Source organism: Dietzia alimentaria 72, assembly GCF_000226215.1.
Taxonomy (GTDB): domain Bacteria; phylum Actinomycetota; class Actinomycetes; order Mycobacteriales; family Mycobacteriaceae; genus Dietzia; species Dietzia alimentaria.
The window spans coordinates 227,682-284,940 of record NZ_AGFF01000024.1 but is presented as its reverse complement, the minus strand read 5'-3'; the positions used below and the strand labels follow the sequence as shown (position 1 = coordinate 284,940).

The 57,259-nt window shown below is 68.2% G+C and carries 53 protein-coding genes, 1 tRNA gene and 1 riboswitch (2 of these 55 only partly in view); of the genes, 34 read left to right on the top strand and 20 right to left on the bottom strand.

All coding sequences use genetic code 11. The annotated features are described in order from the left end of the window. Positions 1 to 986 carry the 3' portion of an acetyl-CoA C-acetyltransferase gene (locus ON04_RS13420; RefSeq protein WP_010542146.1) on the top strand. It extends 226 nt beyond the left edge of the window, so the window shows 986 of its 1,212 coding nt (coding positions 227-1,212); its start codon lies beyond the left edge, outside the window; its stop codon occupies positions 984 to 986. Between the two features lie 52 nt (positions 987 to 1,038). After that, positions 1,039 to 3,216: a 3-hydroxyacyl-CoA dehydrogenase NAD-binding domain-containing protein gene (locus ON04_RS13415; protein ID WP_420795351.1), complete on the top strand. Its 2,178-nt coding sequence runs from the start codon at positions 1,039 to 1,041 to the stop codon at positions 3,214 to 3,216. A 224-nt stretch (positions 3,217 to 3,440) separates the two neighbouring features. On the opposite strand, the gene ON04_RS13410 is transcribed toward ON04_RS13415, so the two are convergent. Then, the gene (locus tag ON04_RS13410; RefSeq protein WP_029458430.1) at positions 3,441 to 4,595 is read right to left on the bottom strand and encodes a MalY/PatB family protein; all 1,155 of its coding nucleotides are present in this window, start codon (positions 4,593 to 4,595) and stop codon (positions 3,441 to 3,443) included. A 401-nt stretch (positions 4,596 to 4,996) separates the two neighbouring features. Here ON04_RS13410 and ON04_RS16770 point away from each other — a divergent pair, with 401 nt between their 5' ends. Continuing rightward, complete coding sequence (locus tag ON04_RS16770) at positions 4,997 to 5,578, top strand: uroporphyrinogen-III synthase (RefSeq protein ID WP_158217843.1); 582 nt, start codon at positions 4,997 to 4,999, stop codon at positions 5,576 to 5,578. Here ON04_RS16770 and ON04_RS13400 read toward each other — a convergent pair. From ON04_RS13400 to ON04_RS13390, 3 genes are all read right to left on the bottom strand, one after another. Then, complete coding sequence (locus ON04_RS13400) at positions 5,561 to 6,247, bottom strand: DUF3239 domain-containing protein (protein ID WP_010542142.1); 687 nt, start codon at positions 6,245 to 6,247, stop codon at positions 5,561 to 5,563. The genes ON04_RS16770 and ON04_RS13400 overlap by 18 nt on opposite strands. Positions 6,248 to 6,265: 18 nt before the next feature. Next, the gene (locus ON04_RS13395) at positions 6,266 to 7,933 is read right to left on the bottom strand and encodes a DNA repair helicase XPB (RefSeq protein WP_010542141.1); all 1,668 of its coding nucleotides are present in this window, start codon (positions 7,931 to 7,933) and stop codon (positions 6,266 to 6,268) included. A 93-nt stretch (positions 7,934 to 8,026) separates the two neighbouring features. After that, positions 8,027 to 10,357, bottom strand: coding sequence for a helicase-associated domain-containing protein (locus ON04_RS13390; protein ID WP_010542140.1), 2,331 nt, complete (start codon positions 10,355 to 10,357; stop codon positions 8,027 to 8,029). A 103-nt stretch (positions 10,358 to 10,460) separates the two neighbouring features. Between ON04_RS13390 and ON04_RS13385 the strand changes: the two genes are divergently transcribed. Further along, positions 10,461 to 10,661 carry a hypothetical protein gene (locus tag ON04_RS13385; protein ID WP_010542139.1) on the top strand — a complete coding sequence of 67 codons (201 nt, stop codon included), beginning with the start codon at positions 10,461 to 10,463 and terminating at the stop codon, positions 10,659 to 10,661. 94 nt (positions 10,662 to 10,755) lie between these two features. Here ON04_RS13385 and ON04_RS13380 read toward each other — a convergent pair whose 3' ends face one another. Both ON04_RS13380 and ON04_RS13375 read right to left on the bottom strand, forming a co-directional pair. Beyond that, on the bottom strand, positions 10,756 to 11,382 hold the full coding sequence (locus ON04_RS13380) for a transglycosylase family protein (RefSeq protein ID WP_010542138.1): 627 nt from the start codon (positions 11,380 to 11,382) through the stop codon (positions 10,756 to 10,758). Between the two features lie 11 nt (positions 11,383 to 11,393). After that, a riboswitch (cyclic di-AMP (ydaO/yuaA leader) is annotated at positions 11,394 to 11,551 on the bottom strand. Between the two features lie 179 nt (positions 11,552 to 11,730). Continuing rightward, on the bottom strand, positions 11,731 to 12,012 hold the full coding sequence (locus tag ON04_RS13375; protein ID WP_033444326.1) for a hypothetical protein: 282 nt from the start codon (positions 12,010 to 12,012) through the stop codon (positions 11,731 to 11,733). Positions 12,013 to 12,128: 116 nt separating this feature from the next. On the opposite strand from ON04_RS13375, the gene ON04_RS17230 reads away from it, so the two are divergent. Next, a complete protein-coding gene (locus ON04_RS17230) occupies positions 12,129 to 12,530 on the top strand; it encodes a cold-shock protein (RefSeq protein ID WP_010542136.1) in 402 nt (133 codons plus the stop codon). A 36-nt stretch (positions 12,531 to 12,566) separates the two neighbouring features. Here ON04_RS17230 and ON04_RS13365 read toward each other — a convergent pair whose 3' ends face one another. The 3 genes from ON04_RS13365 to ON04_RS13355 all read right to left on the bottom strand — a co-directional run bounded on the left by ON04_RS13365 (position 12,567) and on the right by ON04_RS13355 (position 15,359). Further along, positions 12,567 to 13,076, bottom strand: a complete 510-nt coding sequence (locus ON04_RS13365) for a DUF2771 family protein (protein WP_010542135.1) — start codon at positions 13,074 to 13,076, stop codon at positions 12,567 to 12,569. Then, a complete protein-coding gene (locus ON04_RS13360) occupies positions 13,073 to 14,347 on the bottom strand; it encodes an MFS transporter (RefSeq protein WP_010542134.1) in 1,275 nt (424 codons plus the stop codon). The genes ON04_RS13365 and ON04_RS13360 overlap by 4 nt, the downstream gene beginning before the upstream one ends. 109 nt (positions 14,348 to 14,456) lie before the next feature. Continuing rightward, the gene (locus ON04_RS13355) at positions 14,457 to 15,359 is read right to left on the bottom strand and encodes a glutaminyl-peptide cyclotransferase (protein WP_010542133.1); all 903 of its coding nucleotides are present in this window, start codon (positions 15,357 to 15,359) and stop codon (positions 14,457 to 14,459) included. Positions 15,360 to 15,416: 57 nt separating this feature from the next. On the opposite strand from ON04_RS13355, the gene ON04_RS13350 reads away from it, so the two are divergent. Next, positions 15,417 to 16,304, top strand: a complete 888-nt coding sequence (locus ON04_RS13350) for a DUF3027 domain-containing protein (RefSeq protein WP_010542132.1) — start codon at positions 15,417 to 15,419, stop codon at positions 16,302 to 16,304. A gap of 52 nt (positions 16,305 to 16,356) precedes the next feature. Here the strand turns inward: ON04_RS13350 and ON04_RS13345 are convergent, their stop codons facing one another. Further along, entirely contained in the window at positions 16,357 to 16,629 is a 273-nt protein-coding gene (locus ON04_RS13345) for a DUF2530 domain-containing protein (RefSeq protein ID WP_010542131.1), read from the bottom strand. A gap of 75 nt (positions 16,630 to 16,704) precedes the next feature. Here ON04_RS13345 and ON04_RS13340 point away from each other — a divergent pair, with 75 nt between their 5' ends. Next, positions 16,705 to 18,174 (top strand): NCS2 family permease, encoded by a 1,470-nt coding sequence (locus tag ON04_RS13340; protein ID WP_010542130.1) that lies wholly within the window; start codon positions 16,705 to 16,707, stop codon positions 18,172 to 18,174. A gap of 46 nt (positions 18,175 to 18,220) precedes the next feature. Next, a complete protein-coding gene (locus ON04_RS13335) occupies positions 18,221 to 19,057 on the top strand; it encodes a TrmH family RNA methyltransferase (RefSeq protein WP_029458428.1) in 837 nt (278 codons plus the stop codon). A gap of 21 nt (positions 19,058 to 19,078) precedes the next feature. Here ON04_RS13335 and ON04_RS13330 read toward each other — a convergent pair whose 3' ends face one another. From ON04_RS13330 to serC, 4 genes are all read right to left on the bottom strand, one after another. Then, the gene (locus tag ON04_RS13330; RefSeq protein WP_010542128.1) at positions 19,079 to 19,408 is read right to left on the bottom strand and encodes a YnfA family protein; all 330 of its coding nucleotides are present in this window, start codon (positions 19,406 to 19,408) and stop codon (positions 19,079 to 19,081) included. Continuing rightward, a complete protein-coding gene (locus tag ON04_RS13325) occupies positions 19,405 to 20,292 on the bottom strand; it encodes a DUF6928 family protein (RefSeq protein ID WP_010542127.1) in 888 nt (295 codons plus the stop codon). The genes ON04_RS13330 and ON04_RS13325 overlap by 4 nt, the downstream gene beginning before the upstream one ends. 9 nt (positions 20,293 to 20,301) lie before the next feature. Further along, positions 20,302 to 21,195 (bottom strand): septation protein SepH, encoded by an 894-nt coding sequence (gene sepH, locus ON04_RS13320; RefSeq protein ID WP_010542126.1) that lies wholly within the window; start codon positions 21,193 to 21,195, stop codon positions 20,302 to 20,304. Between the two features lie 177 nt (positions 21,196 to 21,372). Then, positions 21,373 to 22,497, bottom strand: a complete 1,125-nt coding sequence (serC, locus tag ON04_RS13315; RefSeq protein ID WP_010542125.1) for a phosphoserine transaminase — start codon at positions 22,495 to 22,497, stop codon at positions 21,373 to 21,375. Positions 22,498 to 22,582: 85 nt separating this feature from the next. On the opposite strand from serC, the gene pdxH reads away from it, so the two are divergent. From pdxH to ON04_RS13300, 3 genes are all read left to right on the top strand, one after another. Next, positions 22,583 to 23,248: a pyridoxamine 5'-phosphate oxidase gene (pdxH, locus tag ON04_RS13310; RefSeq protein ID WP_010542124.1), complete on the top strand. Its 666-nt coding sequence runs from the start codon at positions 22,583 to 22,585 to the stop codon at positions 23,246 to 23,248. Between the two features lie 145 nt (positions 23,249 to 23,393). Continuing rightward, positions 23,394 to 24,683, top strand: a complete 1,290-nt coding sequence (locus ON04_RS13305; protein WP_010542123.1) for a citrate synthase — start codon at positions 23,394 to 23,396, stop codon at positions 24,681 to 24,683. A gap of 31 nt (positions 24,684 to 24,714) precedes the next feature. Continuing rightward, positions 24,715 to 25,071, top strand: a complete 357-nt coding sequence (locus tag ON04_RS13300) for an FKBP-type peptidyl-prolyl cis-trans isomerase (protein ID WP_010542122.1) — start codon at positions 24,715 to 24,717, stop codon at positions 25,069 to 25,071. A gap of 267 nt (positions 25,072 to 25,338) precedes the next feature. Here ON04_RS13300 and ON04_RS13295 read toward each other — a convergent pair whose 3' ends face one another. Both ON04_RS13295 and ON04_RS13290 read right to left on the bottom strand, forming a co-directional pair. Then, the gene (locus tag ON04_RS13295) at positions 25,339 to 27,258 is read right to left on the bottom strand and encodes an acetate--CoA ligase (protein WP_010542121.1); all 1,920 of its coding nucleotides are present in this window, start codon (positions 27,256 to 27,258) and stop codon (positions 25,339 to 25,341) included. Between the two features lie 63 nt (positions 27,259 to 27,321). Then, a complete protein-coding gene (locus ON04_RS13290; protein WP_010542120.1) occupies positions 27,322 to 28,848 on the bottom strand; it encodes a carboxyl transferase domain-containing protein in 1,527 nt (508 codons plus the stop codon). A gap of 96 nt (positions 28,849 to 28,944) precedes the next feature. Between ON04_RS13290 and ON04_RS13285 the strand changes: the two genes are divergently transcribed. The 5 genes from ON04_RS13285 (at position 28,945) to ON04_RS13265 (ending at position 34,313) form a co-directional block, all read left to right on the top strand. Beyond that, the gene (locus tag ON04_RS13285) at positions 28,945 to 29,691 is read left to right on the top strand and encodes an enoyl-CoA hydratase (RefSeq protein ID WP_010542119.1); all 747 of its coding nucleotides are present in this window, start codon (positions 28,945 to 28,947) and stop codon (positions 29,689 to 29,691) included. A gap of 112 nt (positions 29,692 to 29,803) precedes the next feature. Beyond that, entirely contained in the window at positions 29,804 to 31,438 is a 1,635-nt protein-coding gene (locus ON04_RS13280) for a substrate-binding domain-containing protein (RefSeq protein ID WP_010542118.1), read from the top strand. Between the two features lie 273 nt (positions 31,439 to 31,711). After that, entirely contained in the window at positions 31,712 to 32,002 is a 291-nt protein-coding gene (locus ON04_RS13275) for a DUF485 domain-containing protein (RefSeq protein WP_010542117.1), read from the top strand. Next, positions 32,002 to 33,621, top strand: a complete 1,620-nt coding sequence (locus ON04_RS13270; RefSeq protein WP_010542116.1) for a solute symporter family protein — start codon at positions 32,002 to 32,004, stop codon at positions 33,619 to 33,621. Before ON04_RS13275 ends, ON04_RS13270 begins: the two co-directional genes overlap by 1 nt. A gap of 137 nt (positions 33,622 to 33,758) precedes the next feature. Beyond that, entirely contained in the window at positions 33,759 to 34,313 is a 555-nt protein-coding gene (locus ON04_RS13265) for a hypothetical protein (protein WP_010542115.1), read from the top strand. A 26-nt stretch (positions 34,314 to 34,339) separates the two neighbouring features. Here the strand turns inward: ON04_RS13265 and ON04_RS13260 are convergent. Further along, positions 34,340 to 34,415: transfer RNA gene (locus ON04_RS13260), tRNA-Arg, on the bottom strand. A 207-nt stretch (positions 34,416 to 34,622) separates the two neighbouring features. Here ON04_RS13260 and rplM point away from each other — a divergent pair. The 3 genes from rplM to glmM all read left to right on the top strand — a co-directional run bounded on the left by rplM (position 34,623) and on the right by glmM (position 37,142). Next, positions 34,623 to 35,066, top strand: coding sequence for a 50S ribosomal protein L13 (rplM, locus tag ON04_RS13255; RefSeq protein WP_010542114.1), 444 nt, complete (start codon positions 34,623 to 34,625; stop codon positions 35,064 to 35,066). Beyond that, positions 35,063 to 35,620: a 30S ribosomal protein S9 gene (gene rpsI / locus ON04_RS13250; RefSeq protein WP_010542113.1), complete on the top strand. Its 558-nt coding sequence runs from the start codon at positions 35,063 to 35,065 to the stop codon at positions 35,618 to 35,620. Before rplM ends, rpsI begins: the two co-directional genes overlap by 4 nt. A gap of 160 nt (positions 35,621 to 35,780) precedes the next feature. Further along, positions 35,781 to 37,142 (top strand): phosphoglucosamine mutase, encoded by a 1,362-nt coding sequence (gene glmM, locus ON04_RS13245; protein WP_010542112.1) that lies wholly within the window; start codon positions 35,781 to 35,783, stop codon positions 37,140 to 37,142. Positions 37,143 to 37,164: 22 nt separating this feature from the next. Here the strand turns inward: glmM and ON04_RS13240 are convergent, their stop codons facing one another. Next, entirely contained in the window at positions 37,165 to 38,037 is an 873-nt protein-coding gene (locus ON04_RS13240; protein WP_010542111.1) for a dienelactone hydrolase family protein, read from the bottom strand. A 73-nt stretch (positions 38,038 to 38,110) separates the two neighbouring features. On the opposite strand from ON04_RS13240, the gene glmS reads away from it, so the two are divergent. The 12 genes from glmS to ON04_RS13180 all read left to right on the top strand — a co-directional run bounded on the left by glmS (position 38,111) and on the right by ON04_RS13180 (position 50,938). Then, entirely contained in the window at positions 38,111 to 39,967 is a 1,857-nt protein-coding gene (glmS, locus tag ON04_RS13235) for a glutamine--fructose-6-phosphate transaminase (isomerizing) (RefSeq protein WP_010542110.1), read from the top strand. 13 nt (positions 39,968 to 39,980) lie between these two features. Then, positions 39,981 to 41,480, top strand: coding sequence for a bifunctional ADP-dependent NAD(P)H-hydrate dehydratase/NAD(P)H-hydrate epimerase (locus ON04_RS13230; protein ID WP_010542109.1), 1,500 nt, complete (start codon positions 39,981 to 39,983; stop codon positions 41,478 to 41,480). Between the two features lie 29 nt (positions 41,481 to 41,509). Continuing rightward, entirely contained in the window at positions 41,510 to 42,697 is a 1,188-nt protein-coding gene (alr, locus tag ON04_RS13225) for an alanine racemase (protein ID WP_050815355.1), read from the top strand. Beyond that, positions 42,694 to 43,926 (top strand): alpha/beta fold hydrolase, encoded by a 1,233-nt coding sequence (locus ON04_RS13220; RefSeq protein ID WP_010542107.1) that lies wholly within the window; start codon positions 42,694 to 42,696, stop codon positions 43,924 to 43,926. The genes alr and ON04_RS13220 overlap by 4 nt, the downstream gene beginning before the upstream one ends. After that, positions 43,923 to 44,435, top strand: a complete 513-nt coding sequence (gene tsaE, locus ON04_RS13215; protein WP_010542106.1) for a tRNA (adenosine(37)-N6)-threonylcarbamoyltransferase complex ATPase subunit type 1 TsaE — start codon at positions 43,923 to 43,925, stop codon at positions 44,433 to 44,435. Before ON04_RS13220 ends, tsaE begins: the two co-directional genes overlap by 4 nt. A 4-nt stretch (positions 44,436 to 44,439) precedes the next feature. Next, on the top strand, positions 44,440 to 45,180 hold the full coding sequence (tsaB, locus tag ON04_RS13210) for a tRNA (adenosine(37)-N6)-threonylcarbamoyltransferase complex dimerization subunit type 1 TsaB (RefSeq protein ID WP_010542105.1): 741 nt from the start codon (positions 44,440 to 44,442) through the stop codon (positions 45,178 to 45,180). Continuing rightward, a complete protein-coding gene (gene rimI, locus ON04_RS13205) occupies positions 45,177 to 45,779 on the top strand; it encodes a ribosomal protein S18-alanine N-acetyltransferase (RefSeq protein WP_010542104.1) in 603 nt (200 codons plus the stop codon). Before tsaB ends, rimI begins: the two co-directional genes overlap by 4 nt. After that, entirely contained in the window at positions 45,776 to 46,813 is a 1,038-nt protein-coding gene (gene tsaD / locus ON04_RS13200) for a tRNA (adenosine(37)-N6)-threonylcarbamoyltransferase complex transferase subunit TsaD (protein ID WP_010542103.1), read from the top strand. Before rimI ends, tsaD begins: the two co-directional genes overlap by 4 nt. Before the next feature lie 198 nt (positions 46,814 to 47,011). After that, positions 47,012 to 47,299, top strand: coding sequence for a co-chaperone GroES (groES, locus tag ON04_RS13195; protein ID WP_010542102.1), 288 nt, complete (start codon positions 47,012 to 47,014; stop codon positions 47,297 to 47,299). 122 nt (positions 47,300 to 47,421) lie between these two features. Beyond that, complete coding sequence (groL, locus tag ON04_RS13190; protein WP_010542101.1) at positions 47,422 to 49,044, top strand: chaperonin GroEL; 1,623 nt, start codon at positions 47,422 to 47,424, stop codon at positions 49,042 to 49,044. Between the two features lie 278 nt (positions 49,045 to 49,322). Then, positions 49,323 to 49,904, top strand: a complete 582-nt coding sequence (locus ON04_RS13185) for a sigma-70 family RNA polymerase sigma factor (RefSeq protein WP_010542100.1) — start codon at positions 49,323 to 49,325, stop codon at positions 49,902 to 49,904. Further along, the gene (locus tag ON04_RS13180; RefSeq protein ID WP_141564780.1) at positions 49,901 to 50,938 is read left to right on the top strand and encodes a hypothetical protein; all 1,038 of its coding nucleotides are present in this window, start codon (positions 49,901 to 49,903) and stop codon (positions 50,936 to 50,938) included. Before ON04_RS13185 ends, ON04_RS13180 begins: the two co-directional genes overlap by 4 nt. Positions 50,939 to 51,081: 143 nt before the next feature. Here ON04_RS13180 and ON04_RS13175 read toward each other — a convergent pair whose 3' ends face one another. Further along, the gene (locus ON04_RS13175) at positions 51,082 to 51,507 is read right to left on the bottom strand and encodes a DUF5319 domain-containing protein (RefSeq protein WP_033444295.1); all 426 of its coding nucleotides are present in this window, start codon (positions 51,505 to 51,507) and stop codon (positions 51,082 to 51,084) included. A gap of 114 nt (positions 51,508 to 51,621) precedes the next feature. Between ON04_RS13175 and guaB the strand changes: the two genes are divergently transcribed. From guaB to ON04_RS13160, 3 genes are all read left to right on the top strand, one after another. Then, on the top strand, positions 51,622 to 53,157 hold the full coding sequence (gene guaB, locus ON04_RS13170; RefSeq protein ID WP_010542097.1) for an IMP dehydrogenase: 1,536 nt from the start codon (positions 51,622 to 51,624) through the stop codon (positions 53,155 to 53,157). Positions 53,158 to 53,164: 7 nt separating this feature from the next. Further along, entirely contained in the window at positions 53,165 to 54,304 is a 1,140-nt protein-coding gene (locus tag ON04_RS13165) for a GuaB3 family IMP dehydrogenase-related protein (RefSeq protein WP_010542096.1), read from the top strand. Positions 54,305 to 54,481: 177 nt separating this feature from the next. Further along, entirely contained in the window at positions 54,482 to 56,245 is a 1,764-nt protein-coding gene (locus tag ON04_RS13160; RefSeq protein ID WP_010542095.1) for an FAD-dependent oxidoreductase, read from the top strand. A gap of 43 nt (positions 56,246 to 56,288) precedes the next feature. On the opposite strand, the gene ON04_RS13155 is transcribed toward ON04_RS13160, so the two are convergent. Further along, a protein-coding gene (locus tag ON04_RS13155; RefSeq protein WP_010542094.1) for a WS/DGAT/MGAT family O-acyltransferase crosses the window boundary here: on the bottom strand, positions 56,289 to 57,259 show its 3' portion. The gene runs 493 nt beyond the window's last position; 971 of the gene's 1,464 nt are visible here — the last part of the coding sequence; its start codon lies beyond the right edge, outside the window; it ends in the stop codon at positions 56,289 to 56,291.

The following is a 57,259-nucleotide window of genomic DNA, read 5'->3' as shown; positions in this document are numbered from 1 at the left end:
CAGCCAAGATGCCCGACACGGTTGCCGGTGTGCAGATCAACCGCTTCTGCGCGTCCGGTCTGAGCTCAATCAACATGGCAGCGCAGAAGATCCGCTCCGGCTGGGACGAGGTCGTGTTCGCCGGCGGTGTCGAGTCCATGTCGCGCGTGCCGATGGGGAGCGACGGTGGCGCCTGGGCGATGGACCCGGCGACCAACTACGACACCTACTTCTCGCCGCAGGGGATCGGTGCCGACCTCATCGCCACCCTCGAGAACTTCAGCCGCGAGGACGTCGACCGCTACGCCGAGCGCTCACAGCGCCTCGCCGCGCAGGCCTGGGACGAGGGACGGTTCGACAAGTCCGTCGTGCCGGTCAAGGACACCAACGGCCTGACGATCCTCGACCGCGACGAGCACATGCGGCCCGGCACCACCGTCGAGTCGCTGTCCGGGCTCAAGCCGTCGTTCGCCATGGTCGGCGAGATGGGCGGCTTCGACGCGGTCGCACTGCAGAAGTACCACTGGGTCGAAGAGATCAACCACGTTCATCACGGTGGTAACTCGTCGGGCATCGTCGACGGCGCCGCGCTCGTGGTTGTCGGCTCGGAGAAGGCCGGCCAGGAGATGGGGATGACCCCGCGCGCCCGCGTTGTGTCCGCCGCGACCTCCGGCGCCGACACCACGATCATGCTGACCGGGCCCACCCCGGCAGCGAAGAAGGCGCTCGCGACCGCCGGCCTCACCGCGGACGACATCGACCTCTGGGAGCTCAACGAGGCGTTCGCCTCCGTGGTACTCCGCTTCCAGAAGGACATGAACATCCCGGACGAGAAGCTCAACGTCAACGGCGGCGCGATCGCCATGGGCCACCCGCTTGGCGCGACCGGCGCGATGATCACCGGCACCGTGCTCGACGAGCTCGAGCGCACCGGCGGCAAGCGTGCGCTCATCACCCTCTGCGTTGGCGGCGGCATGGGCGTCGCCACCATCATTGAGCGCGTCTGACCCGGCCCACCGACACCAGCCATACAGGAGTAAAAAACCAGTGAGCGAGAATATGTTCCGGTGGGAGCAGGACGGCGACGGCATCGTCACCCTCACCATGGATGACCCCGACCACGGCGCCAACACGATGAACACACGCTTCATCGACGACTTTGACGCGACTGTCTCCAGGATCGAGTCGGAGAAGGACTCGATCAAGGGCGTTGTGCTGACGTCCGCCAAGAAGAGCTTCTTCGGCGGCGGTGACCTCAAGTCCCTGATCAAGGCGAACCTCGACCAGGCCGACGAGCTGTTCGAGCGGTCGATGGCCATCAAGGGCCGCATGCGCGCCCTCGAGACCTGCGGCGTGCCGGTGGTGGCCGCACTCAACGGCGCGGCGCTGGGCGGCGGCCTCGAGCTGGCACTGGCCTGCCACCACCGTGTGATGGCCGATGCCCGGGGCGCCAAGGTCGGCCTGCCCGAGGTCACCCTCGGCCTGCTGCCCGGTGGCGGCGGCATCGTCCGCTCCGTCAGGATGTTCGGTTTGGCCCAGGCCGTGCCCAACATCCTCATGTCGGGTAAGTCCTTCGTCCCGGCCAAGGCGCTCGAGATCGGCCTCGTCGACGAGGTGGTCGAGCCCGAGAAGCTCATCGCCACCGCCAAGGCATGGCTCAAGAGTGATCCCGAGGCGTCGCAGCCGTGGGACCGCAAGGGGTGGAAGCTGCCCGGGGGCACCGTCGACGATCGTTCCGTTGCCGCCGTTCTGCCGTCGTTCCCGGCCAACATGCGCAAGCAGACCAAGGGTGCGCCCTCCCCGGCGCCGCGAGCCATCATGGCCGCTGCGGTGGAGGGGTCGCAGGTCGACTTCGCCACCGCCGAGCAGATCGAGGCCCGCTACTTTGTCTCGCTCGTCACCGGCCCGATCTCGAAGAACATGATCCAGGCGTTCTTCTTCGACATGCAGCACCTCTCGTCCGGCGGTGCCCGGCCCAAGGCCGCTGACGGCTCCGAGATCCCGAAGACAGAGTTCAAGAAGGTCGGCGTGCTCGGCGCCGGCATGATGGGCGCCGGCATCGCCTACGTGTGCGCCAAGGCCGGCATGGAGGTCGTCCTCAAGGACGTCGAGTTGGCCGGCGCCGAGAAGGGTAAGGCCTACTCGGAGAAGATCGAAGCCAAGGCGCTCGAGCGGGGCCGCACCACGCAGGACAAGTCCGACGCTCTGCTGGCCCGCATCACCCCGACCGCCGACCCGCAGGATCTGGCCGGCTGCGACACGGTGATCGAGGCGGTCTTCGAGTCTCCCGACCTGAAGAAGAAGGTGTTCCAGGAGATCGAGGGCATCGTCAACCCGGATGCACTGCTCGGCTCCAACACCTCGACTCTGCCGATCACCGATCTGGCGACGGGCGTCCAGCGTCCCGAGGACTTCATCGGTGTGCACTTCTTCTCGCCGGTCGACAAGATGCAGCTGGTGGAGATCATCAAGGGGGACAAGACGACCCCTGAGACGCTGGCCAAGGCCATCGACCTCACGTTGGCGATCCGCAAGATCCCGATCGTCGTCAACGACTCGCGCGGCTTCTATACCTCGCGTGTCATCGGCACATTCGTCAACGAGGCGATCGGGATGCTCGACGAGGGCATCGATCCGGCCACCATCGAGCAGGCCGGGCGGATCGCCGGTTACCCCGCAGCGCCGCTGCAGCTGTCCGACGAGCTGAACCTCAACCTCATGGTCAAGATCCGTCAGGCCACCCGTGAGGCCGAAGAGGCTGCCGGCAAGGAGTACGTGCCCAGCTCCTCCGACCGCGTGGTACTGAAGATGGTCGAAGAGATCAAGCGGTCCGGCCGTGCAGCCGGTGCCGGCTTCTACGATTACGAAGACGGCAAGCGTACCGGCCTCTGGCCCGGCCTGCGCGAGGCCTTCTCGACCTCGCCGGACAACGCCCCGCCGCTGCAGGACCTGGTGGATCGCATGATCTTCGCCGAGGTTCTCGAGACGCAGAAGTGCGTCGACGAGGGCGTGATCGAGGCCGACGCGGATGCCAACATCGGCTCCATCATCGGTATCGGCTTCCCGGCGTGGACCGGAGGCACGCGCCAGTTCGCCAAGAACTACTCGGAGCCCGAGGCGAAGGAGGCCTCCGGGTACAAGGGCTTTGTCACCCGCGCGGAGGAGCTGGCCGCTAAGTACGGCGAGCGCTTCGCCCCCACCGAGTCGCTGAAGAAGTTGGCGGCGGAGCAGGGCTGACCCCTGTACCCGCGCACACGGCGGTCGTTCCGGATACCCGGGGCGGCCGCCGTCGGCGGTCTGGGGCGGAACGGCATGTGGGGCAGGGCTCGGATGACCAGCTTCAGGCCTATTCGGCGGTCAGGTTTTGTCGTCACCACTGCGGTGCGGCCTGGCGTGTCGTCGCAGTGGTGACGACAAGATCGGTTGTGAGTACGCCCAACCGCCGGGGTGGGTGCCCGGCCTCAGCCGTCGGCGGCCGCGACGCGGCCCATCCGCTTGAAAGCCTCGGTGAGGATCTCCTCCGAGCAAGCGAAGTTCACTCGCGCGAAGCCCTTACCCTGCGGTCCGAAAGCGGGTCCGGGGCTCAGCGCCACCTGGCCAGCGTCAAGGAAGGCCTTGGCAGGGTCGTCGCCAAGTCCGGAGTACCCGCGCAGGTCGATCCAGGCGACGAAACCGGCGTCCGGCCGGCGCCAGCGTGCGCGGGGCAGGTGCTCGGCGAGAAGTGCTTCCATAAGATCGAGGTTGGACGCCAGCGCCGACCGCATGTCTTCCAGCCAGTCGAGGGAGTCCACTAGTGCCGCCTCCCCGGCCAGAGCGCCGAAGTGTCCCACCGCGCCGGACAACGCCGATCGCCGGACCTCGAACTTCGCGGGGTTGCCGTTGATAACGAACGCGCACTTGAGACCAGCGAGATTGAACGCCTTGGACGCCGACGACACGACCAGACCGACCTCGCGGGCGGTGTCGGAGGCGGCGAGAAACGAGTGGAAGTCGACCCCGGGCATGGACAGCGGGGCCCAGATCTCGTCCGAGACCACCACAGCGTCGTCATATCCCGCCACCAAGTCGGCGAGCGCGGCGAGTTCTGCATTTGAGTGCAGCACGCCAGTGGGGTTGTGCGGGTGGCTGAGCAACACACCCCGCGCACCCTCCGCGAGCGCACGCTCGATGCCCGGCAGGTCCAACCGCGGGTCCTCGCCGTCGTGGTCGATCAACGGCACCGCCACCGGGGACATCCCCACACGCCGGATCCACGGCGCGAACGGCATGTAAACAGGCGGGGTGTAGACAACCCCTGCCCCGGCTGGCAGTACCCGTGCAAGGGTCTCGCGCACGCCCACGCCCACATCATTCACCGGGACGACCGACTCCTCGGGCACGTCGAACCCGAACCGGGAGTAATAGCGAGCGCACACCCCGGCGAACCGTTCGATTTCCGTGAAGTACCCCGTGTCGCCGACCTCTACCGCGGCGACCAGTCGCTCCTGTACGGCCGGCGCCAATAGGACATCGGTCTCCGCCACGAACAGCGGCAGCACGGCCTCCGGGTGGGCCTGCCACTTCTCGCTCCGCCGGTTGCGAAGCACGGATTCGGGAACATCGAGGGGAAACGGCACGGCGGATCCTTTCGGCCGGGAAGGAGTGCAGTTCGGCAGGCCACCAGCGTAACGGCCCGAGACCATACACCCGGCCCCGGGCGCGGCGGCTCCGGCGCAGGGCGAGGCGACTTCGGCGCCGAGGTCGGCCATCATGGGGGAGTGACCGACGACGACACCTCCTCCAAATCCGCACGCCCGGCCGAGCAGCCACTTCGCGGCCGCACCGTGGCGGTGACCGCCGCTCGGCGCGCCGAGGAGCAGCGCACCATCCTCGAGCGGCGCGGGGCAACCGTTCTGCACGCCCCCGCGATCAGCACCATCCACCTCGCCGAGGACACGCTCGTGCGGGCCGCCACCGACCGACTGCTCAACGCTCCCGCGGACTTGATGGTCCTCACCACGGCGGCAGGCGTGCGCTGGTGGCTCGAGATTTGCGAGCAGTGGGGTGTGGCGAACCGCGTGGGCCCAAGACGACCGGGGCACTGCGCGGCGCGGGGCTACGTGAATGCGCGTCGGCGGCCAGCGAGGCCAGCCCCGAGTTGCTTGAGATGCTGCTCGCGCGCGGGGTCGACGGGCTCACCGTGGGCGTCCAGGTGCAGGGGACCGGCTCGCACTGGAACCCGATGTCGCCGCTGCTCGACGGCTTGCGAGAGGCCGGAGCCGACGTGGTGGAGTTGCCGATCTACCGCTGGGAACTCCCCGACAACCTGGAGGCCCTCGACGACCTCGTGCGCACCATCGCGCGCGGTGCGGTGGACGGCGTGACCTTCACCTCGGCCCCCGCGGTGGTTGCCGTTCTCGAACGCGCGCGGGCCATCGGAGTGCACGACGAGCTGCTGCAGGCTCTCCGCGGTCCCGTGGTGGCGTTGTGCGTCGGCCCGGTCACCGCTGAACCTCTGGTGGAACTCGATGTGAGGGTGAGCTGCCCCGATCGGATGCGGCTCGGCTCCCTGATGAAGCACGCGACAGCGGTGCTCAGCGACTCAGTCGAGCGGGAGTAGGCCTGTCGGAAGGGCGGTGACCTCGGCGACGCGGTCGAGGTTCTGCCGCAGCCGCTCCCACTCGCCGGCGGGGATCTCTTTCTCCAGGCGGCGCCTGGCGGCTTTGTCCGGCGTCGCCCAGGCGATCGGCAACGGGGAGATGAATTGGTAGAGGTTGTCCTTGCCGCGCGCACTGCGGTTGCCGACCACTGCAACACATGGGATTCGTTCGCCCACCCGCGGCTCGTGACCGGGGATCTGCCCGCAGTTGCGGGCGACGAGCGCCGGCAGTTTGCCGGCGGAACGGTCGACGGTCCTGTCGACCAGTGCCAGCAGGGTCATACCGCGCGGGCGAACCTCCGCGATCATGGCGGGGACCAGCTCTGAGGTGGCGTACGTGTGCTGCATGGAGCCCATCTTGCGGGGGATGTAGGCGACCATCGCCAGGGATCCGAGTGCGAACGCCCCAGCCATCACAGCGACTATCCATCCCCATGCGGCGAACCCGGACCCTACCAGCACGGCGACACCGGCGGCGAGCACGATCACGCCCAGGAGTCCCGCCGACCACTGGAGACGCCGGATCTCGGACAGGCTCTCGTTGTGCTTGCGGACCCAGGCGTCGTCAACGGGGATATCGGCGAGTCGGTATTGCTCGTGCGGGGCACGGGGGGTGCGATCGGCGGCCATGGGCCCAGTATCCCAGGCTCAGCCGACCTCGGGGATCGGCGGCCCCAGCAGGTCGTCGGCGTCGACGATGCGGTACGCGTACCCCTGTTCGGCGAGGAAGCGCTGGCGGTGTGCGGCGTATTCCGCGTCGAGAGTGTCGCGGGAGACCACCGAGTAGAAGTGGGCCTGCCCTCCATCGTGCTTGGGCCGGAGGAGCCGACCGAGCCGCTGTGCCTCCTCCTGCCGTGAGCCGAACGTCCCCGACACCTGCACGGCGACGCTGGCTTCTGGTAGGTCGATGGAGAAGTTGGCGACCTTGGACACCACGAGAGTGGAAATCTCCCCGGCGCGGAAGGCGTTGAACAGTTTCTCCCGCTCCTTATTCGACGTGGAGCCCTGGATGACGGGCGCGTCGAGTTCCGCACCGAGCTCCTCGAGCTGGTCGAGGTAGGCGCCGATCACCAGGGTCGGTGCGCCGGCGTGCCGGGCCAGGATCTTCTTGACCACGGGGATCTTGGTCCGGGCGGTTGAGCACAGCTTGTACTTGTCCTCCGCCTCGGCGGTGGCGTAGAGCATCCGCTCGTTCTCGGTCAGGGTGACCCTCACCTCCACGCAGTCGGCGGGTGCGATCCAGCCCTGCGCCTCGATGTCCTTCCACGGGGCGTCGTAGCGCTTGGGGCCGATGAGGGAGAACACGTCACCCTCGCGTCCGTCTTCGCGCACGAGTGTGGCGGTGAGTCCGAGCCGACGTCGGGACTGCAGGTCCGCGGTCATGCGGAACACGGGCGCGGGCAGCAGATGCACCTCGTCGTAGATCATCAGGCCCCAGTCCTGGGAGTCAAACAGCTCGAGTGCCCGGTGCACGCCCTTGGTCTTGCGGGTGACCACCTGATAGGTGGCGATGGTGACGGGACGGATTTCTTTGCGCTCTCCGGAGTACTCGCCGATCTCGTCTTCGGTCAGCGTGGTGCGGGCGAGGAGCTCGCGCTTCCACTGGCGTCCGGCGACGGTGTTGGTTACCAGGATCAGCGTGGTGGCCTTGGCCCTGGCCATCGCGGCCGCGCCGACCATGGTCTTGCCCGCACCGCACGGGAGTACGACGACGCCCGAGCCGCCGGCCCAGAACGAGTCGGTGGCCATCTGCTGGTAGTCGCGCAGTTCCCACTGCTCGCCTTCGGTGGACAGTGCGATGTCGTGGGCCTCGCCGTCGACATACCCGGCGAGGTCGTCGGCCGGCCAGCCCACCTTGAGTAGTTCCTGCTTGAGCCGGCCGCGCTCAGATGGGTGCACGATCACTGTGTCGGCGTCGATGTCCGCGCCAAGCATCGGGGCGATCTTCTTATGTCGCCGGACCTCGGCCAGCACGGCGGAGTCCAGCGAGACCAGGGTCAGCCCGTGGACGGGACTCTTGACCAGTTGCAGGCGGCCGTAGCGGTCCATGGTATCTGCGATATCGACGAGCAGCGGCTGCGGCACGGGGAAGCGGGAGAACTTGATGAGCACGTCGACGACCTGCTCGGCGTCGTGGCCCGCAGCGCGGGCGTTCCATAGTGCCAGCGGCGTGATCCGGTAGGTGTGGACGTGTTCCGGGGCGCGTTCGAGCTCGGCGAACGGCGCCAGAGCCTGGCGTGCGTCACCGGCCTGCTCGTGGTCGATCTCCAGCAACACGGTCTTGTCGGACTGGACGATCAGTGGTCCACCACTCACTTCGGTCCTCCTCGAGGTTCTCACCGGGTTCGCGTGTGACCCGACCGTCCATTGTCCTGGAATTCGTGTGACGGGGTCGGGGCGTGGGTGGTCTCAGCGGGTGGGGTCGACGTCGGAGACGGAGATGACCCGGTGGAGGGGGAGGACGACGGGCTCGGCCGAGTCCGGTTCGATGCCCTCGATACGGCCGCCGGCGACAGTGGCGGGGACGAGGAGTCGCGAGGTGGAGCGGCCCTGGGCGTCCACCACAGAGACGGTCACAGCGGTGCCCGTGCTCGCTGCCTCATGGAGGCGGGCGATTGCGGCCTCGCCGGTGTAGCCGCCGCCGGATTTGCCACGCGCTGAGCGGACGCGGTCGGCCGCGCGCATGGCGGTAACGGCTGCTCGCAGTTCGGAGCTGCTCGGCGCACGGGTGGGAATCCGGGGCGCACGGGTGGGGGAGACGGCCCTGACCCGCGCGACGGGGCGGGACAGTGCCACCACGGCTCCGGTGGTGTCCTCGACAACGGGCGCGAAGCCGTGTTCACGCAATGCCTCGACCAGGTCCAGCGGTCGTGCCTGGGAGATGAGGACGGTAGGAGCGATCGACCGGAGCGCACTGCTCTCGGCAACCGGTGAGCCCATAACCTGGGCTACGAGCGACGGGTCGTCGCAGCGCACGAAAGACAGGGCAGTACCCACCCGCAGTCGTCCGTGCCGGCGGGCCACGTCCTCGATGAGGTAATCCAGCGACTGCGGGACCGGCGTGGTCGACGTGCGGGCGAGGAGATCCCGGATCCCTGCGGCTGTCCGGCCCGAGTCGAGTGCACGGCGGAGCGAGTTCTCGGAGACGCGGTAGGTGGTGGCGGCGCCCGCCGACTCCACGTCGGCGATCAGAGCGAAGTCGGCGGCCAGTTCCGGCACGAGCGGGCCGGGGGCGAGGATCGTCAGGTCCGCCTGGACGATCACCTCGGAGACCGGCTCGGGCAGCGCGTCGACGAGGAGTGACTCGAGGCCATCGGCATCGGGAGCCGGGGAGCCGGCCTCGCGGGTGGCGGCGGCCAGGTACCTGGCCGCGCTCGTAGCAACGGTGCCGACGACGAGCCCCATCTTCCGAGCCTCGGCCACGGTCTCAGAGATCGGCGCCGCGCCGGTGCGGGAGAACCAGATCGGCGAGAACCAACGCACCACCTCAGCCAACTGGGTGGCGTCCGGCTGCGCGGTGGGATCCAGCTCCGTCAGGGCCTTGAACACCCGCACCCGTTCGCTCGGTCCGGGCGGGCCGGCGACCTCACCTAGTGCCGGAACGGTCCCGCCGCCTTCTATCGGCGTACCGACCCGCCAGGGGGTGCGGGGCATCGTCCACCAGGCAGACACGAGCTCGGCCCAGCGCCGCGCGGGCTCCCGGGTCGACCACACGTCGGCGTTCTCGGTGGGCGCCCAGGCGGAGTCGTAGGCCACGTCGCCTACGTCGGAGTCGCCCAGGGCGACCAATCCGGCTGCGGCGAGGACTTCGAGCAGGAGGGGGAGTTCGGCCTCGTCCAGCGCCGCGGCGCGCGCCACCCTCCGGAGTTCGCGAACCCCCACACCACCGGCCTTGAGGGTGGCTGCCGGGGCCAGGGAGAGAGCGCTCAGTACAGAGTCGCAGCGGTGCAGCAGGTCGAGCGCCGCGACGCCGCCGGACGCGTCCGTTCGTGACCTGGTGGAGCGGGCGGCAGCCCATGCGGGGGCGTGGAGCAGGCTGGACCCCGCGGCACGGGGGCCGTGGCGGGCGCGGTCGAGTGCATGAGCGCGGGGGATGACCACCTCGCCGTCGTGGTCCCCCGTCACCTCGGCCAGACCCGCCTCCGACAGTTCCGAGGCCGCGGCACGTACCGATTCTGATGCACCCGGCCCGAGCGCTCCGACGGGCTTTCGGCCGCGGGCGATCGCACCGAGCACCCCGACGGCAGTTTCCGAGAGGCCGTCCCACGCGACCTCGAGGTCGGCGCCCGACGGCTCGCCGGGGTGGGGAGCCACAACCGGCGCCGCTGCGACGGCCGCCGCCGTGACGGGCACGATACGAGCATGGGTGCTCTCGCCCCAGAACAGCGCGAGATCGCGAAGACGTGCCACGGCGACCGCGAAGACCGGCTCGCCGTGGCTGACTCCCAGACGGTCGGACACCGCGACCAGCGGAACGGCTCCGGAGTCTGCACCCAACACCGAAGCGGTGGCCAGGACCAGCAGTTCCGGCCATGTGAGGGACCCCGTCGCCCGAGCCGTGGACGCCGGCAGTCGCAGTCGCGAGGCGAGGACGTCCAACGTGGCAGGGGGAGGGGTGGCCACATCCGGGCGCTGCTCGCACAGTCGGACGAGCGATTCGTCGGACAACCCGGCCAGCCAGGCGGGGAAATCCGGCTCGCCGCCGGTGGCAGGGCGGGAGGGGGCACGGGAGGTCGGCATGATCTGCCCCAGCCTAGTGAGAATCGCGCCGGCGCGAGCACCGGTATGGGTGGTATCCGACCCAGTTGCTGACGGATCGGGCCGAAGGTGAGAGACTACGCACGTGGCTGCCAAGAAGAAACTGACCTATGACAACCCGGGATGGCCCGACGCCTCGTTCGGCGAGCACCCGGTGACCGAACTCGCTGCGCTCGTCGCGGGAGGCCTGTCTCCCTTCGGCGAGGAGCGTTTCCCGCTCCCGCAGGAGCGGCTCGGCTACATCCACCCGGTGACGGTCGTCAACAGGACCGTCCGGTCCCGCTGAGCGCAGCTCAGGCAACGAGAAAGGGCCGCCATTCCCCGGAGGGAGTGGCGGCCCTTTCTGCTGGTCTTTCCGACCGGTCGCAAGGGACCGAATGTCAGCCCAGGTAGGTCGCGAAGAAGTTGTCGACCAGGTCCTGGTTGTCCGCGTAGGCGGAGTCCACGAGGGCCTTGTTGGCCTGGTAGTTCTGAGCGATCGGCAGGGCGATTCCGCGGCCCTCGGCGAACGCGGTCAGCGTCGCCACATGATCGGCCGCGGTGACCGACTCGGAGGCGACCGAAGCGGCGGTCTCGGCCGGGGCCGGAGCCGGGGCCGGGTTGGACAGGTCACGCGGCGTCGGGGCCGAGTTCAGGCCGAGCTTGGCCGAGCAGGCGGGCCATGCGCCCCAGCCCTGGCCGGCGAGGGTCTTCTCGGCGATCGCGATCTGCTGCTCACGCGTGGCCTGGTTGGCCGTCGGAGCGTACTGGGTGCCACCGTAGGCGGCCCAGGTGCTCGGCGAGAACTGCACGCCACCCTGGTAGCCGTTTCCGGTGTTGATGGCCCAGTTGCCGCCCGACTCGCACTGGGCGAGACGATCCCAGTCGGAATCCGGCGCGGCGTTGGCGGCGGGCGCCATGGCCAGGCCAGCAGCCGAGAATGCGGTGCCCGCGAGAACGACCTTCACGGCGTTCTTGGGCGCGGAGGTGATAGCGGCAGCACGGTGGCGTCCGGTGTAAGAGGTCATGTACGCGTCAGTCCTTTTCACTCTGTGCCTACGGGGTGAGCTGTCGGGTTCGGACGAGTGCGCCCGGCCGCCGCTGGCGGCTTCACCCCAAGGCGACCTCCCGGTCGCCGGCCCTTGGCGGGCCCTGTCGGGTCCCCCGTCTCCGCCCGGTAAACGGTCAATGTCGCATCGTCCGCAGGGCGGAGTTCGGAGGTGCGTCCGATGCCAACTCGCTGACGAGTCTGTTGGAAAGATTAGCGGTCTGATGCCGGATCGTCACCATTCTGAAATAAAAGGGGACGTTGCACTATCACGTTAGGGGTCGTTATCTGCTCGTTACCTGCATCGTTGGCCGACGAGTGGGGTTGGTCACACCTTTGGCGGTCGGGAGCCGAGAATCGCGTATAGCAGTCCCAGAAGAAATCCGAGCGGGGTGAAGAAGATCGCTGCGAGATAAAGGGGCGTGGGGGCGTCGCGGCCGAGGACGAACGGTGCGGACGCCGCAATGATGGTGAAAGCCACTCCGAGGAAGAAGATGACCATCGCCGCCATGAACAGGCCGCGTCGCCGAGGTCGCGCGGGGGCGGTCCCGGTGTCGGCGGGTGTCCAGGGGTCGAATTCGTCGGCGGGGCGTCGATCGTCGGAGGTCACGCCGTCAGGGTACCGGCCGGGCACGGGCGGCAACCAACGCGCGGACGAGGGTAGTCTCAGGTATTCGTGGAGCTTGACGGTCGCGCGCCTGCGCGACCAAGGGGAGGTGGTTCGCGGTGCCCAGCGGCAAGGTGAAGTGGTACGACGCGGAGAAGGGCTTCGGTTTCCTGTCCCAAGAGGGTGGGGAGGACGTCTATGTCCGCTCCGACGCGCTGCCCGAAGGGGTCGAGACCCTGCGCCCGCGTCAACGCGTGGAGTTCGACATGGTGTCCGGCCGCCGTGGCCCCCAGGCCCTGCGAGTCGTCGTCCACGAGGAACTGGCCTCGGTTGAGGATCGGGCGCCGCGCGGTGGGCCCAGGCGATCGGCCGACGAACTGCACGGCATGGTCGAGGACATGATCAAGGTGCTCGAATCTACCGTCCAGCCCGAGTTGCGGCGCGGTCACCGCCCCGACCACAAGGTATCGGGCAGGGTGGCCTCCGTGCTCCGGGCTGTCGCCCGCGAACTGGACGCCTGACCGTCGGGGCGGCCCGGCGTTCCGGGCCGCCCGCCTTCAGTCCTGGTAGGTGAACTTCACGGTCCACTCGCCGCTGAGGAAGTCCTCAGAGCCGTCCTCTGCGTAGATGTAGGCCGTCGCCGTGATCACCAATCCTTCGATGCGCCCCCCGTCCGGGGTCGTCACCGGGATGCGGATCCGTCCGGCTCCGTCCGGCTCGACGGTGTACTGGTTTTCTTCCTCGGCACGAAATTCGACAATGTTCAGTGCTGACGTCTGCAGCTCCCCGGGGAGGTGGACGGAGAACGTCTCCTGCTTGCTGAGATCGAACTCACCCGCGGGGTTTGTATACGAGTTCTGGTTAAGGTCGGCGGCCTCGTAGGGCAGGACGTCCAGGCGTCCCCGGTCGGTCGCAATGGTGATCTCGGGGATGGCACCGTAGCGGGACTCCGACCCCTGCCAGGCGCCGACGATCGCGGCGATCGTGATGATCATCCACGCGAGGATCACCCAGGTGACCGGGCGGACGCGGGGCGTGGTCGAGGGTGCTTCGCTGCGGGAACTCACTCCTCCATTCTGCCGAGGAGCCGGGCGCCGAGCGAACCAGGGTCGCGGGGGGACCTAGGGAACCGGGGGCGGTTACCACCGAGTCCCGGCACGAGGGTGGACCCGCGGGCGGTGAGGAGTGATTGCGCGAACATCACCATGCCGACTGACGCGATCACCGAAAAGCCCACAAAGAAATCCGGTGGGAGCAGCACTCCGAGCGCACCCCCGCCCACCCACGCCAACTGCAGGGCGGTCTCGGATCGCCCGAACGCGGAAGACCGGGCCGCGTCCGGGATATCGGTCTGGATCGACGCGTCGAGCGCGACCTTGCCCAGCGCGCTGCATGCCGCCGCGATCAGCGCCAGGGCGGCAGCCGCCCAGATGGTGCCGAGGAACGCCGCGACGACAGCGGCCGCCAGCGCTGAGCCGGCCGCGACCGTGGTGATCCGACCAGGACGCCCGAGAGGAATTCTGGCGCCCACGGCGTTGCCCGCGAAGGTGCCGAGACCGCCGGCCGCTCCGGCGATCGCCAGGATCCCCGCCTGCTCGGCAGCCGAGGCGCCCTGATGCGCTTTGGCGACGAACGCGAGGAACAGCGTCAGGAAACCGGTCATGAAACGCACCGTCGACACCGCCCACAGGTCCGCCAGCACGTTCCGACCCAGGGGACGGGTGAGAACTTCCTTGAGACCGGTTCCCAGGGATTGCCCGCGCTCCATGCGCAGGCTCGCGGATTCCTCACCCTGGGAGGCTTCGGCGTGGGCGGGGATAGTCATAGATACGTAGGCCGCGACCAAGGCGACGGTGGCCAACAGCCACAGGGCAGCTTCGGAGCTCCAGACCCAGGCGATGGCACCCGCCAGTGCGCCGGCGACCAGGCTGCCGCCTACATGGCCGAGTATCGTGAGGCGCGAGTTGGTGCGGACCAGGTCCAGGGTGGGGGGCAGGACATGCGGAGTGATGGATGCTTTGACAACGCCGAAAGTCTTCGATAGGACGAGCATGCCCAGTGCCAGGGGGTACAGCAGCCACGAGCCGAAGTTCAGCGCAAGGACCACGGCCAGAACCGCCCGCAGGGTGAACGTCAGCGACACCGTGAGCCGTCGCCCGCTGCGCAAGCGGTCCAGTGCGGGCCCGATGACCGGCGCGATGAGAGCGAACGGTGCCACCGTCACCAGCAGGTACAGCGCGACATTTCCGCGAGACTCCGCGGTGGCCGCAGAGAAGAACAGCGTGTTGGCCAGGGCCACGGCAAGAATTGCGTCGCACGCGAAGTTGGCGACGGTCACGTAACTGAGTGGCGCGAGCCCTGATCTATCCGCACCGTCCGCGTGGAAGACCCGCCGGACACTGCGCCCGGCCGAAGCGGCTACTCGCCGCGCGGGGCCAGCCGGGCGGTCAGTCAACGAGGCGCACCTCGTACATCGTCGGCCACATCTTCCCGGTGATCAGGACGTTCGATGAGTCCGGGAGCGCCGCTATGCCGTTGAGGACGGCGTCCCCGCTGGGCGGCCGGGGCTGCTCGAGTGCGGCGGCGTCGTAGACGGCTGTGACCGCACCCGTGCCCGGGTCAATGCGGACGATCTCGTCGGTCATCCACACATTGGCCAGCACGCTCCCGTCAGAGCATTCCAACTCGTTGAGTCTGGGGACGGGAACGCCGCCGGCGGTCACGGCGACGGTCCCGGTGGGTTCGAAGGTGGCCGCGTCCCGGAAGGTCAGCCGGTCGGAGCCGTCGCTCATGATCAGTCGCGCGCCGTCGGAGCACAGGCCCCAGCCCTCACCCTCGTAGGGCACCTCACGGCGTACCTCGAGAGTCTGTGGGTCCCTGTCGTGAGCAACCTGCTCACGCCAGGTCAGGGTCCAAAGCGTGTCCTGCGTCACGGCGAGTCCTTCGCCGAACTCGTTGTCCGCCATCGGAACGGACGCCGTCGCCGGACCACCGGACAGCGGACGGCGCTGGACCTGCGAATCGCCGTACCTGCCCGTGGACTCGTAGATCTGGTCTCCCACCACCTGCAGGCCCTGGGTGAAGAGGGCCGGGTCGTGCTCGAGCGTCCGGACCACCTCGACCGTGCCGCGGGTGGGCTGCGGCTCCTCGGGACCGATCTCGAGAGCGACGCCGGATGATCCGCCCGACACCGACCCCGTGGGCACGCTCGACGACGCGAGGGAGGTCCCCGGGTCGGCGGTCTCGGTGGCATCGGCGCCCTCGGTACCGGACTGGGAACAGGCGGCCACGCCACCGAGGAGGCTCAGCGTGACGACGAGGGGACCGACGGGGCCGAGGACTCTGCGCATGCCCCAAGGATGCCGCACGGCGGGCCGGGCCGCGCGCTTGCCGCGCAGTTGCGCATAATGGGAAGGGTGAACACCGAGGTAGGCACGGATCAGGAGGCGCGCTCCTCCAGCGGCGAGCAGGCATCGGGCTTCGACGACACGCTGCGCGAGCGGCTGTCCTCCGGCGTGGACGTAGCGCGTTCCGCGGTCGAAGAGTTCGCCCCAGACGGCGTGGGGGCACACCTCGGGGCGAGTGTGGAAGCACCTTTCACCACCACCCATCGCTTCGAGTCCCGGCTAGCCGGATACCGCGGCTGGCACTGGGCGTGTGTTCTGGCGCTGGTCCCCGATGGCGAGTTGACCGTCGACGAGATCTCCCTTCTCCCGGGCGCCGAGGCCGTGGTCGCTCCGGACTGGGTGCCCTGGGAGAAGCGGATCCGCCCCGGAGACCTGGGAGCGGGAGACCTCCTGCCTGCCTCGGATGACGACGAACGGCTGGTCCCCGGTCACGCGTCCACGGGCGACCGGGAACTCGACGAGCTCGCCGGACCAGTGGGGCTGGGCCGCCCCCGGCACCTGAGCCGAGAGGGGCGCTCAGCCGCCGCCGCACGCTGGGCCGAGGCCCGCGGTCCGGAGTCCGAGATCGCGCGCGGCGCCAAGAATCACTGCGGAAGCTGCGGATTCCTGCTGCCCGTCGCCGGTTCCCTCGGAACGATGTTCGGGGTGTGTGCCAACGAGTACTCGGCCGACGGTCAGATCGTTCACCTGCAGTACGGGTGTGGTGCCCATAGTGAGACTGAGTTGCCTGGCGACGGCGCCGATCCCGCCCCCGAGGCGTACGACGACGCCGCCGTCGACGTGGTGGTCCTACCCCAGCAGCTCGCCGCGTCCGCAGCGCGTGGCGGTGAGGCCGCCGACCCCTCCGAGCGGGGAGACTCCGACGGGGACGCGACCGTCACGGACTGAGTACCGCTGGTTTCCGGGGCACGAATCTCGGGAGGTGCGTGAGGGCCGTGGGTCAGTCGGTCCGGTCGAAGTCGAGGCCAGCCTGGGCTCCGGCGCTGCCGGCGAGAACCGCCCGACGCTGCAGCGCGTAGACCAGCGTGCCGAGGGCCCCGACCCCCACGCCGACCGCGCAGAGGATGACGGTCCGCAAGTCGACCTCGTACATGAGCATGTGGGCGAGCAGCGCCAGAGTCCACGCCAATGTGCCGATGATGACAACGGGCCGCGGGTCCAGAAGGTAGCCGGGAATCCGTGGCACCTGCGGGTCCGTCGCTTCGTCCGTCATGCCCGCGACGCTACCGCAGGCCGGCGGCCGGTTACTCTATGACGGTTCCCAACCCGTCGCCAGGAAGGTCGCCTGATGTCCCAGAGCACCGGTGCCCCGTCGAAACCCCCAGAGAAGACCGGTGCGCTTGATCGCTACTTCAAGATCAGCGAGCGCGGTTCGACGGTGCCGCGGGAGATTCGCGGTGGTCTCGTCAGCTTCTTCGCGATGGCCTACATCATCATTCTCAACCCGCTGATACTCGGCTCGGGGACCGACGTCGACGGAAACCAACTCTCGATCGTCGAGATCGCCGCCGTGACCGCGTTCACGGCGGGCGTGATGACCATCGCATTCGGCGCCATCGCGAAGTACCCGTTCGCGTTCGCGACCGGACTGGGAATCAACTCCCTGGTCGCCGTCACCATCGCGCAGCAGGTCACGTGGGCGGAGGCGATGGGCCTGGTGGTGATCGAGGGCGTCATCATCGTGATCCTGGCGATCACCGGATTCCGCACCGCGGTGTTCAATGCGGTGCCACCCGAGATGAAGGCCGCCATCGCGGTGGGCATCGGTCTGTTCATTGCCATGGTCGGCCTCGTGGACTCCGGGTTCGTGCGCCGCATCCCCGACGTCGCCGGCACCACCGTGCCCGTCGGGCTCGGTATCGGGGGGTCGATCGCATCGTGGCCGACCTTCGTCTTTGTGTTTGGCCTGTTGCTCTGTGGCGTCCTGGTAGCCCGCAGGGTCCGCGGCGGTCTGTTCATCGGCATCGTTGTGACCGCGGTGTTCTCCGTGATCGTCGAGGCCATCACCGATTCCGGACCGTCCTTCGTCGACGGCGAGCCCAACCCCACCGGATGGAGCCTCGCGGTCCCCGGCATCCCGGAATCCCTCGGTGGCCTGCCGAATCTCTCGCTCATCGGCCAGGTCGACCTCATCGGGGCCTTCACCCGCATCGGGCCACTGGCCGCCGGCCTGTTTATCTTCACCCTGCTGCTCGCCAACTTCTTCGACGCGATGGGCACCTTCACCGGCCTCGGCAAGGAAGCCGAGCTGATGGACGAGAAGGGCAACCTGCCCAACATGAAGGCCGCCCTGGTCGTCGAGGGATTCGGCGCCGTCGCAGGCGGACTAACCTCGTCGTCGTCGAACACCGTCTTCCTCGAATCCGCCTCGGGCATCGCCGAAGGCGCGAGAACGGGACTGGCGAACATTGTCACCGGCACGCTGTTCCTGCTCGCGATGTTCTTCACGCCGCTGTACGAGGTCGTCCCGGTGGAAGCCGCTGCGCCGGCACTCGTGATCGTGGGTGCGCTGATGATCTCCCAGATCAAGGCGATCGACCTCACCGACTTCTCGGTGGCACTGCCTGCGTTCCTCACGATCGTGGCCATGCCGTTCACCTACTCCATCGCCAACGGTATCGGGATCGGCTTCATCGCCTGGGTCGTCATGGCCACCGCGACCGGCAAGGCCCGCACCGTCCATCCGATCCTGTGGATCGTCGCCGTCGCGTTCGTGGTGTTCTTCGGCATCGGCCCGATCTCCGACGCGCTGGCCTGAGTGCCGGCGGCACGAATCGAGATCCGGTGAGCCCGGCATGACCGAGATGCGCGTCGTCGACGTCACCGACCCCGCCGATCCGCTTCTCGACGACCTGCGCGACCTCAACAACTCCGACCGGCGCCCTGACCTTCCCGGCGGCCGGGGGTTGGTGATCGCCGAGGGTACCTACGTGGTGGGCAGGATGCTGCTCTCGCGATTTCGGCCGCACGTCATGCTCGGAACCGATTCGCGACTGGCCCAGCTACGACGCGAGGCGACGTCCGAGGGCTGGAACGCCGACGAGCGCGCCGGCGATGCCGTTTACCTCCGCGCGTCCAAGGACCTGATCAGCCAGGTGATCGGCTTCCGCTCCAGCCGTGACATCCTCGCCGCCGCCGACCGGCCGGAGCCATTGCCCGTGGACAGTGTCGTGGACCGGGCACGGACGCTCGTCGTGCTCGAGGGCGTCAACGATCCCGAGAACCTGGGGGCGATCTTCCGCAACTGCGCCGCGCTCGGTGTGGACGGCGTGCTGTTCGGTGCCGCCGCCGGCGACCCGCTGTACCGCCGCGTCGTGCGTGTGTCGATGGGGCACGTACTGCGGCTCCCGTTCGCGCACCTCGGGGGCACACCCACCACGTGGCAGCGATCACTGGACGTCCTGCGGGAACAGGGATTCCGTAGCGTCGCGCTGACCCCTTCTGCGGACACGCCGCTGTCCCGTGCAGTCGACGCGGACCGGGTCGCCTTCGTCCTGGGCGCCGAGGGGCCCGGGCTCACCGAGCACGCCATGAAAGCGTGTGACGTGCGAGCCGCGATCCCGATGACCGACGGCACCGATTCGCTGAACGTAGCGACCGCCGCGGCGGTCGCGTTCTACGAGCGGGCCCGCGAGCGTTGAATCAGCCGGACCGGGTGAGGGTCACCGCGGGACATACATGATCACGCCGACACCGATCAGGCACAACACCGCACCGGCAACATCCCAGCGGTCCGGGCGGAACCCGTCCATCGCCATGGCCCACAGCAGTGAACCGGCCACAAACACGCCACCGTAGGCCGCGAGGATCCGGCCGAAGTTCGCATCGGACTGCAGCGTCACCACGAATCCGTAGGCGCCGAGAGCGGTGACGCCGAGCCCCATCCAGATCCACCCGCGGTGTTCCCGGACGCCCTGCCACACCAGCCAGGCGCCCCCGATCTCCAATAGCGCGGCCAGACCGAACAGTAGGATCGACCTGGAGACCGTCACCGGCGACCATGCCTGCGGCGGGCCACCGCTTCCGTACCCTTGCGCACCGCGTCGCCGACCAAGCCGGCCAGACCGGGGATGCGGGCCCCGCGCGCTCCTCCGGAGGCGGAGGAACCGCGCTCGTAATCGTCGTGAACGTAAGGAGAGGACCGGTCGTCGTCCGACCCGTCTCCGCCCCCGGGACCGTCCCTCAGATTGGCGGCGTGAAGCTCGGCTCGGCCCGGCGAACCCACGACATGCAGCGCAGGCCCGGTGGGAACGGTGCGCTGCCGGACCTCACGTCGGCCGTCCGTGGCGAACCCGTGAACGGGAACATCGAGACCGCCCGGGTCGAGGTCGAAACCCAGCCAGTCACGGTGTGCGGCGTGGAGGAGCGACGACGGCGAGAACGGCAACGCCAGAGGGGTGTGGTCCGCCCCGTCGATCGGAAATTCGCCCGCCCAGAAAGGCCTCTCGAACGGCAGCGGCATTCCCTCGTCCTCGACGATCCTGTCGTCGGCGCCCGCGAAGGAGCGCACCAGCCGACCGGACTCCCAGCGTGCGAACCCGCTCACCCCGCTCTCCGGGTCGTGGGCGAACAACAGGACGACGGGCGCATCCACCAGTCGTAGCCACGTCTTGTCCGCGGTTGACGGCTTCACCGGACCGTCCACCGGGGTCTGCAGGACGGTCAGGTCGGGGAACGATCCGATGTAGATTTCCCCGGCGCCCGTCGACGCGGACCTGTTAAGCGGAAACGCGCCCAGCGAGACGACCGTGACAGTCGGGTACAGCCGGGACAGGAGTCGCCGCGCGAAGCCCGGATCCGAGGGAATTCCGGACCGGATGGGCGCGGCGGGATCCTCGGAATTGAGGTACCAGAAGGTAGCGACATGATGTCCCATGGCGGCGGGTCAGTCGTCCTTGCCGCGGACCCCGAGGAGGACGTCCTCCCACGACGGCATCGTGGGATGACGGCGTGAAGCGCGCTTCTCGGGGGTCGTGGGCGGATGTTGGAGAAAGTCCTCGTCGTCGTCGTTCTCTTGGGAGGCTTCGCCGCGACCAGCGGGGGCGGTGGGCTCGGGAGGAGGGGATGCGGCCAGAGGGATGTCCACGGGGTCGTGTTGCACGGGTTCTACAGTCGTCAGGCTGGGTACCGCGTGGATAGATGGCGGAACGGGCGGCATCGGGGGAGGGGCAGCGACCGTCCGCAGTGGGGTGGCGCGGGACGGATCGAGAATCCGCTCGGCCTCGTCGTTGAGGGCACGAGCGGCACCGCCGTGCGAGTCCGGGAGGAAAGACCAGGTCGCGACGGCATCGTCGGACAGCCCGGCCGGCCATGACGTACTGACCACCCAGCCGCCCGAGCGGTCGCGCCACGCGTCCCACTTGACCACGTCCGGATCTACTCCACGCCTGTCGAGGGCGGAGCCAATCCGTTCTGCGAGAGTGTTCAGGGACGGCCCGTCCGGCAGTACCGGATGCGAGCCCCGCGCCATGTCGGCCGCATTGGCTCGTTCCAGCAGCACCGGTATGGCAAATCCCTCGATACGGGATAGGGGAACGCCTGCATCGGCGGCCACCTGTGCGGGGGAGGCCCCGTGTCGGATGCGGTCCTGGATCTCGCGGGGTCGCAACGCGCCGGTCACCGGGGCTCGTTCGGTCGAACTCGCCGGGATGAACTCCCCTCGTGCGGCAGCTCGCAGACGATCGTCGAGCGGCAGCGAGAGTTTCTCCCCTGAATCGGCGACCTCGCACTCGACCAGAGACGACTCGGCGTCCACACCGACGATCTTCAGCTTTCGCATGCCGCCTCCTCGACTCCTCGCGTCCCCGCCGGCGTCTCACGTACCGCGCCGACCGGGCCCTGGGCGTTCCCCACATGGTAGGGCAGCGCAGCCCACCCGGCGTGGGGACCGGCCGGGTGGGCTGCGGAAATTAACGGGCAACGACTCGGGAGCACGCCCCCTGCTGGTCGGGATGGATCAGCCGAGCCGGGCCACCACGTGGTCGATGGAGCGGGTCAGCTGCGTGATGTCGTCGGGATCGATAGCCGGGAACATCCCGATGCGCAGCTGGTTACGTCCGAGCTTGCGGTACGGCTCGGTGTCGACGATGCCGTTCGCGCGCAACGTCTTGGCCACCTTGGCTGCGTCGATGCTGTCGTCCAGGTCGATGGTGCCCACGACCTGCGAGCGGTGCGCCGGCTCGGTGACGAACGGCGTGGCGAAGCTGCTGCTCTCGGCCCAGTCGTACAGCCGGGAGGAGGAATCCTTGGTTCGCGCGACGCACCAGTCCAATCCGCCCTGCTCGTTCATCCACTCGATCTGGTTGGCGAACATCAGCAGCGTGGCCACGGCGGGGGTGTTGTAGGTCTGGTTCTTGGCCGAGTTCTCCACGGCGGTGGGCAGCGAGAGGAAGTCGGGGCACCAGCGATCAGTGGCGGCGATCTCGGCCACCCGATCAAGGGCGGCCGGGCTCATGATGGACACCCAGATGCCGCCGTCGGAGGCGAAGCACTTCTGCGGCGCGAAGTAGTAGACGTCCGTGTCCCTGATGTCGACGGGCAATCCGCCGGCACCGGACGTGGCGTCGATAGCGACCAGCGCGTTCTCCGAGCCCGCCGGGCGGGACACGGGAAGCATGACCCCGGTAGAGGTCTCGTTGTGGGCCCAGCCGATGAGGTCGACCGACGGGTCGGAGGTCGGCTCGGGCGCGGTGCCGGGGTCGGACGAGATGACGATGGGGTCCGCCAGGAACGGTGCTCCGCCGGTGACCTTGGCGAACTTCGAGGAGAACTCGCCGTACGTCAGGTGCAGTGACTTCTCGCGGACCAGACCGAAAGCGGCGGCGTCCCAGAACGCGGTGGTGCCGCCGTTGCCCAGCACGACCTCATAGCCGTCGGGCAGCGAGAACAGGGAGGACAGCCCGTCGCGCACGCGGCCCACGACGTCCTTGACCGGCGGTTGGCGGTGGCTGGTGCCCATCACCGAGGAGGCGGCGTCGGACACGGCCGCGATCTGCTCGGGGCGGACCTTGGACGGACCGCAGCCGAAGCGGCCGTCGGCGGGCTTGAGGTCGGCGGGGATGGTGGGCAGCTGATCGCTCATGCTAGGGGTGGCCGTTCCTTGTCGTGGGATGGAGTGCCTCCATCGTAGTCGGGTCGTCGGGGCGCTCGGAGTAGCGTCTTCAGTCATGGAAGATCCCACCCTGGAACCGGCCGACTTCGACACCATGCGCGTCGGGTACGGACTGCACGGTCGTTTGGACGTGGCCGATCTCGACGGCGGGTGGTTACCGCTGTTCGCCGCGTGGTTGGAGGAGGCGGGGCGCCGGGGTGTGCGCGAGCCCAACGCGATGGTGCTGGGCACCGTGGGGGTCGGCGGGCGGCCGTCTACCAGGACGGTGCTGTGCAAGGGCGCCGACGAGCGGGGCCTGGGTTTCTATACGACGACGACGTCACGAAAAGGCGTTCAGTTGGCGGCGTCCGGGTACGCCTCGGTGACGTTTCCGTGGTTGGTCGTCGAGCGTCAGGTCCACGTTGAGGGCTCCTGCCGTCCGATGAGCCGGGAGGACAGCCTCGAGTACTGGCGCACCCGGCCCCGGGGCTCGCAGGTGGCGGCGTGGGCCTCGGAACAATCGCGGCCGGCGGCGTCCGTGGCCGAGCTCGAGTCGCTGTACGCGGTCGCGGAGCAGCGGATGGCGGAGGTCGAGGAGATCCCGATGCCTGACAGGTGGGGTGGGTACCGGATCGCCCCCGAGCGGGTTGAGTTCTGGCAGGGCGGCCGGGATCGTTTCCACGACCGTGTCGAATGCCTGCTGGGGGATGGGCGCTGGACGGCGCGGCGACTGCAGCCCTGAGGATCAGAGGTCGTTAGGCGGCCGCGGTCGGGGGGAGTGCGGCAGAACACTCTTCGGGCCCCGGACGGCGGCCACGGTAGGGTATTGAAAAGCACATTCGTGGCGGGATTCGACCGCCGGGACCAGTCGTCGGAGAGGTAATCGCGTGACCGCAGGCTCGAACGGTTCGGACCGCAATGCAACACTGTCCTACCCCGGCGGTGAACTGGAACTCGACGTTGTCGACGCGACCTGCGGCAGTGACGCGGTGCAGCTCGGCCCGATGCTGGCCAAGACGGGGATGACCACCCTGGACGTGGGGTTCGTCAACACGTCCTCCTGCACCTCGTCCATTACCTACATCGACGGTAATGAGGGCATCCTGCGTCACCGCGGCTACCCCATCGACCAGCTGGCGGAGAAGTCCTCTTTCCTCGAGGTCTCCTACCTCTTGATCTACGGCGAGGATCCCACCGAGGCGCAGCTCGCAGAGTTCACCGAGAAGGTCCTCGGTGAGGTCGCGCTGCCCGGCCAGATGATGCCGCTGCTCAAAGCGTTCCCGATGGATACCCACCCGATGCCCGTCTTCTCGGCGGGCGTCAGTCTTTTCGGTACACATGGCGACGATCTGGATATCGACGATCCCAAGGCCGTCGATCTGGCGACCGCGCGACTGTTGGGCCGTGGCCCGACGCTTGCCGCGGCTACCCAGCGCATCCGTTCCGGTGCCGAGGCGATCGACCCGGATCCCTCGCTCGGTTACGTGGGTAACTTCCTGCGAATGACCTTCGGTCCCGACTTCGAGATCACGGACGAGGTCGTCGACGCACTGGACATGCTCCTGTTACTGCACGCGGATCACGAGCAGAACTGCTCCACCTCCACGGTGCGTATGGTCGGCTCCTCCGAGGCGCCGCTCTACGCCTCGATCACCGGAGGCATCAACGCCCTGTACGGGCCGCTGCACGGTGGTGCGAACCAGGCTGTTTTGGAAATGCTCGAGCGCATCGAGTCGGAAGGCGGGGACGCCACCGATTACATGGATCGAGTCAAGAACAAGGTCGACGGCGTCAAGCTCATGGGCTTCGGGCACCGGGTCTACAAGAGCTACGACCCCCGTGCGGCGATCGCCAAGAAGCACGCCCACTCGCTGCTGAGCAAGAGCAACGACCCGCTCCTGGAGATCGCGCTCAAGTTGGAGGAGACGGCGCTGGGCGACGATTACTTTGTCGAGCGCAAGCTCTACCCGAACGTCGACTTCTACACGGGACTCATTTACCGCGCGATGGGGTTCCCGACGGACATGTTCACGGTGCTGTTCGCGCTCGGTCGTATGCCGGGGTGGATCGCACATTGGCGCGAGATGCGCGAGGACCCGTCCACCAAGATCAACCGCCCGCGACAGGTCTACACCGGCCCCGCGGAGCGGAACTTCACCCCGATCAGCCAGCGCTGAGCCAGGGAACCTGACTCCAGGAGGAGACACGATGGACAAGCCCGAGATCGCTCTGCCGGACGGCCCGGCGCCCACTGACCTCGTCATCGAGGACATCACCGTGGGAGACGGCGCCGAAGCTGTCACCGGCGGCAACGTCACCGTTCACTACGTGGGCGTCGACTACGAGAACGGCGAGCAGTTCGACTCCTCGTGGGACCGCGGCGAGTCCATCACCTTCCCGCTCAACGGCCTGATCCAGGGCTGGCAGGAAGGCATCCCGGGCATGAAGGTTGGCGGCCGTCGCCAGCTGGTGATCCCGCCGGACAAGGCGTACGGCACATCCTCGGCTCTCCACCCGCTCGGTGGCAGGACCCTGATCTTCGTGATCGACCTCCTCGAGGCCTGATCCCAGATCGGCCAGCCGGGCTCTGATTGGTCGCGACGCCCCGCCCTCCGAAATCCGGAGGACGGGGCGTCGTCGTTTTTCCGTCCCCGCCGCGCCACGACCGCCGCGCCGCGGGCCCGCTGCCGCCCAGCCGCTCCGCGGTCCGCCCCGAAGAGGAAAGTGCCTGCATTGCCCGAGTAGAGCTGCACGAAATCCTCTTCGCGGCGCAGGGGCGCGCAGGGGCGCGCAGGGGCGCGCAGGGGCGCGGCGCCGGCCGTGGTGGAGGTGCTACTTCTTGGGTGCCAGGAACGGTGCGAGCGCATCGAGGACGGCCGGGTCCTCGATCGTCGACGGCACCACCACGTTCTCCTGCCCGTCCGCGATCTGGCGCATCGTTTTACGCAGGATCTTGCCCGACCTGGTCTTGGGCAGCCCCTGGACCACCGTGCAGTCGCGGAACGTGGCCACCGCGCCGATCTCGTCGCGGACCATCGCCACCAGTTCGGACCGCAGCTCTTCCGGATCCCGGACCTGACCGGACTTGAGCACCACGTAGCCCACCGGTCGCTGGCCCTTGAGCTCGTCCCTCACACCGATCACCGCGGCCTCTGCAACCGCCGGGTGCGACGCGATCACTGCCTCCATCGAACCCGTGGAGAGGCGATGGCCCGCGACGTTGATCACGTCGTCGGTCCGGCCCATCACGAAGACGTACCCGTCCTCGTCGATGTACCCGCCGTCACCCGTGGAGTAGTACCCGTCGAAGATGGACATGTAGGAGGAGACGAACCTCTCGTCGTCGTTCCACAATCCCGACAGCGTGCCAGGTGCCATGGGGAGCTTGATGGCGAGGTTCCCCTCCTGGCCCGCGGGCAGCGGCCGGCCCTCGGAGTCCAGCACGTGTAGGTCGTAACCCGGAACGGCGACGGTGGGGGAGCCGGCCTTGATCGGCATCGGATCCAGCCCGCGCAGGTTGGACGCGATCGGCCACCCCGTCTCGGTCTGCCACCAGTTGTCCACCACAGGCTTGTCGAGCTTCTCGGAGGCCCACCGGTAGGTGTCAGGGTCCAGGCGCTCACCGGCACAGAACAGTGTGTGCATCGAGGAGAGGTCGTACTTGGCGACCTCAGCACCCTCCGGATCCTCCTTACGTACCGCACGAACTGCGGTGGGCGCGGTGAACAACGCGACCGCCCGGTGCTCGGAGATGACACGCCAGAACGCCCCCGCGTCCGGAGTGCCGACGGGTTTGCCCTCGTAGATGATCGACGTCGCGCCCACCAGTAGCGGACCGTAGACGATGTAAGAGTGACCTACGACCCAGCCGACATCTGACGCGGTCCACCACACGTCGCCTGGTCGGATCCCGTAGATGTTCCACATCGACCAGGCGAGCGCGACCGCGTGGCCGCCGTTGTCGCGCACCACGCCCTTGGGCAGTCCCGTAGTGCCGGAGGTGTACAGGATATAGAGAGGATCGGTGGCGTTGACCGGCACCGGTGCCGCGGGTTCGACGTCCGCGACCGCGTCGTCCCAGTAGCTCCAGGTTGTCCCGGGTGTCTCCGGCAGGACCTCGTCAGGGAACTGGTCGGAGCGGGGCGCGACGATCACCGCTGCCGGGGTGTGCTCGGTCAGCTCGAGAGCTTTGGTGACCATCGGGAAGTACGGGACCTTGCGTGTCGGCTCGATTCCGCCGTGCGAGGTCACGAGGACCTTGGGGCGGGCATCGTCGATCCGGATCGCAAGCTCCGGCGCGGCAAACCCGCCGAACACCACCGAGTGGACCGCGCCCAGCCGGGCGCACGCCAGCATCGCCACAGCCGCGCGCGGAACCATCGGCATGTAGATCACGACGCGGTCGCCGTGGCCGACGCCCTCTGCTGCGAGAGCACCGGCGAACGCCGCCACCTGCTCGAGCAGCTGGGAGTAGGTGATGGTCTCTTTGACGCCGGTGACGGCGGAGTCGTAGATGAACGCGGCCTGGTCACCGTTGCCGGCCTCCACGTGCCGGTCGATGCAGTTGTATGAGGTGTTGAGTCGACCGTCCGGGAACCAGCGGTAGAAAGGCGCGCGCGATGCGTCTACTGCAGTGGATGGCGACGTGGCCCAGTCGATGTCGCCCGCCGCATCCAGCCAGAAGGCGTCGGGATCAGTGATAGACAGCCGGTGGGCCGTGGCGTAGGTCGACGAGCTCGTGGAGTCCGACATCGGAGGTGCCCCTCACATGCGTGTTCGGTTCCGCCGATCAGCACCGGCGGACTGTGACCCGATTCACTCTAGTCGCAGGCCTAGCTCCCGGTACCGGGACATCCGGTCGGCATACCTCCGCTCAGGGGGGCGCCTGCGGACATCGAGCAGAGCGCTGGCGACCGCGTCGGCCATTCGGTCGCAGAACTCGTCCGGTTCGTCGGCGGCATCCGGGCGTTCCGGAACCACCACATCGACGATGCCGGACTCGAGTAGATCCGCTGAGGTGATTCCCTGTGATCGTGCGACCTCGGCGGCGCGACTCGTGTCGTGATAGAGGATCGCACTCGCGCCCTCGGGCGGAAGAGGCGCGAGCCAGCCGTGTCGGGCACACAGCACCCGGTCGGCGGGCAGCATCGCGAGCGCCCCGCCGCCGGTGCCCTGGCCGAGGATGACCGAGACAGTCGGCGTGGGCAGGGTGACCAGGTCCGCGAGACTCCGGGCGATCTCGCCCGCCAGACCACCCTCCTCCGCCTCACGGGACAAGGCGGCGCCGCGGGTGTCGATAAGAAGGACCAGTGGGACGCCGATCTCCGCGGCGATCCGCATCCCGCGACGTGCCGATCTCAGCGCTGACGGCCCGAGCTGGCTGGCCTCGTTCTCGGCGTCGCGGTCCTGGGCCAGGACCACGGCGGACTGCCCACGGATCCGTACGAGTGCCAGCAGCAGGGCGCCGCTGTCCTCGCCCTGGCCGGTGCCCGAGAGCTGGACGCGGGCCGGGGCCACATGATCGAGGAAGGCTCGAGCGCCGGGGCGGTCGACACGCCGGGAGCGCGTGATGGAGTCCCAGGCGTCGGGCGGTGGGCCCTCGTCTGCCTCCGGTTCCGGGACCGGCCCGTGCGGCGGGACGGGCTCGTCTTCCGACGGCGGGTCCTGGCACAGCACGTGCAGGGCCCGGGCGGTGAGATCGCGGACGCCCTCCGGTGCCAGGACCCCGTCGATCATCCCGCGACGGGCGAGGTTCTCCGAGACCTGGACACCGTCGGGGAAGGGGGAATCGTACAGGGCTTCGTACACGCGCGGCCCAAGGAAACCGATGAGTGCGCCGGGCTCGGCAACCGACACGTGCCCCAGGGATCCCCAGGAGGCGAAGACCCCGCCGGTCGTGGGGTGGCGGAGATAGACGAGATAGGGCAGTCCGGCGCTTTTATGTCCGGAGACCGCCGCGGAGATCTTGACCATCTGTAGGAAGGCGATCGTGCCCTCCTGCATCCGGGTGCCGCCAGAGGTGGGGGAGGCGAGGATGGGTAGCTCCTCGGCGGTGGCGCGTTCGATTGCGGCGACGATCCGCTCGGCGGCCGCGATTCCTATCGAGCCGGCCAGGAAGTCGAACTCGCAGGCGATGAGCACCACCCGCCGGCCCAGGAGGGTGCCCTCGCCGGTGATGACGGACTCGTCAACGCCGGACTTCTCGGCGGCACGTCGTAGTGAATCCTCGTATCCGGGCACCGAATCGACGTGCGGCGACCGAAACGGTGCCGCATCCCAGGATCGGAACGAGCCGCCGTCGAGGACCATGTCGAGGATCTTGAGAGCTCCGGTTCGCGCCATGACCGCATCGTACGGTGATGGGCTTCACCAGCGGGTATCGTCCCTGTCGGGGTGCGGTGCGCGTACCCCTGCGTCGAAAAGGAGACCCACGCCGCCATGATCGTCACCCGTAGGGACGGCGCCGTCGTCGTCGTCACCATCGACCGTCACAGCACCCGTAACTCCCTCGACGCCGAGGTGTGCACAGCACTGCGTGAGGCCGTCGAATCCGCTGGTGCGCTGGCGGATGCCGAGAATCCCGTGCGGGCGATCGTCATCACCGGAGCCGGCACCGCCTTCTGCGCCGGCGCAGATTTGTCCGGTGGGGTGTACAACACGAATTTCTATGACGCCCACGCCGCGATGCTCCGCGCCGTGGAGTCGGCCCCGGTTCCCGTGGTGGCCGCGGTGAACGGCCCGGCGGTGGGCGCCGGGGTGCAGCTCGCATTGGCAGCGGACCTGAGAGTGGTCGTACCCGGCGCGGTGTTCGCCGTGCCCGTGGTCAAGGTGGGTTTGGCGCTCGACAACTGGACTATCAAGCGTCTCGCCAACGTCGTTGGCGGAGGGCACGCGCGGTCGGTTCTCATGACGGCCCGCCCGGTGGGGGCGGAGGAGGCAGCCAGGATCGGCCTGGCCAACGAGATCGGCGACATGGATGCGGCGATGGAACTCGCGACCGAGCTCACCCGGTTCGCCCCCCTGAGCCTCCGGCACATCAAAACGGTGATTAACGACGACGACGCCCGCCTCCTGCCCCGCGAAGAGCACACCGAACTGCAGCAGCGGGCGTGGCGCAGTGAGGACATGGCGGAGGCGCGGGCGGCGCGACAGGAGAAGCGTCCTCCTGTGTTCCGCGGCCGGTGAGGTGAGGGCTCCGCCCGCATCCACGTGCGGGTACCATACGGGCGCCCGACCCGGATCCGCCTGACGTGGGCGTGCGCCCCGGGAATAGCGAGAACATGGGGAGCGCTCACAGATGGCCAGGCACAGTGCGTCGTCACCGGACGGGAACCCGACAGCCCGCCGGGTCGTCATCGTGGGTGCCGCGGTGCTCGCGGGGGTCCTCGTCGTGGGGATGGTGATGGCGGGACTTTCCAGAGCCGGTATCGGCGGCTTCTGTGGAGACGGCGTCCAGGTGGCGGTGGCTGCCGAGCCGGACATCGTGGCGCACGTCCAGTCGCTGGCCGACGATGCCGGTGGATGCTATTCGTTTGACGTCTCGCCCGTCTCGTCCGCGGACATGACCGCCCGCATCGCTGCGCGCGAGGCATTGCCCGACATCTGGATTCCTGACTCCTCGGTGCGTCTTACCCGCGTGTCGGCCGAGGTCCAGATCCCCTTCGGCACCGTGCTCAACTCCGTTGCCTCGACCCCGGTGGTGATCGCCCACCGTGACACGGACATCGACATGTCCACCTGGACCTCCGCGCTGGCCACCCCGGGACTGACGATGGGGGACCCGGTGAAGTCCGGGGTGGCCGACGCCCCGATTCTCGCCGCGACGTCCGAGGTCGAGGCCATGCGCACCACGTCGGAGGCGCTCGGGGGGTCGATGGCCGCGCTCGCACAGGGCCAGGCGGGCCGCTCGGAGGTCCCGCCCGCGGCTCGGGAGATGGTCGACAGTGTGATCGCCGAGGGCGGTGCTGCGATCGTCAGCGAGCAACAAGCGGTTCTCGCGCAGCGTGACGCGCCCGATGTCGGACTGGAACTGGACGCCCCCGCGACTGGTGCGGTTTACCTCGGCTACCCGCTCGCCGTGACCACACAGGACCCCACCCGTCGTGATGAGGTCACCGCCGCCGCCGAGGCATTACGCGACGCCACGGCTTCATCCGAGTTCGCCGCGGGACTCGCCGACAACGGGTTTCGGACCGCCGACCGGGCTCCTCTGGCGGACGGCGTCGGAGTCGGGGAGGTCGAATCGCTGGTGGTGCGCGATCCGAACCGTTTATACAGCACGCTCCAGCGGTGGCGGTTGCTCTCGATGCCAGGCCGATCGCTCGTTCTGGTGGACACATCAGGATCGATGGACTTCCAACTGGAGGGGACCGGCACGACGAGGATCCAGGCGTTGGTGGAAACGGCCACCGCCGGGCTCGGCCAGTTTCCCGACGACGCGGCGCTAGGACTGTGGGCTTTCGGCGGCTCGGCCGGGCCGGAGGGGAGCCCCTACGCAGAGGTCGCGGCTCTCGAACGGCTCGACGCAGCTTCCGCGCAGGGTTCACACCGCGACACCCTCGGCCGTGCCCTGGGATCACTGCCGAGCATGGTCGGGGGCGGCACGGACCTCTACGGGACGGTCCTCGACGCCTACAGGATGGTCAGCTCGAGTTATGACCCCAACATGATCAACTCGATCATCGTCATCTCCGACGGTGCTAACGACGCGGTTTCCGATCTCTCATCGGAGGAGTTCCTGGACCGCCTGCGCGGGATGATCGACCCGACTAGGCCGGTGATCGTGGTGACCGTGGGGCTCCTCGACGATGCCGACCCGCAGACGCTGGCGGAGATCGCCCGGGCCACCGGGGGCAGCAGTCACATCGCCAGGACTCCGGACGAGATCGTCCGCGTGTTCGCCCAGGCGATCGGTCAGCGCGGGGGCGCCTGAACCACCCCCTTTGCTCCGTTGAGAAGGAGCTACGCCCCACGGTTGGGGGTGATGGCACCTGCTTTTTGGGGTGGCTAAAGGTATTTCGCGGTTCGCCACTGCAGAAACCTTGTGCTGCGTGTCACACTTTCTCCCGTCACTGTCTGTGAGGCGTATCACTACGACGTTGCGTCTCGACGAGATTCGAAACGGAGGACCGTCGTGTCCCAACCAACTGATCCGCCGACGGGAGGGGCGGACCGGCGAACACCGGAGGCGGCGGAATTCGCGGCCATGCAGGCCAGTCCCGAGTTCCAGGAACTGCGCAGCAGATTTCGGGCTTTCGTCTTCCCGATGACTATCGCTTTCCTCGTCTGGTACTTCCTGTACGTCCTGCTGTCGATCTATGCCACCGGGTTCATGGGTTCCCGTGCGCTCGGAAACATCACCTGGGGCCTGGTCATCGGACTCGGCCAGTTCGTCACCACGTTCCTGATCACATTCCTCTACATCAGGTTCGCCAATCGCCAGATCGACCCCCGCGCGGAAGCTATCCGCAATGAACTGGAAGGTGAGGTCGTCTGATGGACTGGTTGATCAACATCCGCGAACTCGCGCCGGGTGAGCAGGTCGGAAGCACCGCGCTCAACATGGTGGTGTTCGGTGTCTTCATCGTGATCACAATGACGCTGGTGCTGCGTGCGTCGAAATCCACCAAGTCGACGAAGGACTTCTACACCGGGGGTTCGAGCTTCACCGGCCCCCAGAACGGCTTCGCCATCGCCGGCGACTACCTGTCGGCGGCGTCATTCCTCGGCATCGCCGGCGCGATCGCAATTAACGGCTATGACGGCTTCCTGTACTCCATCGGGTTCCTGGTGGCCTGGCTCGTCGCACTCATGCTTGTGGCCGAACTCATGCGCAACACCGGCAGGTTCACGATGGCTGACGTGTTGAGCTTCCGCTTGCAGCAGCGGCCCGTCCGCATGGCGGCGGCGCTGGCCACCCTCGCGGTCTGCCTGTTCTACCTCATCGCGCAGATGGCGGGCGCGGGCGGCCTCGTGGCGCTGCTGCTCAACATCAACGACTCCACCGGACAGGCTCTCGTCGTGGCCGCGGTGGGCGTGCTCATGATCGTCTACGTACTGGTGGGCGGTATGAAGGGCACCACCTACGTGCAGATGGTCAAGGCCGTCCTGCTCGTCAGCGGCGTGCTCATCATGTGCGTGCTCGTCCTGGTCGCTGTGCGCGGCAACTTCTCGGCGCTGCTCGGAGAAGCCGTCAACAACTCGGGTAGGGATCTCCTCGAACCAGGGCTGCAGTACGGCAAGTCCGAGACCACCAAGCTGGACTTCATCTCCCTGTCGATCGCCCTCGTCTTTGGTACCGCCGGCCTGCCTCACGTGCTGATGCGCTTCTACACCGTGCCCACGGCCAAGGAAGCCCGTCGCTCGGTGACGTGGGCGATCGCGCTCATCGGCAGTTTCTACCTGTTCACCCTCGTTCTGGGCTTCGGTGCCGCGGCGATGGTCGGACCGGAGGTGATCGAGTCGGCGCCGGGCGGCGTGAACTCGGCGGCGCCGCTGCTCGCGTTCGCGCTCGGTGGTGAGATCTTCCTAGGCATCATCTCGGCTGTCGCCTTCGCGACGATTCTCGCCGTGGTGGCAGGTCTCGCGATCACCGCGTCGGCCTCGTTCGCCCATGACATCTACAACGGCGTGATCAAGCGCGGGCAGGCGACCGAACAGTCGCAGCTGCGCGTCTCCAGGATCACGGTCGTCGTGATCGGCATCCTGTCGATCGTGATGGGCATCGGCGCCATGGGACAGAACATCGCGTTCCTCGTGGCCCTGGCTTTCGCCGTGGCGGCATCGGCCAACCTGCCGACGATCCTCTACTCGCTGTTCTGGAAGCGGTTCAACACCACTGGTGCACTGTTCTCCATGTACGGCGGTCTGGTCAGCACACTGGTGCTCATCGCGCTATCGCCAGCGGTCTCCGGTAGCGAGAAGTCGATGATCTCCAGCGTGGATTTCTCGATCTTCCCGCTGTCGAACCCGGGCATCATCTCGATCCCGCTCGCGTTCCTCCTGGGGATCATCGGCACCTTCCTCGGAAAAAAGGACGAGTTCCCGGAGAAGCGTGCGGAGATGGAGGTCCGCTCGCTCACCGGTGTCGGTGTGGAGAAGACGATCTCGCACTGACTCCCCGCCCACTGGAACTCCCGACGTTCGCTGACCGGCCCGCCCGACCTTCACCACACGGTCGGGCGGGCCGCGTCATGCGGGCCGGAGCGGCTACCCTCGGGCACTACCACACCGATTCGGAGGCGGTAGAGCATATGTATCCCGGACAGGACGACCAGACTAGACGCATCGGGCAGCAGCCGGATTCGCGTGCCTACTCGCAGAGGGGCGGCGACCGCGGTGACGACGAGGCCTACGCCGTAGATGGCGGATACGGCCCCGGATATGCCGAAGCCCCGCCACGGCGCGGGCCCGCGCTCGACGTGGGCAAGTTCGTCGGAAGCGTCGCGGCCACAGCCCTGGTCGCTGCGATCGCAGGCTGGCTTATCGCCTGGGTGGTGGACGCGGTGTTCATCAGGTTCGGCCACACCTGGGCGAGCGGCGGGAACACGCCCACCATGTACGCGGTTTACGGGGCGGTGGCGGCCGTACTCGCCGGATTGCTCTGGTACCTACTGTTGGTGGGAACAGCGAATCCGCAGCAGTTCTACTCGTGGACAGTCGGGCTGCTGATCGTGGCGGCGGTGGCACTGCCCTTGCTGGTCACGGTGCCCTTCGTGGACGGTCTCGCCGCGGCGATCGTGCACCTGTTCATCGGTCTGCCGATCCTCGCGTTGACGAGTGCGTTCTCCGCGACCCTACGGCGATGATGTGCGCCGACCGGCGCGGCCGGATGTGGTGCCCCCGAGAGGAATCGAACCTCCGACACCGGCTTTAGGAGAGCCGTGCTCTATCCACTGAGCTACGAGGGCGGGAACCGGGGAGAGTCTAACCGATGGCCCGGTTGGCCGTGACAGACGACTTGGAGTGTGGCTCGCGGTGCCGGTAGTGTTGACGATCGGCGTCCGTGCCGTCCCTCGAGGGGCGGTGTCGCGCCTCGCGCGGGTCACCACCGGCCGCCGCGCGAGGGGGAGGGAGCCCGCCGGCCGGCAGCCCACGAGACAACAGAGGTATCGCCTGTGTCCACGTACACCCCCAAGCCCGGGGACGTGACGCGCGCCTGGTACGTCATCGACGCCACTGATGTGGTGCTCGGTCGACTTGCAGTCCAGGTCGCTAACATCCTCCGCGGTAAGCACAAGCCCCAGTTCGCCCCGAACGCCGACACCGGCGACTTCGTCGTGATCATCAACGCCGATAAGGTCGCGATCTCGTCGAACAAGCGCGAGCGCGTCCAGCACTACCGGCACTCCGGGTTCCCGGGCGGACTCAAGTCGCAGTCCCTCGGCAAGGCCATGGACACCCGTCCGGACCGCGTGGTCGAGAAGGCCGTCAAGGGCATGCTCCCGAGCAACAAACTCGGTCGTGCCGTCGCCTCCAAGCTCAAGGTGTACGCGGGCCCCGATCACCCGCACGCCGCCCAGCAGCCCGTGCCCTACGAGATCAAGCAGGTGGCCCAGTGACCGAAGAGAACATCACCCCCGAGGCCGAGGCCCCCATCGCCGATGAGGTTGACGAGACGGTAGCCGATCTCGCCGCCGAAATCGCCGAGGACTACAGCGAGGCCGATTACGCCGGTGGCACCGACCTCGTCGCTGACGCCGACACCCAGCTCGGGTCCGCGGTCACCTCCGGCCAGGCCCAGGCCGTCGGCCGTCGCAAGGAGGCCGTCGCTCGCATCCGCCTGCTGCCCGGCTCCGGCCAGTTCACGCTCAACGGTCGCACCCTCGAGGAGTACTTCCCGAACAAGGTGCACCAGCAGCTCGTCAAGTCGCCGCTGGTGACCGTCGAGCGCGAGGAGCAGTTCGACATCGTGGCGCTGCTCCACGGTGGCGGCCCCTCCGGTCAGGCCGGTGCCATGCGCCTGGCCATCGCCCGTGCCCTCACGCAGTACGCGCCGGACGACCGTCCGGCGCTCAAGGCGGCAGGCTTCCTCACTCGGGATGCCCGCGCAGTCGAGCGTAAGAAGGCCGGTCTCAAGAAGGCCCGTAAGGCCCCGCAGTACTCGAAGCGCTGATCCACGGATCGGCTTTACCAGAGCAGGTTTCCGCACCCGCGGGAGCCTGCTCTGGCTCATTTGGCAAGCGCATGAGCGGCCGGGGTTATCCTGTCCCGGTCGTACCCGCCCGTCGTCCGCGGCGCGGTGACAGAATCACGACTCCGGAGGATCACACGACATGACCCGACTGTTCGGCACCGACGGGGTTCGCGGTCTCGCCAACCGGACGCTGACCGCGGACCTGGCCCTCCGCCTGGGCGCGGCGGCCGCGGCTGTCCTGGCCGCGGAGAGCGACGCCCAGCACGTCCGCACCGAATCGGGACGCCCGCTGGCCGTGGTCGGAAGGGACCCCCGGGTATCGGGGGAGATGCTCGAAGCCGCGCTCGCAGCGGGGTTGGCTAGCCAGGGGGTGGACGTACTGCTGGTCGGTGAGCTGCCCACGCCCGCGATCGCTCACCTGACCTCCCAGCACAATGCAGCTCTCGGGGCGGTGATCTCGGCCTCCCACAACGCCATGCCGGACAATGGCATCAAGTTCTTCTCCGCGGGAGGGCACAAGCTTGGTGACGACGTCGAGGACCGCATCGAGGCCGCGCTGGGAAGCGGTCCGGTGAGTGGTCCGACAGGAGCGGCGATTGGCCGGATTTCACACGCGACATCGGAAGACTCGTTCGACGGCTATGTGACCCACCTGCTCGGAGCCACGCCCGGAAAGCTGGATGGCATCGTCGTCGTCGTCGATTGCGCCAACGGCGCGGCCAGCGTCGTTGGTCCGCGCGCCTACCGTGAGGCCGGCGCGACTGTCATCGAGATCCACTCCAGTCCGGACGGGTACAACATCAACGACGGCTGCGGCTCCACCCACCTCGGTGATGTCCGCTCAGCGGTTCGCGAGCACGGCGCCGATCTGGGACTGGCGCACGACGGTGACGCTGACCGCTGTCTGGCGGTCGACGCTTCCGGTGAGGTGGTCGACGGCGACCAGATCATGGCGATCCTCGCCCTGGCTATGCGGGATTCCGGCGAGCTCGCCGCCGACACCCTCGTCGCCACCATCATGAGCAACCTGGGGCTCAAAGTTGCCATGGAGAGCGCCGGCATCAAGGTGACCGAGACCAAGGTCGGGGACCGCTACGTCCTCGAACGGCTCCGCGAGGGCGGATACAGTCTCGGCGGTGAACAGTCGGGGCACCTCGTGCTCCCCGCGCACGCCACGACCGGTGACGGAGTGCTGACTGGCCTGCGGATCATGGCGCGTATGGCGGAGACCGGGCGATCGCTCGCCGACCTCGCCGACGTGATGACCGTGCTCCCGCAGATCCTGATCAACGTGTCTGTCGACGACAAGGCCGCCGTTGCGGCGTCGACCGCGGTCGAAGACGCAGTCGCCCACGAAGAGGTCAAGCTCGGTGCGACCGGGCGGGTGCTGTTGCGCCCCTCCGGAACCGAGCAGCTCGTGCGGGTGATGGTCGAGGCCGAGGACGTGGACCTGGCGCGGGAGATCGCCGAGCGGCTGGCGGATGTCGTCGCCGCGGTGTGAAGCCAGCGGTAACGACGACCACTCAGCCGCCGGTGAGGCCCTTGACCAGCTTGAGCAGCGGGGGAGTGCTGGCGATCAGGTCGTCGGCCTCCTCGTCCAGCAGCTCATCGGTCACAGTCACGGTGCCCTTGATCTTCTCGTCGGGATCCGCGAACGCCGAGTATTTCTTGTCGCCAGCGAGCGTGGCCAGGAGGTAGCCGGCCAGGAGTGGTCGAACCGTGCGGTGCGTGCGGCGATCCGGGTCCGCCAGGCCGATGTTCTCCAGTAGCGGGTTGCGTTCCACCAGCCCCTTCTCGATGGCCTTCTCCAAGCGGCGGTGCACCAGCTCGCCGCGCCAGGACTCGTGGAGGGTGCGGGCGTCCTCTCCGTGGACTCCGCCGGAGGCGGAGAGCAGCAGCGCGGGGGAGTCGATCATATTGGCGCGGTCGGCGGCAGACGGCACGGTCTCTGTGGGGAAGACCATCGCTACGGCGTCGATATCCGTGCGCTGTGATGCCAGTAGCGCTGCGATTCCGCCTCCGAGCCCGTGACCGGCCAGTGCGATACGTCGGGGGTCGGCCCGGACGGTTCCCCTGCCGAGGGTGGCCTGCAGAACGTCCTCGATCGCTGCGGACACATTGTCGGCGAAGTGCTGGTGATGTGGACGTGCGGACGCATCGGTACCGGGCGCCACCACGACGAAGCCCCACGACGCCAGGTGTTTGAGGGTGTCCACGTAGTGACGGGGACCCTTGGTCCAGTCGTGCGCCCACCCGACCAGCGGTGCGGGCGAGGGGGCGTCGCGGGGGACGAATACCGCGCCCGGCGTCCCTGTGAAGCCGAGGTCACCGGTGTCGATCCCGTACGGACCGCGCCTACTCAGCTGTGCGTGCAATTCCTTGGTCTTGATGGCCACGGTGGCAACAGTATCGCCTCGGGGGCGAGTAGGGGGCTAGGGATCGGTCAACCCGTGGCTACACTTAGCCCCCATGTGCGGAATCGTTGGATATGTCGGCCATCGGGCTGCCCTCCCTATTGTCGTCGAAGCCCTGCGACGAATGGAATACCGCGGCTATGACTCGGCGGGCGTAGCCATTCTCGACGGCGCTGGAAGCTCGCGGGTGGAGAAGAAGGAAGGCAAGCTGGCAAACCTCGAGGACGCGCTCACCGCTCGCGGCGAGGGCGGGTTCCCGGGCGCGACCGGCATCGGCCACACGCGCTGGGCCACGCACGGCCGTCCGAACGACCGCAACGCGCACCCGCACGTGTCGGGCGATGTGGCGATCGTGCACAACGGCATCATCGAGAACTTCGCAGCACTGCGAGCCGAGCTCGAGACCGCCGGCGTCGACCTGGTCTCGGATACCGACTCCGAGGTCGCCGCGCACCTGCTCGCTCGTGAGATGGAATCCCGTGCCAACGAGGGTGACTTCGTGGCGTCGTGTCGTGCGGTGCTCGCCCGTCTCGAGGGTGCCTTCACGCTGGTGTTCAGCCACGCCAAGCATCCGGACGTGTTGGTGGCCGCGCGCCGTTCCACTCCGCTGGTGTTGGGGGTCGGCGACGGCGAGATGTTCCTCGGCTCGGATGTGGCCGCGTTCATCGAGCACACCCGAGATGCGGTGGAGCTCGGTCAGGACAACGTCGTGGTGTTGCGCGCCGACGGCTACGAGGTCACCGACTTCGCCGGTGAGCCCGCCGAGGGCCGCCCGTTCCGCATCGACTGGGACCTTGCGGCCGCAGAGAAGGGCGGTTACGACTACTTCATGCTCAAGGAGATCGCCGAGCAGCCCCAGGCTGTCGCCGACACCCTGTTGGGACACTTCCGTGACGGCCGGATCGTCCTGGACGAGCAGCGGATCTCCGACCAGGAACTGCGCGATGTCGACAAGGTGTTCATCGTCGCGTGTGGCAGCGCCTACCACTCGGGCATGGTCGCCAAATACGCTATCGAGCACTGGACGCGCCTGCCATGCGAGGTCGAGATCGCGTCCGAGTTCCGCTACCGCGACCCGGTGCTGGACCGCTCCACGCTGGTCGTGGCCATCTCGCAGTCCGGCGAGACCGCCGACACGCTCGAGGCGGTTCGGCACGCCAAGTCGCAGAAGGCGCGAGTCCTGGCGGTGTGCAACACCAACGGTTCGCAGATCCCCCGTGAGGCCGACGCCGTGCTCTACACGCATGCCGGCCCCGAGGTCGGTGTGGCCTCGACCAAGGCCTATCTCGCCCAGATCACGGCCAACTACCTCGTCGGCCTGGCGCTGGCGCAGGCCCGCGGGACCAAATACCCGGACGAGGTGGCGGCCGAGTTCCGTCAGCTCGAGAAGATGCCCGCGGAGATCCAGAAGGTCGTGGACTCACTCGAGCCGGTCCGTGAGATCGCGCGCGAGCTGGCCGATTCCAAGTCGGTACTGTTCCTGGGCCGCCACGTTGGCTACCCGACCGCACTGGAGGGCGCGCTCAAGCTCAAGGAGCTCGCCTACATGCACGCGGAGGGCTTCCCTGCGGGCGAGCTGAAGCACGGCCCGATCGCACTCATCGAGGACGGCCTGCCGGTCTTCATCGTGATGCCGCCGGTCGAGGGGCGAGGTGTCCTGCACTCGAAGCTCGTGAGCAACATTCAGGAGATCCGCGCGCGCGGTGCTCGCACCATCGTGATCGCGGAAGAAGGCGACGAGGTGGTCAAGCCGCTCTCGGACTACTTCATCCCCATCCCTGCCTCCACCACGCTGCTGCAGCCGTTGCTGGCAACGATCCCCTACCAGGCGTTCGCCGCCGAGGTCGCGGCCGCGCGGGGGTATGACGTGGACAAGCCGCGTAACCTCGCCAAGTCCGTCACGGTGGAGTGAGCCGGAGTCGGCAGTGACGAGGCGCGCCCACCCGGTGGAGGCGATCCGCGCCGCCGAACTCCCGCTCATCCGGGCGGCCGCGGCGGGCGGTGACCCCGACGCGGTGATGCGTCGGGCTGCTGCCGGGGTCGCTCACCATGTAGCCGCGTTGCTGCGCGAGCGCACCGGTGGTGTCTACGGGCGCGCCGTGCAGTTGCTCGTCGGTGCCGGCGACAACGGTGGCGACGCCCTCTACGCCGGCATGTTCCTGCGGAACCGGGGCTGCCGGGTCGACGCGATCCTTCTCGACTCCGACCGTGCGCACCCACGGGCGCTGGCGGCTCTGCGACGCTCCGGGGGGCGGATTCACGGGGCGGGGGCCGTGGGTTCCCGCGTGCTGGTGCCGGATGTCGCCATCGACGGCGTGGTTGGACTGGGCGGTAGCGGCCCCCTGCGCGCTCCGGCGGCCCGGATCGTCCGGGACCTGGCCGCGGCTGGTGTGCCGTGGGTGTCCGTTGATCTCCCCAGCGGTGTCGACGCCGACACCGGCACCGTCCATGACGCGCACGTCCCGGCGACGGTCACCGTGACCTTCGGTGCTCTGCGCCGCGCGCATCTCTTGGCGTCCCCGGCCTGTGGGCTGGTCGAGGTGGTGGACATCGGGCTCCCGGAGCTGTCGAATAAAAGCGGAAGCATCGCGTGCCCGACGTCCAAGGACGTGGGGCGGATGTGGCCAGTGCCAGGTCCGACGGACGACAAATACTCCCAGGGCGTGGTGGCGATCCGCGCCGGGTCGGATCAGTATCCGGGCGCGGCCGTCCTGTGTACAGGTGCCGCCGTGGCCGCGACCTCGGGGATGGTCCGCTACGTCGGTTCGGGTGCGGACGCGGTACTCGCGGCCAGGCCTGAGGTCGTATGCCATCCCACCGTGGCTGAGGCGGGCAGGGCTCAGGCCTGGGTGGTGGGGCCGGGCGCCGGTACCGGCACCGAGGCGATCGCGGACATCGACGCGGTTCTCGCCCACGGGCGGCCCACCCTGCTCGACGCCGACGCGTTGACGTGTGTCGCGACGCACCCGGTGCTGTTGCGCTCGGCCAGCGCACCGGTGTTGCTCACCCCGCACGCCGGCGAGTTCGATCGCCTCACCGGGGGGTGGGAGCGAGAAGATCGAGCAGGCGCTCTACGACGCTTTGTGGGTGGATTGCGCGAGCGTGGGATCACCGCGACGGTGCTGCTCAAGGGCCGTGTGACCCTTGTCGACGACGGCGAGACGACATTCGCCGTAGACGCAGGTTCCTCGTGGGCCTCGACCGCGGGCTCCGGGGACGTCCTGTCCGGGGTGGCCGGCGCGTTGCTCGCCAGCGGCACCGCCGCCGGAGAGTCGATCGCATGGCCGGCGGCCGCGGCGGTCCTGGCCCACGCGGAGGCGGCACGCGCGGCTTCGCTCCGGGCCGGTGGCGCGGGCGCCCCGGTCGGCGCCTCTGACCTGCTGGCAGCCTTACCGAGGGCGATCTCGGCCCTGCGAGCGGCGTGAATCGTCCCCGGCGGTTCCTCTTTGGCAGTATGGACCAAATGGGTCCAGTCGTCCCCCCGGCACCGTGTCGCGCAGAGATAGATCTGGACGCGATTGAACACAACAGTCGCGTCCTTGTCCGTGCTGCCCAGGGGGCGCGGGTCATGGCCGTGGTGAAGGCCGACGCGTATGGTCACGGGGCCGTTCCGGTTTCTCTCGCGGCCGTGCGCGGTGGCGTTGACGCGTTGGGCGTCACCACGATCGGCGAAGCGCTCGAACTCCGCTCGGCGGGGATCGATGCGGAGATACTGGCTTGGCTGTACTCGGTCTCGGATGACGTGCGAGCCGCGCTCGAGAACGACGTAGACCTGGCGATCCCCAGTCCAGCCCACCTGGACACCGTCATCGAAGCGGCTCGCCGCACAGGTCGCCGGGCGCGCGTAACACCGAAGATCGACACCGGCCTCGCCCGTTCGGGGATCACTCTCGACGCGTGGCCGGCGGTTCTCGATCGGCTGGTCACCGCTACCGCGGGCGGCCTGATCGAGGTCACAGGGTTGATGGCGCACTTCGCGCACGCGGACGACCCCGGCAATCCGGTGATCGACGCGCAGGTGCGACGACTGCACGAATGCGTGGCGCAGGCGCGTGCCCGGGGTCTCGAATGCCCTGTCAACCACCATGCCAACACGGCCGCCACGTTGACCCGGCCCGGGGACGGCTTCGAGATGGTCCGCCCGGGTATCGCCCTTTACGGACTCAACCCGGTCGAGGGACTCGAGACCGACCTGATCCCGGCCATGACGTTCGCCGCCGAGGTGCTCATGATCAAGCGGCTGTCCGCCGGTCAGGGCGTGAGCTACGGGCACACCTGGTACGCGCCGGAGGACACCACGGTTGCGCTCGTGGCCGCGGGCTATGCCGACGGGGTCTGGCGCCTGCTCTCGGGCCGTCTCGACGTGTCCATCGGCGGACGCCGGTACCCGAACGTCGGACGCGTCTGCATGGATCAGTTCGTGGTCGACCTCGGTCCCGAGCCGCCGGAAACGCTGCGGGCAGGGGACACCGCCGTGCTGTTCGGGACGGGGGAGGACGGGGGCCCCACGGCCGCGGAATGGGCGCGCACGCTGGGGACCATTCACTACGAGGTGGTCACCGCTGTGCGCGGCCGCGCGGCGCGACAGCACGTCATGCGGGGCCGTCACGCCCCGGGCGGACAGTCGGGGAGCACGGCATGAGCCAGGACGACGACACCACGGGCCGCCGGGGCAGACCCCGGATGCGGTTGCCCCGCCAGCCCACCCGGTCGACGGGTGAAGATCCGGTCGAGGTCCGGTCGCCTGAACTCGTCGGGGCCGGGCCGGATGACGCCGAGGCGGTCGCTGACCAGATCCGCACGCCGGGGGGACTGGCGGCCGGACTCAGCGCACTCGGTGCCGCGACCATCGGCTCCGTCGGCACCCTGCTGCCGGGCCGTCGGGCCTCGGACCCATGGGCGGCCGAGGATATGACGGAGCTCGGCGTGGATCGCGGCTCGATGGTCGCCGCCAGCGACGGAGTCCCGTTGGCGGTGCGGGAGGCCGGACCGACCGATGCGCCCATGACCGTCGTCTTTGCGCACGGCTACACCCTGTCCATGGATACCTGGCACTTCCAGCGTCGGCACCTGCAAGACCGGTTCGGTTCCGAGATCCGGATGGTCTTCTACGACCAGCGAGGCCACGGTCTCAGCGGGAAGAGCACACGTGAGAACTCGACGATCGCCCAGCTCGCGTCCGACCTCTCCACGGTGATCAACGCGACGGCGCCGACGGGCCCGGTCGTGGCGATCGGTCATTCGATGGGCGGGATGTCGGTGATGGGCTTTGCCTCCCGGCACCCGCAGATCGTCCACGACCGGATCATGGGAGTGGGGCTGGTGGCCACGGCGATGGCCGAACTCTCCGAGGCCGGCCTGGGCGCGGTTCTCGACAGCAAGGCGATGGCACGAGTCGCCAGACTCGCGTCCCGTACCCCTGGCGTGTTCACCGGCGGGCGAAGGGCTCTCGGCGCGATCATCTCGCCCTTCATCTACGGGGGCTCGTTCGGTGACCCCGCCAGGACGAGTCCGACGGTGGCGCGGTTCGTGGACCGGCTCATCGCGTCCACCGACGTACTGACCATCGCCAACTTCTTCGAGACCCTCACCCAGCACGACGAGTCGGCGTCCATGCACGTCCTCCGTGACGTGCGCACCACGGTGCTGTGCGGCGACCGTGACCTGTTGACCCCGCTGGACCGGTCGGTGGACATCGTCGAGGAACTCCCTGACGCCGAGTTCGTTGTGGTCCCGGGCACGGGGCACATGGTGATGTTGGAGGAGCCCGCACACGTCTCCGAGGTGCTTGGCGACCTGGTGGCTGACGCGATCATCGGTTGGCGTGAGCGAGAGCGCAGAGGCGAGACCGTCGCGGACGGCCGGGCGTGACGATCGACGAACAGGGACGGCGCGACCTGCCGACAGTCGAGGACACCCACTCGCTCGGCGTCGAACTGGCAGGCCTGTTGCGGGCCGGAGACGTGGTGGTGCTCGACGGCCCCCTGGGCGCGGGGAAGACCGCGCTGACGACCGGCATAGCCACCGGACTCGGGGTCCGCGGTCGGGTCACTTCTCCGACTTTCGTCATCGCGCGTCGGCACGCTCCTGTGGACCCCGACGGGCCGGGACTCGTCCACGTGGACGCGTACCGACTCCTCGGAGTGCACGACCCGGACGGGCAGCAGCCGGGTGCGGGGGATCTGGCCGACCAGCTCGAGTCCCTGGACCTGGATTCCGCACTCGACGGCGACGTGGTGGTGGTGGAGTGGGGTGCCGGGTTTGTGGACTCCCTCGTCGAGGATCCGCTGGTGGTCACCCTGCAACGCCGTCCGGACACCGAGGTCCGTTCCGCGACCTGGCACCGGGGCGGCCCGGGGGCCGCCCCGGCGGTAACCTGACCTCGTGCTCGTCCTAGCCGTAGACACCTCCACCCCCTTCGTGACCGCGGGAGTCTGCAGGCTCACCTCCGGCGACGCCGGCCCCGCGGTCGAGACCCTCGCCATGCGCGTGACCGAGGACGCCCGGGCCCACGCCGAATTGTTGACCCCTCACATCCTGGAGTGCCTAACCGAGGTGGGCGTCACGCCGGACGAGCTCGACGCCGTGGTGGTGGGAATCGGGCCGGGCCCGTTCACCGGACTGCGGGTCGGGATGGTCACCGCCGCGGCGTTCGCCGATGCCATCGGAAAGCCGGTCCACGGGATCTGTTCGCTCGATGGGCTGGCCGCCCGCGCGCGCGCCGCCGGAGCGACCGGCGACCTCGTCGTCGTCACCGATGCCCGTCGGCGCGAGGCCTACCACGCGCACTACTCCCCGGAGGGCGGGCGGATCTCCGGCCCCACGGTGGGGCCGGCCGCGGACATCGAGTTCGGTCAGGGGGTGCAGGGCGTCGGCGACCCCGTTCGACTGCGTGAGGTCAGGAGCCGCACCGGCCCGGGTGGCGAGACCGCCGTGGTCACCGTCGCCCCGGGGCTAGAAGCGGTGACCGCGCCCGACCCCGCGGGGCTGGTCACGGTTGCCGCACCCGACCTGCTCGCCGGCGTGACCCCCGCCCCGCTCGAACCGCTCTATCTACGCCGTCCCGACGCGGTGCCGCCCCGACGGAGCGAACCGTCCTCCGCGCTGCAAGGACTCGACCGGTGATCGGCGTCGGCCCGACCTCTGTCGTCTACGACCATCTGGTAGCCGACGACGCTGTGCACTGCGCCCAACTCGAGACGGTGCTGTTCGCCGGTGACGGACCCTGGTCCGCCGCGGCATTCCTCTCGGAGATCGGATCGCGGCACACCACGTGCTTCGCGGCCCGACTCCACGGACAGCTGATCGGCTACGCGGTCCTGGCCGCCCTCGGGCGAGCGGGCGACCAGGAGTTCGAGGTGCACACCATCGGCGTGGACCCGGACCACCAGGGGCTCGGAATCGGGCGAACGTTACTGCTGCGGATGATCGACGTGGCCGACGCCGAGGGCGCGCCCGTGGTGCTGGACGTCCGCACCGACAACATCCCCGCACGCACCCTGTATGAGGCCCACGGCTTCGAGATCGTGGGCGTGCGCCCCCGTTATTACCGGCCCAGCATGGCCGACGCCTACCTTATGACGCGTCCCGCGCGTTCGCGCGACAGAACAGGGCGGCGCGGAGTCACCGGGGACCGCGGTGAGGTGGCTGGCAGCGGTGGGGGCGCCTCCCGATCCGGAACCAGCGCTGGACCACCCGACAGACGAGAGGGGTTCGGCTCATGAGAACCGTCATGGGGATCGAGAGTTCGTGCGACGAGACCGGCGTGGCCGTGGCCCGTGTGCACGACGACGGGAGCGCGGAACTGCTGTCCGACGTGGTCGCCTCGTCCATGTCCGAGCACGCACGGTTCGGCGGGGTGGTGCCGGAGATCGCATCCCGAGCGCATCTCGAGGCACTGGTGCCCACGGTCCGCGCCGCGCTTGCCGAGGCGGGGGTGGAACGCCCTGACGCAGTGGCCGCCACGATCGGTCCAGGCCTCTCGGGGGCGCTACTGGTCGGTTCTTCGGCTGCAAAGGCGTACGCGGCGGCGTGGGGCGCGCCCTTCTATGCGGTCAACCACCTGGTGGGGCACGTGGCCGTGGCCGGTTTCGACGGCGGGCCTCTGCGCGAATGCGTGGCGCTGCTCGTCTCTGGCGGCCACACTCAGCTCTTGCACGTGCGCTCGCTGACCGACCAGGTGGAGGAACTCGGCTCCACCGTCGACGACGCGGCCGGCGAAGCCTACGACAAGGTCGCGCGGCTTCTGGGCCTCGGCTACCCGGGCGGGCCTGTCATCGACAGGCTCGCGGCCACCGGCGATCCGCGCGCGATCGTCTTCCCGCGCGGGATGACGGGACCGCGGGATGCGCGACACGACTTCTCTTTCTCGGGGCTCAAGACCTCGGTGGCCCGAAGGATCGAGGCGGCTGAACGTGACTCCGAGCAGATCGAGGTGGCCGACGTGGCCGCGTCGTTCCAGGAGGCCGTGGTCGACGTGCTGACCATGAAGGCGGTCCGCGCCTGCACCGATCTGGGTGTGGAGACCCTGCTCATCGGGGGAGGGGTTGCGGCGAACTCCCGCCTGCGGGAACTGGCGGCGGAGCGCTGCGCCAACGCCGGTATCACCTTGCGGGTCCCGCGTCCGCGGCTGTGCACAGACAATGGGGCGATGGTGGTGGGGGTGGCCTCCGCGCTGCTCGCAGTAGGTGCCGCGCCCAGTGCGCTGACGGTGGCCGCCGATCCGGGACTGCCGGTCGGGGTGACCCAGGTCAGGTGAACCCATTGCCGCAAGGGCGATGTCGCGTGCTCGCCACCGGCGAAATCCGGCCGATCGGGCACCCGAGACACTTGAGTGCTGGCACTCGCGCATATAGAGTGCCAATAGGCATGGACACCGGCCGCGTCACCCGCGACGACGCCCTCCGGCGCCCGGCCCCTCAGAACACACCAGTCATCTACACACGGAGGATCCATCGTGGCGATCAAGCCGCTTGAGGACAAGATTCTCGTCGAGGCCACTGCTGCCGAGACCACTACGGCATCCGGCCTCGTCATTCCGGACACCGCCAAGGAGAAGCCCCAGGAGGGCACCGTCGTCGCGGTCGGCAAGGGCCGCTTCGACGAGGACGGCGACCGCATTCCCATGGACATCGAGGAGGGTGACAAGGTCATCTACTCCAAGTACGGCGGCACCGAGATCAAGTACGAGGGCAAGGACTACCTGATCCTTTCCTCGCGCGACGTTCTCGCGGTCATCGACTGACGTGACCCGCTGAACCCCGCCCCGACGGTGCCGGCAGATGCTCGGTGCCGCCGGGGCGGTGGTGTCTCACGCCTCAAGGCCGCCCGTTTCGACCATCCCACTTCCTCCCAGGAGCCCCATCCATGTCCAAGTTGATCGCGTTCGACGAGCAGGCCCGAAAGGGCATGCTCGCCGGTGTCGACGAGCTAGCCAACACCGTCAAGGTCACGCTCGGCCCCAAGGGCCGTCACGTCGTCCTGGCCAAGGCCTTCGGCGGCCCGACCGTCACCAACGACGGCGTCTCCATCGCCCGTGAGATCGAGCTTTCCGAGCCGTTCGCGAACCTCGGTGCCCAGCTGGTCAAGAGCGTCGCCACCAAGACCAACGACGTCGCCGGTGACGGCACCACCACCGCTACCGTGCTCGCCCAGGCCCTCATCCGTGAAGGGCTGCGCAACGTGGCGGCCGGTTCCAACCCGATGGCCATGGGCAAGGGGATCGAGAAGGCCTCGGCAGCCACCGTGGAGTTCCTCCGCGCGGCCGCCACCCCGGTCTCCGGCTCCGACGCCGTCGCCCAGGTGGCCACCGTGTCCTCCCGCGACCCGGAGATCGGCCGCATGGTCGCCGAGGCCATGGATGCCGTCGGCGTGAACGGCGTCGTCTCCGTCGAGGAGTCGCAGGGGCTGCACACCGAGGTGTCCGTGACCGAGGGCATCGCCTTCGACAAGGGCTTTCTCTCGCCCTACTTCGTCACCGACCCCGACGAGCAGAAAGCTATTCACGAGGATGTCCTGGTCCTCATCCACCGCGAGAAGATCAGCTCCCTGCCGGACCTGCTCCCGCTGCTGGAAAAGGTGGCCGAGACGGGCAAGCCGCTGCTCATCATCGCCGAGGACGTGGACGGCGAGGCACTGTCCACGCTGGTCGTCAACTCGATCCGCAAAACCCTTAAGGTCGTCGCGATCAAGGCTCCGTACTTCGGCGACCGCCGCAAGGCGTTCCAGGACGACCTCGCGATCGTCACCAAGGGCGAGGTCGTCAGCCCCGACCTGGGCATGAAGCTCTCGGAGTGTGGCCTGGAGGTCCTCGGTCACGCGCGTCGCGTGACGGTCTCCAAGGATGACACGATCATCGTCGACGGTGACGGTGACCAGGACGACGTGGATGCCCGCGTCGCGCAGCTCCGCCGCGAGGCGGAGGCCACCGACTCCGACTGGGACCGCGAAAAGCTCGAGGAGCGCATCGCCAAGCTCGCCGGAGGTGTCGCGGTAATCCGCGTGGGTGCGGCTACCGAGACCGAGCTGACCGAGCGCAAGCTCCGCGTGGAAGACGCCGTCAACTCGGCCAAAGCTGCAGTCGAGGAGGGCGTCATCGCCGGTGGCGGTTCCGTGCTCGTGCAGGCCGCCGCGGCGCTCGGCCGTCTCGCCGAGGACACCGCCGACGCCGACGAGGCCGTCGGGGTGAACGTCGTCCGGAAGGCGCTGTCCGCTCCGCTGTTCTGGATCGCCGCCAACGCCGGCGAGGACGGCTCCGTGGTCGTGAGCAAGGTCTCCGAGCTCGGCCCCCGCGACGGCTTCAACGCTGCCACGGGTGAGTACGGCGATCTGATCTCGTCCGGCATCATCGATCCGGTCAAGGTCACATCCTCGGCCGTGGTCAATGCCTGCTCCGTGGCTCGGATGGTGCTTACCACCGAGACGGCGATCGTCGAGAAGCCCGAGGAGAGCGCCGCCGGCGGTCACTCGCACGCCGGTCACTCCCACTGACCGATCGTGAACTCTGGGCCCTGTCCTCCGCGCGGTGGAGGACAGGGCCCGACGCCGTACCCGGGCTGTGGTGTGGTCCCGGACGGGGCCCAGCGGTTACGCTGGGCCCCTCATGAGTACCGCTCAGTCCCAGGAGTAACGCGCCTAATCTGAACGAACGCCACCTCGAGGTCCGTCCGCGGACCCGGCGTGAGATCCGCCGCGACCACCGTCGCATCCCCGAGAGAAAGGCCGCGCCCCCGTACCACACCCGTGTAACGAGTGGGCTCCCTAATTCGATGACAGGTACAGCAGACGAGTTAGAACTCGCCGTGACAGCCGCGGTCAAGGGCGACCGCACCGCGGCCGCGCGCGTGCTGGAACTCGTGCGGCCCGGAGTGGTGCGGTATTGCCGCTCCCGGGTCGGAGGCGCGGAGAGAGCCAACCTGTCTGTTGACGATGTAACCCAGGAGATTCTGATCGCGGTGCTCTCGGCTCTGCCGGGGTATCGGGACCAGGGAAGACCCTTCATGGCCTTCGTGTACGGGATCGCGGCCCACAAGGTCGCGGACGCCCACAGGGGCGCCGCACGGAACAAGTCCGATCCCGTGGAGTACCTCCCCGAGGTGCTCTCGACGGACACAGGGCCCGAAGACCACATACTCGACGGCGAGGTGACCAAAGCGATGACTCAACTCCTGGCAACCCTGCCGGAGAAGCAGCGCGAGATCATCCGACTTCGGGTCGTGGTGGGTCTGTCAGCCGAGGAGACCGCGGAGATCGTCGACAGCACGGCCGGAGCCGTGCGCGTCGCGCAGCACCGGGCGATGAAGCAACTCCGGGCAAAGATCGAGAATGACGGAGAGGAGCGATGGCGATGAACGACGACGATGTCGAACCCGGCACAGGGGACGATGCCGCCTCGCTCGATGAGCACGATGTGGACCCCGTAGAGGTCGACCGTGACGACGAGCTCCTCAACGCGCTGGGTCGCGGCGAGCACCCTCTCGACGACGATCCACTGGTCGCACTGCTCGCCGGATGGCGTGCCGAGGTCGATGCAGGGGATCTTCCCGCTCTGCCGAGCGACGAGGAAGTCGAAGTCGCCCTCGCCCCGAATGTCTCACGGTTGTGGCCGCGTCGCGGCTGGGCCAAGGCGGGCGAACACCACCACGGGCAACGCCCCGCGCTGTGGCAGGCAGTGACGGGGGCCGCAGCAGTGGCGGTTGTCCTCGTGGGCGGGCTCTCGGTCGCGGCGCACAGTGCCATGCCGGGAGACCCACTGTGGGGCGTGTCCAAAACGATTTTCTCTGATCGCGCAGGCGACGTAGAGCTGGTCAGCGACCTCAGCGAACATCTGACCGCGGCGGATCTGGCAGCCCGCGAGGGCGACAGGGACAAGGCGGAGAAGCTGCTGGGAGAGGTCTCCGACCGGCTCGACGAGGTCTCCGACGCCTCGGAGCGTGTCGAGTTGATGAAGCGCAGGGACGCCATCAAACGGGATCTGAGTCGCGTAACCCCGAGCTCGGTGCCGTCGCCGGCGCCGGCACCGGCCCCGGAGCCTGCCCCCAAACCGCAGCCACTTCCAGGCGCGGCGACTCTCGTGCCGGGGGCGCCGGTCCCCGTGCCCTCCAACCTGATGCCACCCCCTCGACCTGGCATGCCGGTGGTGCCGCTGCCACTCGACGGATTGCGAATTTCCACGACACTCCAGATCCCGATCGACACGAAACGACTGCAGGACTTCCTGGCGCCGACGACTGGCCGGCCGAGCCAGGACATCGACGATGACACCCCCGTCCAGCAGCAGTCGCCCGCGCCGACCCGCACCACAGTGACGCAGGTGCCCACGCAGACGCAGGAGTCCAAGAGCAACCCGCAGCCGCCATCACGGTCGGTGACGCCGACCAATTGAGCGCCGGTGAGCCCGGTCGTTACGACCGGGCGATCACGCTGATGTCGCTCACAGGGAACCGACCCCCGTCCTCTTGTCGAGGTCGGGGGTCGGTTCTGTAGCTCGTGGGTGCGGGGACAGTCCGTTGGAAGACGGATCCGCCGTCAGCGCCGCCAGTTCAGTTTGCGCGGAGGACGCATTGCGCGGACCGCGTCGGCGTAGCCCCGGCAGTATTCCCACGTCACGTAGTCCTCCGGGATTGGATCGAACGCTGGCTCGTGCGGCAAGAGTGCGCCGTCCTGGAGCAGCTGCATTAGGTTTGCCCGAAGCATGTCCCACTCGTGGTAATGCTCGTCCGAGCAGTCCTCGCACTGAACAGCGACGCCCTTGACCCCGATCGGGGCCAGGAGTTGACGAAATTCCGCGAGGTCCGCCAGGTCCTCCTCGATGGCGCGGCGCTCGTCCGCATCGAGCGGGGCGGACTGCATATCGTCATCGATGGGGTCGAGCCCGGCCAGCTCCGCGGCCGGGTCGTTTGGGTCACCAGCGAACGGGTCGGGCGGCATTCCGTGCCGAAGGGGATCGTTCACGGCACCACCGTACCCGTGACGCGGGCCGCTCGCGGGGTCGACGGTTCGAGTCAGGGCGTCCCGACGCACTATCCTCGGACTCAGCATCAAGACGACCCACCAGGAGGACGCTAAATGAGCGAGTCGCATGGCCCCGTGCGCACCGGCGGCGACGACCCCACCAAGGTCGCGATGGTGGGCCTGACGTTTGACGACGTGCTCCTACTCCCTGCCGCCTCCGAGGTGGTCCCGAGCGAGGTGGACACGAGCACCCGGCTCACCCGGGATATCACTCTGCGTGTCCCGCTCGTGTCGTCGGCGATGGACACCGTCACCGAGGCACGGATGGCCATCGCCATGGCGCGTCAGGGCGGCATCGGAGTCCTGCACCGCAATCTGTCGGTCGGCGACCAGGCCTCACAGGTCGAGACCGTCAAGCGGTCCGAGGCAGGCATGGTCACCGACCCTGTCACGTGCTCGCCCTCCACCACGCTCGCAGAGGTCGACAACATCTGCGCCCGCTACCGGATCTCGGGGCTGCCGGTCACGGATGAGCGCGGTGAGCTGGTGGGGATCATCACCAACCGCGATATGCGGTTCGAGGTCGATAAGCAACGCCGCGTTGACGAGGTCATGACCCGCGCGCCGCTCGTCGTCGCACGCGAGGGCGTCACCGCCGAGGCCGCGCTCGGGCTGTTGCGTCGGCACAAGATCGAAAAGCTCCCGATCGTCGACGGTGACGGCCGCCTCACCGGACTGATCACGGTGAAGGACTTCGTCAAGACCGAAAAACACCCCGACGCCACCAAGGACTCCGACGGGCGCCTGCGGGTGGCCGCGGCCATCGGCACCGGCGACGACGCCTGGCAGCGGGCCGGGGCGCTCACCGATGCGGGCGTCGACGTCCTGGTGGTCGACACAGCGCACGCCCACAACCGCAACGCGCTCGAAATGGTCTCCCGCGTCAAACGCGAGCTGGGCGACCGGGTGCAGATCATCGGCGGAAACCTCGCCACCCGCGGCGCCGCACAGGCGATGATCGACGCCGGCGCCGACGCCATCAAGGTGGGCATCGGGCCCGGTTCCATCTGCACCACCCGCGTGGTCGCGGGTGTCGGTGCACCACAGATCACCGCGATCCTCGAAGCCTCGGTGGCCGCCCACGCCGCGGGAATCCCCGTGATCGCCGACGGCGGCATGCAGTACTCCGGCGACGTGGCCAAGGCCATCGCCGCGGGTGCTTCGGCATGCATGTTCGGCTCACTACTGGCGGGATGCACCGAGTCCCCGGGCGAGCTGATCTTCGTGGACGGCAAGCAGTACAAGGTCTACAGGGGAATGGGTTCGCTCGGCGCAATGCGTGGTCGCGGCAAGCCAGGTCAGGAGCAGTCCTACTCCAAGGACCGCTACTTCCAGGACGACGTCCTTTCCGAGGAGAAGCTCGTCCCCGAGGGCATCGAAGGACGTGTGCCCTACCGCGGTGATGTGGGCCAGGTCCTCCATCAGCTGACCGGCGGGCTCCGTGCGGGAATGGGCTACACAGGTGCGGCCACCATCCCGGATATGCACCGCGCGCAGTTCGTCCAGATCACGGCGGCGGGGCTCAAGGAGAGCCACCCCCATGCGATCCAGATGACGGTCGAGGCCCCCAACTACAACGTCAAGGACTGAAGTAATCGTGCGTGATGTCGTGGAGATCGGACTGGGGCGCGAAGCCCGTCGGATGTACGGGTTGGAAGAGGTGGACATCGTCCCCTCTCGGCGTACGCGTAGTTCCACGGAGGTGTCGACCTCCTGGCAGATCGATGCTTACCAGATGGATATCCCGGTCATGACGCACCCGACCGACGCGGTCGTCTCCCCGGACTCGGCCGTGGAGTTCTCAGAACTCGGCGGTTTGGCAGTCCTCAACGGCGAGGGACTGTGGGCGCGGCACGCCGACCCCGCGGCGGCCATCGCCGAGTTGCGAGATATCGCATTGGAGGACGTGACCGGACATCGGGCGGTGGCACGCCTACAAGAGCTTCATCGCACCCCGATCGACCGTGAACTCCTCACCGCCGCTGTCGGCCGAATTCGCGAATCCGGCGCTACTGTGGCCGTGCGGGTTTCTCCGCAGCACGCGCGGGATCTCACCCCGACCCTCGTTGCCGCCGGAATCGACATGCTGGTGGTCCAGGGCACGATCATCTCGGCCGAGCACGTCAGTGGCGAGGACGCCCCGCTGAATCTCAAGGATTTCATCGGTGGGTTGGACGTTCCGGTGATCGCCGGGGGAGTAGTGGACTATAAGACCGCCCTGCATCTCATGCGTACCGGCGCCGCCGGCGTGATCGTCGGTTACGGCGGCGTCGGAGGGGTCACCACCACCGGGTCGGTGCTCGGCATGGAGGTCCACATGGCCACCGCGATCGCCGACGCGGCCGCCGCTCGCCGCGACTACCTGGACGAGACGGGCGGACGCTACGTCCACGTTCTGGCCGACGGCGATATCTACACCTCCGGTGACATTGCCCGGGCTGTGGCCTGCGGAGCGGACGCCGTGGTCTTGGGGCCGCTGCTCGCGGGCGCTCTCGAGTCCCCGGGACGGGGCGTGTACTGGGACTCCGTATCCGCTCACCCCAACGTCCCGCGCGGGCACGTCGCCGAGATCGATGACGAAACCGCGCTCGCCCCGCTGGCTGAAGTTCTCAGGGGGCCGACCAGCGTCCCGGATGGGACCCGCAACCTCATGGGCGGTCTCCGACGCGCGATGGCCAAGTGTGGTTACTCCGACGTCAAGGGCTTCCAGAAGGTCGACCTGTCTGTCCGGCCATAAGCCTCACGGGTTCGGCGCACACCACATAGTTGACGCAGAACCAGTGCGTGGCGAGGTCTGACCGGACAATGACCATCCGGCTACCGGCGGTGGACAAATTTGTATCTACTGTCGGGTAGGTCCGATATGGCTCAGGTACTGTGGCGCACAACATCGACCGTCCACTGGAGTTGCCCAATGACGTCATCCCACCAGCTGCATCCCGAAATCGCGACCAGTTCGCGCACCGATACCGACGTGCTGGTCGTCGGTTCCGGTTTCGGTGGCAGCGTCACCGCTCTCCGGTTGACGGAGAAGGGGTACCGCGTCACGGTGGCCGAAGCCGGCCGCCGCTTCGAGGACGACGACTTCCCCAAAACCTCCTGGCGGCTCAACCGCTACGTATGGGCGCCGAAGCTCAAGCTCTTCGGGCTCCAGCGGGTACACATGCTGCGCGACGTGATGATCCTCGCTGGTGCGGGCGTGGGCGGCGGATCGCTCAACTACGCCAACACCCTGTACAAGCCGCCGGCGCCGTTCTTCAATGACACGCAGTGGGCGCACATCACGGACTGGGATGACGAACTATCCCCTTTCTACGATCAGGGCCGCCGCATGCTCGGCGTGGTCACTAATCCCACCCACACCAACTCGGACGACGTCATCCGCGACATCGCGGCGGATATGGGGGCTGAAGACACCTTCGTCTACACGCCGGTCGGCGTGTTCTTCGGGGCGAAGACCGGCGGCGAGGGACAGCCCGGTGAAACCGTGTCCGACCCGTACTTCGGGGGCGTGGGCCCGGACCGCACCGCGTGCATCGAGTGCGGCGAATGCATGACCGGATGCCGCCACGGCGCCAAGAACACACTGCTGAAGAATTACCTCGGACTCGCCGAGCGCGCGGGAGCGCGCGTCCTGGACAGGACCACCGTCAGCGGGCTACGGGAGCGCGGCGACGGGAGCTGGGAGGTCACCCTCGAGCGCACCGGAGCCTGGACACGCCGCGGCAAGCGCACCACCACCATCACGGCTGGACAGGTGGTCGTGGCAGCCGGGACGTGGGGCACCCAGCATCTGCTGCATTACGCCAAGGACGACGGATCGCTGCCCCGGATCTCGGGTGCGCTGGGCAAGCTCACGCGCACCAACTCGGAGTCGATCCTCGGGGCGATGCGCTCGGAGTACAAGCCGGAGCAGGATTTCTCCGAGGGCGTGGCCATCACGTCGTCGTTCCATCCCCGCTCCGATACCCACATCGAGCCCGTCCGCTACGGAAAGGGCTCCAACGCCATCGCCGTGCTGCAGACGTTGCTCACCGACGGCGGCGGGGACACCCCCCGCTGGCGCAAGCTGCTGGCGGAGGTGCGCAAGAACCCGTTCGCCCTGTTCCAGTTGCTCTACCTGCGGCGCTGGAGCCAGCGGTCGGTCATCCTGCTGGTCATGCAGAACCTCGACAACTCGCTGCAGACCTTTGTTAAGCGATTGGGTCCCTTCCGTTTCGTGTCCAGCAAACAGGGTCACGGTGAACCCAACCCCTCGTGGATCCCGGCAGGCAACGAGGCCACGAGACGCGCCGCCGACAAGATCGGTGGCCTGGCCGGCGGCACCTGGGGCGAGATCGCTGACATCCCGCTCACCGCGCACTTCCTCGGCGGGTGCGCGATCTCCGACTCGCCGGACAACGGCGTCGTGGACCCGTACCACCGCGTGTGGAACTACCCGACTTTGCACATCGTGGACGGCTCGGCGATATCCGCGAACCTCGGAGTCAACCCGGCACTGAGCATCACAGCGCAGGCAGAGCGGGCGATGTCGATGTGGCCGAACAAGGGCGAGGCAGACACCCGACCGGGTCAAGGGCAGACCTATCAGCGGATCGCCCCCGTGGCGCCTACCTCGCCAGTCGTTCCCGAGGCGGCGCCCGGCGCGCTGCGGCTGCCGATCGTCGGGGTTAGCTGAGCCTGGGCCGAGGCGCCGCTACCGGTCAGAGACGACGGCAACGCTACTGGTCGTCGTCCTCCCCGCCGGCGAGACCGCGGGTGAGTTCCAGGAGCCTGTCCATGGAGTCACGCACCCCTTCGGCGAACACCTCGACGTCGGGGACCAGATGCTCACAGGCGTTGATCCCCACGTCGAGCGAACCGTTCAGGGACATGGCGGTGACGGACAGGCCGGAACCGTGCATCAGCGGCCCCATCGGATAGATGTGGGTGACCCGGGCGCCCAGGAACTCCACTCGTTCCCGAGGACCCGGGATGTTCGAGACGATCAGGTTGTGGATCACCGGGTGCATGTCGGCGAGATGGAAATCGCCGTATAGCCGCATGAACAGCGACACCGTGGTGGCCGGTGTCAACGTGGCGAGGTCCTGGATAAATCCGGGGCGCATCCCGCTCTTGGTCTGCTTCTTACCCCGGCTGGTGCGCGACGCCACCGACCGCAGCCGGGTGAGTGGATCCTCGATGTCGGTTCTCAGCGAAGCGAACAGCACCGTCACCCGGTTGTGGCCCTGGGTCTCGCCATCACCCCGGGTCGAGACCGGGACGACCGCGATCAGTGGATCCTCCGGCAAGTCGCGGTGCTTGCGCAGATACCTGCGGAGCCCGCCTCCCACCACGGTGAGGAACACATCATTCACCGTCACCCCGTGTACGTCCTTGATCTCCTTCATCGCCTCCAGGTCTAATGAGGCCCCCCAAACCGATCGGCGGGGTGTGATGGTGGCGTTGAACCGGGTTCTGGGAGCGGTGAAAGGCTTGCTGCTCGGCGGTTTTTCCGGGCCCTGGCCCTTCTCCGTCGGCGCGGCGTCGGGCGACTTCGCGCTGGCCGTAGCCCTGCGCAACGTGAATGGCAGCGTGAGAGCCTCCGGGACGAGCCGGGTCAACGTGATCGGGCGGCGCACCGAGAAGTCCCACAGACCGCCCGCTACCAGCTGGAGAATATTGGTTCCGCCGGCCTGGACACGGACCGGCT

Excerpts from the sequence above, each read along its gene's own strand:
- groL (WP_010542101.1), top strand. The coding sequence starts at position 47,422 with ATGTCCAAGTTGATCGCGTTCGACGAGCAGGCCCGAAAGGGCATGCTC.
- ON04_RS13415 (WP_420795351.1), top strand. The coding sequence starts at position 1,039 with ATGTTCCGGTGGGAGCAGGACGGCGACGGCATCGTCACCCTCACCATG.
- ON04_RS13270 (WP_010542116.1), top strand. The coding sequence starts at position 32,002 with ATGGACTGGTTGATCAACATCCGCGAACTCGCGCCGGGTGAGCAGGTC.
- ON04_RS13350 (WP_010542132.1), top strand. The coding sequence starts at position 15,417 with ATGGGAAGGGTGAACACCGAGGTAGGCACGGATCAGGAGGCGCGCTCC.
- ON04_RS13185 (WP_010542100.1), top strand. The coding sequence starts at position 49,323 with ATGACAGGTACAGCAGACGAGTTAGAACTCGCCGTGACAGCCGCGGTC.
- glmS (WP_010542110.1), top strand. The coding sequence starts at position 38,111 with ATGTGCGGAATCGTTGGATATGTCGGCCATCGGGCTGCCCTCCCTATT.
- ON04_RS13400 (WP_010542142.1), bottom strand. The coding sequence starts at position 6,247 with ATGGCCGCCGATCGCACCCCCCGTGCCCCGCACGAGCAATACCGACTC.
- serC (WP_010542125.1), bottom strand. The coding sequence starts at position 22,497 with ATGAGCGATCAGCTGCCCACCATCCCCGCCGACCTCAAGCCCGCCGAC.
- pdxH (WP_010542124.1), top strand. The coding sequence starts at position 22,583 with ATGGAAGATCCCACCCTGGAACCGGCCGACTTCGACACCATGCGCGTC.
- ON04_RS13380 (WP_010542138.1), bottom strand. The coding sequence starts at position 11,382 with ATGACCTCTTACACCGGACGCCACCGTGCTGCCGCTATCACCTCCGCG.
- alr (WP_050815355.1), top strand. The coding sequence starts at position 41,510 with ATGGACCAAATGGGTCCAGTCGTCCCCCCGGCACCGTGTCGCGCAGAG.
- ON04_RS13390 (WP_010542140.1), bottom strand. The coding sequence starts at position 10,357 with ATGCCGACCTCCCGTGCCCCCTCCCGCCCTGCCACCGGCGGCGAGCCG.
- ON04_RS13275 (WP_010542117.1), top strand. The coding sequence starts at position 31,712 with ATGCAGGCCAGTCCCGAGTTCCAGGAACTGCGCAGCAGATTTCGGGCT.
- ON04_RS13290 (WP_010542120.1), bottom strand. The coding sequence starts at position 28,848 with ATGGCGCGAACCGGAGCTCTCAAGATCCTCGACATGGTCCTCGACGGC.
- ON04_RS13355 (WP_010542133.1), bottom strand. The coding sequence starts at position 15,359 with ATGCGCAGAGTCCTCGGCCCCGTCGGTCCCCTCGTCGTCACGCTGAGC.
- ON04_RS13280 (WP_010542118.1), top strand. The coding sequence starts at position 29,804 with ATGGCCAGGCACAGTGCGTCGTCACCGGACGGGAACCCGACAGCCCGC.
- ON04_RS13160 (WP_010542095.1), top strand. The coding sequence starts at position 54,482 with ATGACGTCATCCCACCAGCTGCATCCCGAAATCGCGACCAGTTCGCGC.
- tsaD (WP_010542103.1), top strand. The coding sequence starts at position 45,776 with ATGAGAACCGTCATGGGGATCGAGAGTTCGTGCGACGAGACCGGCGTG.
- guaB (WP_010542097.1), top strand. The coding sequence starts at position 51,622 with ATGAGCGAGTCGCATGGCCCCGTGCGCACCGGCGGCGACGACCCCACC.
- ON04_RS13220 (WP_010542107.1), top strand. The coding sequence starts at position 42,694 with ATGAGCCAGGACGACGACACCACGGGCCGCCGGGGCAGACCCCGGATG.
- ON04_RS13285 (WP_010542119.1), top strand. The coding sequence starts at position 28,945 with ATGATCGTCACCCGTAGGGACGGCGCCGTCGTCGTCGTCACCATCGAC.
- ON04_RS13300 (WP_010542122.1), top strand. The coding sequence starts at position 24,715 with ATGGACAAGCCCGAGATCGCTCTGCCGGACGGCCCGGCGCCCACTGAC.
- ON04_RS13345 (WP_010542131.1), bottom strand. The coding sequence starts at position 16,629 with ATGACGGACGAAGCGACGGACCCGCAGGTGCCACGGATTCCCGGCTAC.
- glmM (WP_010542112.1), top strand. The coding sequence starts at position 35,781 with ATGACCCGACTGTTCGGCACCGACGGGGTTCGCGGTCTCGCCAACCGG.
- sepH (WP_010542126.1), bottom strand. The coding sequence starts at position 21,195 with ATGCGAAAGCTGAAGATCGTCGGTGTGGACGCCGAGTCGTCTCTGGTC.
- ON04_RS13265 (WP_010542115.1), top strand. The coding sequence starts at position 33,759 with ATGTATCCCGGACAGGACGACCAGACTAGACGCATCGGGCAGCAGCCG.
- ON04_RS13335 (WP_029458428.1), top strand. The coding sequence starts at position 18,221 with ATGCGCGTCGTCGACGTCACCGACCCCGCCGATCCGCTTCTCGACGAC.
- ON04_RS13340 (WP_010542130.1), top strand. The coding sequence starts at position 16,705 with ATGTCCCAGAGCACCGGTGCCCCGTCGAAACCCCCAGAGAAGACCGGT.
- ON04_RS13325 (WP_010542127.1), bottom strand. The coding sequence starts at position 20,292 with ATGGGACATCATGTCGCTACCTTCTGGTACCTCAATTCCGAGGATCCC.
- ON04_RS13295 (WP_010542121.1), bottom strand. The coding sequence starts at position 27,258 with ATGTCGGACTCCACGAGCTCGTCGACCTACGCCACGGCCCACCGGCTG.
- ON04_RS13180 (WP_141564780.1), top strand. The coding sequence starts at position 49,901 with ATGAACGACGACGATGTCGAACCCGGCACAGGGGACGATGCCGCCTCG.